Here is a 57,671-nt window from a genome sequence, read left to right as displayed (position 1 = left end):
AGGTATGTAATCTTGAAAGAGAATACCAAATTTTACGCGTTGATCCGTAGGTCGGGGAATATAGCCTCTATTATTTCTATTCTCCTCGGTTTTTAAATATCCAAGACTTACCCAAGACTCTGTTCCAGGTACAAAAGCACCGTTTAATCTTACTTCTGCTCCATATACATAAGCTTCCGCCTCATTGTTAGCGGCATAACGAATGCGAACATCTTCTAAGGTATATGCATTTACATTTTCTAATTTCTTGTAATACCCTTCAGTAATTAGTGTAAAAGGTCTATCCCAAAGAAGAAAACTATACTCGTTACCTGCAACAATATGAAATGATTTTTGAGCTTTGACATTTGGCTGTATAGTACCCGTTTTATCACGTAATTCTCTGTAAAATGGTGGTTGGTGGTATACTCCTGTCGATAACCTAAAGAGCATGTCTTTATTCCAGTTGGGCTTTATAGCAAACTGTGCACGCGGGCTTAATACGGTTTGTGATACCTTTTCAACTCCGGTTCCACTAACCGTCCAATGGTGAGAGCGTACACCAATGTTATAATAAACATCTGCATTGCTCCATGTTTTATGTGTTCCTAATTGAGCGTAACCAGAAAACCTATTTGTCTTTACAAAGTTTAAAGCACTTAATCCGCTATATGCTTCTAAAGGCGCATCAAAGGGTTCAGAAGGCTGATTGTTTATGAATTCACTTCTAGGTGGTCTAATGGAAAATCCTGCAGAGTCAATAAATTCGGACTCACGTAATTGATCTCGAATATCTTCATGAGTATATTTTGCTCCCCATTCCAATACAGAGTTACCCATGGTATGTGAGCCTTTGTGTTCTAGATTAAAGATTAAGGCATCTAAATCATTTCTTGTTCTATTGAATTGTGAACCTATTCCGCGAGAAGTCAATACCTCGCCAGCAGTATCACTACCTAAATTACTATCAACATCACCAAGCTCATATGCTGCAACTACATCTGAATATTCTTCTTCTGTGGTATGATAGATAGATGATATCAATTTTAACGTTGTGTTCTCATTTAAATAATAGCTTCCTTTTAAAGCACCCAAAGCCGTGGTGTATTTGTTGGTTTCTTGACCTTGATAATACACGACCAGTGCCTGCGGGTTGTCTATGGTGCCAAAATTAGTCTGTCTGTTTAAAGGCTCATTCTTGTAATCGTTAATAGCTAGGTTACCTAGAAAATTCAACTGAAATTTAGGGGAGAAACGGTAGGTCAAGTAGCTTTGAATATCTGTAAATGCCGGATTAAAATTACTTTCTGTCTGCTGGCTATTAACCAATAGTGAATTATTTCTGTAACGAATACCAGATACCGAGCTCAGTTTTTGGTTTTTAGAAACCGTTTCTAAACTAGCACTTGCGCCAAGAAAACTTACATCTGCACGGAGAGAAAATAGAGTAGGGGTCTTATATTTAATATCTAATACGGAAGCCAGCTTATCACCATACTTCGCTTGAAAACCACCAGCTGAAAACTTTACATTCTGTACCAGGTCACTGTTTACAAAGCTTAAGCCTTCTTGTTGTGCAGAACGAATTAAAAAGGGTCTGTAAACTTCTATTTCGTTTACATATACCAAGTTTTCGTCGTAATTACCACCACGTACCGCATATTGCGTACTTAATTCGTTATTGGAAGATACCCCCGGTAAGAGTTTTAATATGGTTTCTACCCCTGAATTGGCTCCGGGTATTTTTCTGATTTTTTCTGGAGAAATGTTTAAAATGTTACTCGCTTCTTTTTCTCCAGTGGCAGAAACGGTTACGCCGTCTATTTGTGTGACATCACTTTTTAAGACAGGATTGAACTCAAAGGTTTCGTTTGTATTCAATATTAATTTTTCCAATACCACATCTAGGTAGGCAATATGTGAAAAAACTATGGTATTCTCTATGTCTGAAGTAATCTCTAAAATATAGAATCCATCAGAATTTGTTGTGGTTCCAAAATCTTTACTTGAAATATTTACATTAGGCAAAGGTTCATTATTATCACCTAAGACAATACCTGAAATAGTAGCGTTCTGAGCAAAAGCAATGGAGCTGCACAGCAGAAGTATCAGGCTTAGAACGTTATGTAATTTCAACTATATTATTTTCTGTAAAAAGAGGTGCTAAGAGTATTTGTATTGCCTACATTATCTGTAACGGTAACTTCAAGAACACATTGCGTTTGATCTGCAATCTTATCGTCAAAATTATAAGTCAAGGTGTTACGTTTAGGCTCATATTCCATTAATATCCATTCTCCATTTAAAGTTGCAGAGTATTTGTCTACACCACTTAAATCATCGGCAATTTGTACACTCAGGTATTTGTAGTTGTTTAACCATTGCTTCTCTTTGAAGTTTTTGGTTCTTATGGTTGGGGCAACAGTATCTTTAGCTAAAGTATATGTTCCTAAATTACGTGTACGTGTGGTAAACTCATTACCACGTTTATATGTATTTGCATGGTTTGGTCTAAGTTTAGAATCTAATCTGGCAATGAATAATTGCTTTCGCTCTTCTTTTGAATACTTAGAAACATCAAAAGTAATTGTAAAGTTTCTATGTGCAGGTACGGTGTTGGTGTGTATGGTAACGGTATCTTTTCCTTTTTTTAAGTCTATGTAAAAATCTTCATAAAAAGTATTTGTAGGGAAATATACTTTGGCCCCGTCTAAATCAAAATTATTAGGCTTTTTGGCAATTACGTAGTTGTCGGTTTTTTTAATTACTTTTTTGTTACCTAATAAGTTCTTTACCCCTTCAATAGGTATGTTAAGTTCTAACTTATTACCAGCGTAATCTTTGATCAACAATTTTGCGTTGTAGCTTAAGCCCTCGTTTATTTTGACTTTACCATCATTATACAGGTCTTTGTAAATACTTAGCTTATTACCGGGCGATTTAAAGCTCTTTTGAATTTTTTGTCTATTTCTACCGTAATAGTCATAGTCTACCAGCGTGTTTATATATCTGGTTTCTCCAAATGAAAACTTCTCAAAATCATATGAAGAATACACCTTACCGTTTACGCTAAGTTCTACGCTATATACACCGTTTTTGTTGGCAGCCATATCTAACCTGTCAAAACCGATAAAACCAACCCCAATTTCACCTAAGGCCGTTACTTTATCCGCTAAAAATGTACCATCTTTCTGTTTGCTAACGTTTATCTGTGTTCTTTCGTAATTATTATTAACATGAGAATTATCTGTTAACGGATATATGAATAGTTTTTCTAGGATAGGATTTGTAGCATCGGCAACCTCTAAACCATACATTAATGGATTGGTAGGTTTTTCAGAAATACTACTTCGTATTTCAAAATGTAAATGAGGACCGGCAGAACCACCAGTATTACCACTATATGCAATTAGTTCACCTTTAGAAACTTTCAACTCGCCATAATCAGGAAAAACTTCTACTTCGAAAGATTTTTTATTGTACTGTAGTTTTTTAATATACGCTTCAATAGTAGGTGAGAATTTTTGTAAATGACCGTAAACAGATGTATATCCATTTGGGTGTGCTATATAAAGTACCTTACCATAGCCCCAAAGAGAAACCTTAATTCTGGTGATGGTACCATCACCAATGGCGTTTATCGGAATACCTTCTCTTTGTTGGGTTTTAATGTCAACACCAGAGTGAAAATGGTTGGAGCGTAGCTCACCAAAAGTACCCGCTAATATAATGGGGATATCCATTGGAGGGGCAAAAGCATCTTTTGGATAATTCTCTTGTGCAAAAAGACTAAAGCAAAATAATAATAACAGACCAAGGGATATTTTTTTCATAGGTAGATAGGAATACTGCGAAAATAATTAATCAATAACAATTCTATGAAGTTGGACGCGCTAAAATTATTATAAAGCGTTTTACATACTATATTGTTAATTCAAGAACGGTTGATTTACGAATATTTGAAAAAACTATTGCTAAGTCATATAATGTATGTTAACTTTGTGTAAATCGCATTGATGGTAATGTATGAGCGAGTTAATTAAAATCGTTGATTCTTTAGAAAATAAAATTAGCAAATTGTTGCATAAACTTGAGGTTTTGAACAATGCTAATCTTGAATTGGAAAAAGAGTTAAAGGATATAAAGTCTTCACAAGAAAGTGCCAGTAAAACGGTGTCTGAATGGGAAGAAAAATATAATTCGCTTAAACTAGCTAATTCAATGCTTGGCAGTAATACCAATAAAACAGAAGCTAAGCTTAAAATAAATACATTAATACGAGAGTTGGACCATTGTATAGCTCAATTGTCGGAGTAATGTTTATAATAATATGTCAGAAAAGCTCAAAATAAAACTTTCTATTGCTGATAGGGTCTACCCATTGACTATTGACCCTGCTCAGGAAGAAGGCTTGCGTAAGGCAGCCAAAAATATAGAACAGTTGGCTAAAAAATTTGAGAAGAACTACGCAGTTAGAGACAAACAAGATGTTTTGGCCATGTGCGCCTTGCAATTTGCGTCTAAGATTGAACAGAATGGCATTGAGCAAACAGAAGGAACCAAAGAAGCTGAAGAGCGTTTAAAAGCGCTTGAAGAATTGGTGACGTCTAAATTAGCTTTGAAATAAAACGTTCTTATAAATACATTAAGTTACTGCCCACATTGGTAATACCTTTTGACAAACTCAACATTTATTTTTTTTAAAAAGGGTGAGTTTAGATTGTAAAAGCAAGCCCTACTTGTATAGGGATCCTTGATCAGTCTGTTAGCCCTAAACCTGTTTACCGGAGTTTGATCAAAACTTCTCCAATGTGGGCTTTTTTTTTATTAATAAATTACACTATGGATAGTACAATGATAATTATTGCCGCAATAGTTGGGCTGGCAATCGGTTTTGCAATAGCAAAATTTTTGGAAAAAGGGAGAGCCTCTAAAACCATAATAAATGCAAAGAAAGACGCTGAGCGTATTTTAAAAGATGCAAATGCCGAGGGAGAAAGTGTCAAGAAAGAAAAGATTTTACAGGCGAAAGAGAAATTCCTAGAATTGAAAGCCGAGCATGAAAAGGTTATAAATAATAAGGATAAGAAGATAAGCGACGCAGAAAAGCGTACAAGAGATAAAGAATCTCAAGTGAGTAGTGAGCTTGCCAAAAACAAGAACATGAACTCTCAGTTAGATAGTAAACTGAAAGATGTAGAGCAGAAAAGACAACTTTTTGATAAGCGTCATGAGGAGTTGGATAAAATGCATAAAAGTCAAATTCAGCAATTAGAGGTTATTTCTGGTCTTTCTGCAGATGAGGCTAAAAATCAATTGGTAGAGAGCTTAAAAGAAACTGCCAAGACAGATGCAATGGCTTTTATACAATCTACGGTAGAAGAGTCTAAACTTACCGCGCAACAAGAAGCACGTAAAATTATCATTAATACAATTCAGAGAATTGGTACTGAAGAAGCGGTTGAAAACTGTGTATCTGTATTCAATATAGAATCTGATGATGTTAAAGGTAGAATTATTGGTAGAGAAGGTAGAAACATTAGAGCGTTAGAAGCTGCTACGGGTGTAGAAATTATTGTTGATGATACACCAGAGGCTATTATTCTTTCTTGTTTTGACTCTGTAAGAAGAGAAGTTGCTAGACTTTCGCTTCATAAATTAGTGACAGACGGTAGAATTCACCCGGCAAGAATTGAAGAAATTGTAAAGAAGACAGAGAAGCAAATAGAAACTGAAATTGTTGAAATAGGTAAGCGTACGGTTATAGATTTGGGTATTCACGGTTTACACCCAGAGTTGATACGTGCTGTAGGTAGAATGAAGTATAGATCTTCTTACGGTCAAAACTTATTACAGCACTCTAGAGAAGTTGCAAAACTTTGTGGTGTAATGGCATCTGAATTAGGATTAAATCCTAAAATTGCCAAACGTGCAGGACTTTTACATGATATAGGAAAAGTTCCTAACACCGAAAATGAAATAGAAACTCCGCACGCTATCTTGGGTATGCAGTGGGCAGAGAAATTTGGAGAAAAACCAGAGGTATGTAATGCTATTGGTGCTCACCATGATGAAATAGAAATGAAAACGCTTATTGCGCCTATAGTTCAGGTTTGTGATGCCATCAGTGGAGCAAGACCAGGTGCAAGAAGACAAGTATTAGACTCTTACATTCAACGTTTAAAAGATCTTGAAGAGATTGCTTTTGGATTTAGTGGTGTACAGAAGGCTTATGCTATTCAAGCAGGTAGAGAGCTTCGTGTGATTGTAGAAAGCGAAAAGGTTAATGATGACAGAGCAGCACAGTTATCATTTGAAATTTCTCAAAAAATACAAACTGATATGACTTATCCAGGTCAAGTGAAAGTTACTGTTATACGTGAAACAAGAGCGGTTAACGTAGCTAAGTAATCACAATTGCCGACAATAAAAAAAGCCTCTATTTATAGAGGCTTTTTTTATGACTGATCTAGAGTTTTGATCCAGTTTAATAATTGTTCTTCTTCAAGGGTTGATAGTTTATTCTTTCTGCCTTTTGGCATTTTTTTCTTTATGAATACTTGGTTGGCTATAGCTTTTGAGAATCCGTCCATGTTTTCAAGAGAGAAAACAGTTCTGTTCTTTTTTACAGAATGACAAAAGTTGCATTTGGTGTTTAATACCAAATAGGCTTCTTGCTTTATAGTTTTAGATTGATTGTCTGTTATTGCCAATGTTTTGATGAAAGGGTCAGAATTTATATTGACAATTGCCAAAAAATGCAAGATTATAAGTTTCATATTCTTATAATTTTTAAGAAAGGTTTTTAGCAAGTGTTAATTTGAAATGTACTCCTTCTTTGTCGTAATCACGCTTGCCTATAGTTATAGTGCCACCTAATTTTTCAGTAAGTTCTTTAATAGTCGTTAAACCAATACCGGTATCTGTGGCACCATCTGTACCTAGCTTTTCGAATAGTAAGAAAACCTTTTCCCAGTATTTCTCAGGAATTCCTGGTCCATTGTCTTCATAGGTGAACGAATAATCGTTTTCATCCTCTCTAAAAGAAATTTTAATTTCGATAGTAGGCTTATCTGTAAATTTAATACTGTTTGATATTAAGTCTCTAAAAATTTGGTCAAAGCTGTTTAAAGAATGATTTATTTTATGGTCACAGTTTTCTAATTGTAATGAGACGTTTTCGGTATTAGATTCTTTATTTAGTACATTTTGTATTTCTTCTGAAATTTTAAAATCTTCTAATCTTATCTCAGCATTGGTTATGGAATTGTAATTGATAATACCGTTAATCAATGACTCCATATATTCAACCCTGTTATCTATAATACCTAAATAATTTGGTATTTCAGTGTCTTCAAAAAGTTTAGTGTAATCTTCTTTTATAAATCCTACAATAGAGCTAATACCTAATAATGGCGTTTTCATATCATGTGCCATTCTATATGATATTTGTTTTAGCTGATTGTTCTTTATTCGCAATTCTTCGTTAATGACTTTTTGTTGGATATTTTGTCGCCTTAATTCTAACTGAGCCATTACTTGGTTGGCTAAGTCTTTTAAAGACGCTTGTTGATTCACGGTAAATTCTTGTCTTGGCTGGGTGTCAATGACACATAGTGTACCTATAGATTCACCTTCCTTAGTGTTCAAGGGGGCGCCGGCATAAAATTGTACAGATGGTCCGCTAGTTACTAAAGGGTTGTCAAAGAAACGTTCATCTTTTTTGGCATCATTGACCAGCAATATAGAATCAGGAGTATTTATAGCATGGGCGCAAAAGGCTAAATCTCTTGGGGTTTCTGTAGCGTCTATGCCATAATGAGATTTAAACCACTGTCGCTTTTCATCCACTAAAGAAACTAATGCCATGGGTGTATTGCAAATTTCCGCAGCAATACGGGTTATGGCATCATATTCTTTTTCTTCTACTGTGTCCAGTACATTAAAACTATTTAATGCCTCAATTCTTTGTTGCTCGTTAATCGGTATTTCAGGGCTAACCATATATTGGGTCTAACTTGTTACTCAAACTTAAAAATAAGTTTTTTCCTACATAGTTAACGCAAAGAAAATCAAATTGTTATATATACTTTTATTTTATGAATAAACTACTCTTCGGTTTCAGATTCTTCTGGATTTTCAGCTTCTTCCTCTTCTTTTTGTAAGTTGTTTTTTAAGATGTTCAACTTCTTCAGTTTTGCATTCCAAGCCGCTAAAGATTCTTTGTGTTGGTTAACCCTTTTTATAACATCTTGCACCAATGGATTGCTTTCTGAGGCATTAGAGAAAAACTGTAAGTTGTTTTCTAATTGTCTAATCTCATCTTTGCTTTCGTCAATCTTTTTTCTAATAAATGCACGCTCGTTCTGTATTGCACGCTCTTGATTATCATTGTTGCTTAGTTGCTGAATTTTGTTACCATATTTCAGTAATTCTGATTCTTGTTTGCTAACACCACATTTTTGATATAACGCATCAATAATTTTATCGAACTTTTGATTTATGTTTTTCTTTTTAAATGGAACCCTACCGTATGTTTTCCATTCTTCAGAAAACTTATTGATAGCCTCTAAGTCTTTTGTTTTATCTCCACTGAGTTCAAAAGCTTTTAGGCGTTCTATACATTCGTCCTTTAATTTGTAATTAGCTTCTTCTTCTTTAAATGCATCGCTTTTAAGCGCATTTAATCTGTCGAAATAATGATTACAGGCTGTTTTAAACTCTTTCCATAGTTTGTCTGAGTACTTTCTTGGAACATGCCCAATTTTCTTCCATTGCCCCTGTATGCGCTTCATTTCTGAAGTTGTAGCATCAAAATCATCACTATCTTTTAATGAAACCGCAATTTCTAGTAAGGCTCTTTTCTTATCTAAATTCTCTTGTTGCTCTTTTTTAAGATTCTTATAAAAAGCGTTTTTATTTTGGTTGAACGCACGAACTGCTGCCTTAAAGCTATTCCAAGTTTTAGAATTTACTTTTTGTGGTACTTGACCGGCTTTGAAAAATGATTCTCTTAGCTCCTCTAATTTTTTAATTTGTTGTTGAAGTGTACCATGATTGCTAGAAACATTTTCACTAAGTGTATTTATCTCAGCTATAATTGCATGTTTGCGCTCTAGGTTTTCTTCTTTTATCTTATCAAGATTTTTGAAGTAATCTTGTCTTCTTTCGTGAATAATTTTTGTTGCGGCACTAAAACGATTCCAGATTTCTTCTCTATGATCTTTACCTACGGGACCTAAATCTTCTTTCCAGATTTTATGCAATACCTGTAGTTCTCTAAATGCTCTATTTAAATCTGGTTCTTTAGAAAGCTCTTCGGCTCTAGCAACAATTTTACTTTTTTCTTCTAGATTGTGCTTGAAATCTAAATCTCTTAAGTCTCTATTTATATTTAGAAAATCGTAAAATATTTCAATGTGGTGGTGGTATGTTTTCCAAACATTGTTATAATCTGCACGAGGTATTGGTCCTGCATGGCGCCATTTAGCCTGTATATCCTTAAAATTGTTATACGTTGTATTAATATCTTCTTCTACATTGACCAAAGCTTTTAACTGTTCAATAAGATCTAATCTATACGCAAGATTTTCTTTATGACTCTTTTCTAAACTTTTATAATATTGATTGCGCTTGTCTCTGTATTCTGAATATACTTCGTTGAATTGTTGTTTGTCAATAGAATTGTATCTAAAATCAATTTCATTACCGCCATTAGAAATGAATTCTTCTTTCTTTTCCTCTAAAAATTGATCAAATTTTTGGTTGAATTCGTCTTTGATTGTATCAACATGCTTTCTTATAGCTTGTATCTTCTCATTCTTAACCAATCGTTGTAATTCACCTACTAAGTTTTCCATGCTCATGTCATGGTAATCTGGCATAGGTATTTCATGTCTTTTTTCGGTGTCGGTATCTTCTGCATCCTCTGCATTAGAATCGTCAATTTCATTCATTACATCAGTTTGTTCTGCATCTACGATTTTTTCGTTTGCAGTTTCTTTTTGTAATGCGGTAGATTCTTCTGAAGAATCTACTGTTTCTTCTACTACGTTTTCGGTAGTTTCAGTTACAGTTTTTTCTTCAATTGAATTCTCTGGTAATTGTTGTTCTTTATCCTCAGACATAATGCTAAATTATATGCTTACAAGATAGTAACAACCCTACGACTAGCAAAGAATTGATGGTTCTTTTTAGTTATATCACAAAAGAGTAATCTAGCGTAAACCTATAATTTACACTGTCTTTCTAAAAATAAGTTTATAATGAAAGAACTATCGGTTCCAGATTTCCCAAGATTTTTCAGCTTGATACTCTAACATTCTATGACCGTTACAAATTGCTGCGCCGTTGGCTTTTCCTGTAGCTAAAAATGCAGTTTCCTCAGGATTATAAATAAGATCAAAAAGTAGATGTTCCGTGCCTATTTTGGAATATGGTATAGCCGGCTTTTCTTTAATATTTGGGAACGTGCCTACTGGTGAACAGTTAATAATTAAAGTATAGTCGGTAATAATATCATCGGTTAGTTCAGTATAGGTATAACCCTTGTTTTTACCACTTCTGGAAACAAATGAAAAATCAATTCCTAATTCATTCAATACAAATGCGATTGCTTTTGATGCTCCTCCCGTTCCTAAGATTAATGCTTTTTTGTGATGTTCTTTTAAATAGGGCTCTATAGATTTTTCAAATCCGTAGGCATCGGTATTGTAACCTACTAAACCATTCGCCGTAAATTTTATGGTATTTACAGCTCCAATTTTTTTTGCGGCATTATCCATGTCATCTAAAAATGCCATTACATCTTCTTTGTAGGGAATGGTAATGTTTAGGCCTTGAACATTTTCGGCGTTTTCAAATATAGTAGGGAATTCTGAAATAGATTGTAAATCGAAGTTTTGATATTGGCAATGATCCAATCCCATCTCTTCGAATTTATTTTTAAAGTAACCTCTTGAAAATGAATAAGAAATATCTTTTCCTATTAAACCGTAGTTAGTTTTCTGTTTTTCTGTTTTTTCCATACCAATCTAAAAGTAGCAAAATACTAATACCAATTAAAATAAAGAAAATAGCTATCCAGTTTTCTACGGTGGTCAAATCTGGTATAAACCGCTCATAATTCATTATTATCGGTTTTCCGTTCGTATCTAAAATGCTTTCTCCGTCAATACCCGTTTTAAAAATTGTTCTTTTCCATGGCCAGACAACACCTAATGATCCAGTAATAAAACCTAATATTGTAGCCGTAGTTACATGTTTAAAATGTTTTAAGACGTAAGTCAATACATGGGAGAGGGTAACTAAACCTGTGGCGGATCCCAAGGTGAATACTGCTAAGATTTTTAAGGTATGTAATCTTTCTGTATTGGAGGTAAAACTAAAATCACCCACAATTAACTCTGAAAATGTATCATATAACGCATTAACAGAATCTACTAATAACAGTACGTAATTGCCTAATAATATTAATATGAAAGAGCCTGAAAGCCCAGGTAAAGTCATGCCAGATACACTGATCATACCACATAAGAAGATAAATAGTAAGTTGTCGTTTTCTTTGGCGGGACTAAGAAAACTAATGGCAACACCTACACTTAAACCTATCAATGCGGCGGTAAAGGTTTTCTTTTTCCAGTAATCGAAATCTTTGCCTATATAATATATGGATCCTAGAATCATACCAAAAAAAGCGGCCCAAACATAAAGTTCTCGTTTAACCAAAAAATAATCTAATACTTTAGATATGCTGAAGTAGCTTACCAGCATGCCAAAGATGAGCAGGGTTAAAAAAGAACCGTTTATATATCTGTAGAAGCTTTTAAGTCTACCATTGATAAGTAGCTTAAAAGCTTTTCCATTTACTTTTTGAAGGGAATAAATGAATTCTTCGTAAAAGCCACCAACAAAAGCGACTATACCACCAGATACACCTGGTACTTTATTGGCAGCACCCATACAAAGTCCCTTTACGACCAAGAAAAATTTATCTGTAAAGGATCGGGTTTCGTTCATTTAGGTTTTTGCGTTACTTCTTAGAAGCTGATTTTTCTAATATAAAAATAAGAGAAAAACCTATTACAGCGGCAACAATAGCAAAGGTTAATTGATTATCACCTTGAAAAGCGAACGGTGAAATATTTTCGTCAATAATTATTTCTTTTTTACCAATCTGAATAACCTCTATAATATTTTTCCATGGCCATATTTCGTTCAATGATCCTAAGATGAAGCCCGTTAAAAAAGCTAAGCTGCTATTTTTATAATTGGTGAACATCCATTTTAAAATTCTAGCAAAACTTAGTATACCAAAGGCAGCGCCAAAAGCAAAAGTGATAACAATGCCAAAATCTCTTTCATTTACAGCCTCTAAAACATTTTTATAAGATCCTAAAAGTACCAATATAAAAGAGCCCGATATACCTGGCAAAACCATTGCGCAAATGGCAATAGCTCCTGATAAAAAGATAAATGGCAGACTACCAGAACTAGTAGAAGGGGGTAGGGTGGTTATGTAGAAAGCTGTGACCGTTGCAATTAGAAATAAGGCAAAACCTAAAACATTCCATTTTTTAATAGATTTGGCAACGAAAATGACACTTGCCAACACCAAACCGAAAAAGAACGACCAAGTAATTATAGGATGTTCTTCTAATAACCAAGCAATAACTTTTGATAATGAGAAAATACTTATCATCATACCAATGACCAAGGCTAAAAGAAAGTTACCGTTCAATTTCTCCCAAAAGCTTTTAAAGCCTTCTTCCTTTAAAACTTTTAATGTTTTTAGATTGACGTTATTTATAGAAGTAATGAATTCTTCGTATATGCCTGTTACAAAGGCGATTGTTCCACCAGATACTCCCGGTACCAATTCAGCAATACCCATTGCCATACCTTTTAGAGATATGAAAGTATAATCTTTTAGTTTTCTATTGTCCATGAAATGTAGAACCTAATCTATGAGGTTTTATTGTATTTTCTTACAATTTCTTGTGTCCATTCAGAATTGCCGTATTCTGGAAAATTTTCAGTGAACAAATGTAGTTTTTTCTGTTTTTTATCAATCTTTAATGCGTCCATTAGCATAATTCGTGCATTAATAGGGTCCTCGGCAAGTAATAAGTAGCCTACAGATTTATATAAAAGTTTTAAATTTTCAGGATAAAACTCTCTTCCTTGTGCTAAAATCTCTACCGCAGCAGATTCTTCTCCATTAATATGAACTACTTCTGCCCAACTTAACCATGTATCTATTTCAAAATTACCAAGGTCTACCGCTTGTTTAAAGGCGAAATCTGCTTGATCGTAATTCTTTAAAGCCATGTGAATTTGAGCACATTTTTTCCAATATTGTGGATTCTCTCCGTCAATATTCAAAGCTTTATTAATATAGAAAACTGCCTTTTCAAAATCTCTACTGTTATAATATAGATTTGTAATGGCCAGCCAACCCTTGTCTAAAAGTGGATCTTCATGAACAGTTTGGTAGAAATAGTATTTGGCCATTTCAGTATCCTTTAATTTTTCATAACATTTTCCAATTCTTAAAAATGCATGAGATGTTGGATCTTCAATAGAAATAGTGGTTTCGTAGTTTTCAATAGCCTCTTTATGGCGACCTAATTTTTCAAGTACTTTTCCTTTTTCAAAGTAGGCTCCAATAAAAGTGTCATCTGAAATAACTGCAAAATCAAAAGCGGTCAAGGCTTCAGTAAACATTTCTTTAAAATAATACTGTTTACCTAATTGATGCCAAGCTACTTCGCAATACGGGTTCTTTTCTAAATAGCTGTTCAGATAAACTATAGCACCATCATAATCTTCAAGAAATTCAAAGCAATATACCACGTTATAAAGTGACGAATAATCTTGTTCATCAAACTCCACACACTTCATAAAACTCTCTTTGGCATTGTTGAAGTTGTCCATGAACAAATACTCCATACCCAATAGGCTGTAGATGTCAAAACTGTTATTAGTGAAGCTTAGTGCTTTTTGTAACAATTCTATTGCGCCAGCATGGTCATCTCTTTTGGAATAAATATTGGCACGTTGAATGTAGATTTCATCATTGTTATTATCCAGCTGCTGTAATTCATCTAACAGCGCTTCGGCTTTTTCCATCTGGTTTTCAAAAACCATGACTTCTACCTGTAGTAATTTTAGTTCTATGGAGGCGGGATGCTGCTGTAAACCAATTTTAATCCCTTTTTTAGCCAAAGAAATCTTCCCATGATTAAGGTAGTGGTGCACAATATCTTCAAAATCTTCTGCATCAAAGAAATAGACATCATCTGTCTTTAACATCGATTCAAATTTTGTAATCGGCTTGTCCGGTCTCTCGTTAGATTCTAACGCCATAGGAACTTTTTGGTTTTACAAGATATTTTAAAAGTAAGCGATTGTGCGGGGTTTCAGCCATGGAGCCAATCGATATTATTAACAAATTAGTTAACAACGTTGATTTACATAGAGTTAAGAAGTGCTAAAATTATAGCGCAACCTTCTTTAATTTCTTTTTCTGAAATTGTTAATGGCGGAGAAATTCTAACGGCTCTATTTTCAAATAATAACCAGAATAGAATAAGGTTCTTTTCTTTAGCTTTTAAGACTAATTCATTTGCTGTTTCGGGAGAATCCATAATCAAGGCAAGCATTAGCCCTTTACCTCTGATTTCTTTTATCTTCGGATGCTTTAATAGCGATTTAAAAAGTATTTCTTTCTTTATAGTATCTGCAATTAGAGTAGAATTCAACAGTACCTTCAATGTTGCCAAACTAGATGCTGCAATAACCGGATTACCACCAAAAGTTGTGATATGTCCCATTTTAGGATTCTCACTTAACGTATGCATAATTTCTTTATTGGCGGTGAAAGCACCAACGGGTAAACCAGATGCCATGCCTTTACCTATGACCAAAATATCTGGTATGCAGTCAAAATGTTCAAAAGCAAATAGTTTTCCTGTTCTACCAAAACCTGGCTGTATTTCGTCAAGTATTAACAACGCTCCCATTTCTGTACAACGTGCTTTTACTTTCTTTAAATAGTCATTTGTAGGAAGTATAAAACCTGCACCGCCTTGTATAGTTTCTAAAATTACACAAGCAGTTTTGGTTGTTATCTTTTCTAAATCTTCTTCGTTATTGAAACTGATATGATAAATATCTGGTAGTAAAGGTCTAAAAACACTTTTGCGTTCTTCAAAGTCCATTAAGCTTAAACTACCCATGGTATTACCATGATAAGCAGATTTAGCTGCAATGATTTCTGAACGACCGGTAAATCGGCGTGCTAATTTTAAAGCACCTTCAATAGCTTCTGTGCCAGAATTAACCAAATAGGTGACCTCTAATGGTTCAGGTAAATTATCAGCAAGCAATTTTGTGTAAATGGTTGCAGGTGATTGTGCATATTCGCCATACACCATTACATGCATATATTTCTCTACCTGCTCTTTTATGGCATCTACCACATCTGGGTGACAATGGCCAAGTGTGCATGCCGATACACCGGCAACAAAATCTAAATGTGCATTACCATTAGTATCATAGATATAACTACCGCTAGCATGAGAAACTTCCATACCTAAAGGGTAGGGAGAAGTTTGTGCTTGATATTTTAGAAAATCTTTGTTCATGTGAAATAACTATTTCACCTTTTTAGGCTTTACCGACTTTTTAGGGTCTGTTGCTTTATTTTGTGCAGGAGTATTATTGACAGGGTCAGATTCGTTTTGACTTCGTTGTTGTTCTTCGGCATCAATGTCAATAGGGTTATCAATTCCATTAATAACAACGAGTTTTAGATTATTGTCATCTTCATCAAAAATATCGTCTTTGGTCAATATGCGTTCATCACCACGCCACACAAAGCCTTTTAAAATTCTACTGTTTTTTGGTAAATCCTTTTCGGGGAAAATATCGCCATCAGGGTCTGTGTAAAAGGTAAGGTCTTCAATGTCATTTTCTACCATTGTAATTCTTATCTTACTACAAACAGTTTTATCTATACCTATAAGTTCGTCATCATCATTATACATATAATAAACGACCTCGGTATTCTGAACTAAGTCTATGAGCTTTAATTCGTTTTCAATAAACTTTCCGAATAAATTAATTCCTTTGGCTTGATTATATCCTGTCATACTAACACTGTCTAGGGATATTATAAAGGCATTGTTCAATACTTTTAGAGAATCAAGCTTTTCCGTTTCTAAGTTCGATTTTAGATGAATGCTATCACCTGTCATTTGATTGGCACCGTTCCAAATAATAGGGTTCTTAATTAATTGTGTAATACCCGTTTTTTGTTCTGAATGTATGCTGTCACATTTACCGCTTAAATCTGTTTTGTAGAATTTAGCATTTCTAAAAGCACGTAGCACTCTATCTTCTGGTTTACCGGTAACCATTAACGTATCTCCATGAACAAATAGAGAATCTCTTTCTTGAACAGAAATAGATACTGCTCTTCTCGTTGCAAATACAGAATCTTTAGCTTTAAATACTTCGGCATAATGAGCTCTAATTATGCCGTTATTAATAGTGTCTGTTACTGTAATGTTATTGGTAGCAGATGCAAATTCCTCTGCTTTGTTGAAGTACACACTATCACCTTCAATAATTCTGTTGTTGTAATCTATACGTGTGTTTTTAATTCCGTAGCCGGTTTCTACTTTGGTATCATAAAATCCTCTTTCACAATATATCTTATACGTTTCCCCGTTTATGGTCGACGGACCATACATATAGGCATTTTTAGAATTTGTGTAATAGTCTAATTGTTCTGAGTCTAAAGTATATTCAGGGTTTTTAACATGTACACTGTCCAAGAACTGATATTTTTTAAGTTCCATAAAATACTTGCCAATTTTACTTGTCAATGTATTTGCTGAATCTACTACAGTACCGTTATCTTGATAAAAAGCTTCTTGTTTTTCACGGTCTAATCGCAAAGTGTCCGTTCTTAAAGTCATGTCAGAATTTGTTAAGACAACATTTCCCCATGCTTTAGCCAATTTTACATCGCCTAAATAATTAATTTTTTTGCTTGTCATTTCAACAGAATCGCCCTGCTTTAAAATAACATTACCAATAGCTTCTAATCTATTTTCTAACTGGTAATAGATGGCAACATCGCACCATAAATCTGCACCTTGGTGCTCAAATTGAACTTGACGGGTGTCTTTGCTAAATATAGATGCGCCAGGGTATTCAGCTTCATTTTTGGTGAAATTGGCACCGTAGACGATATTAATTTGTTTGGGTTCTTCTTCGGTAGTATTCTGTTGGGCATAGCCAAAAAGAATGCATGTAAAGAATAAAAAAACAACGGAATAAATCTTTTTCAACCTAAAAATTTTTTCAAAAATAGGACATTTTAAAAGAGCCTTGTCATGGTTATGATATTTTTGGGATTTTAATGTGAAAAGTATCATCTTTTATTTGATTTGATGACGTGTAATTTTAATATGAAAACATATATTTTAGTCCATTTTCAAATATATCTAAATTTACATATGTATGGTAAATTCAGAATAGTAGAGATATAAAAAAACCACCCGAAAGTGGTTTTTATTATTTTACATCAAAATTTAGAAATCTCTATAATCGCCTTCTAGAAAAGCATTTGCTTCTTCTTCGGCGAATTTTGCATTCTCACTGTCCCAATGTAATACTTGGTTAGGGAATCTACCCGCAATAACGCCCAGCAAAATAGTTTCCGTTAGTCTAGATGCATATGAAAATGGAGCTGTAGTTTTATCCGTACCCAAGCAAGCATCTACAAACTGATGATAGTGTTTAGGTCCTTCCAAATCATAATCTCTAATTGGTTTACCCATATTGTTCGCTTTTTCTACTGCTTCAATTTCTGCGGTAATATCTACATATTCCCCATCAACAATCTTCTTTGGTAGTTGCATGAAATGTGGTAACAATAACCTTCCTTTTTCACCAATGAACATGGCACCTTGATCTGGTAATGTGCCTTCACTAGCTTCCTTGGTATCTAAAGACATTTTATCTTCCATTGATTCTTTTGAAGTATCTTCAGTAGAAGCTATATTCTTTGCACCTGGTAATATTAAATCTTCATGGTCTTCTGGGGCGCCAGGACCATCATACCAAACCCATTTTAAGGTTTCTGCGGTGTATTCCGTCTGTGGGAATTCATAGGTTACGATATTTTTCTGTGGAAAACCGAATCCGTTTGGCTCCCTACATTCATTCTTAATGGTCTTTGGAACCTTAAGAGCGAGTGCATTATATGGAGTGTCAAAAATATGTACGCCCATATCGCCTAAAGTACCACAACCATAATCTACTAATTTTCTCCAGTTGCCCGGGTGATAAAAACCTTCTTTATACGGTCTTTCTGCAGAGGTTCCTAGCCATAAATTCCAATCTAGTGATTCTGGGATGGGGTCTGACCCTGTTGGTTCGGTTCCATCATAACCCCAGTCTTTTGGAGACCATGCACGTACAGTATGTACTTTACCTATTATGCCGGATTGTATTAATAAAGTTGCTAACTTATAATCATAGAATGAATGTACTTGAATTCCCATTTGGGTCACCAAGCCTTTTTCTTCGGCAAGCTTGTTCATAGCTCTAGCTTCAGATACATAATGGGTTAGTGGTTTTTGGCAATATACAGGTTTATCCATTTCCATTGCCATCATTGAAGCTGGTGCGTGTGTATGGTCTGGAGTAGAAACCACAACGGCGTCAATTTCATCGCCCATCTCTTTCAACATTACTCTATAGTCGCTATATGTTTTTGCATTTGGATGTAGTTCTTTGGCAGCTGCTAAGTTGTTGGCGTCAACATCACATAATACGGTGACATCAACTTTACTATGAGATGATATTGCTTTTAAATCTTCGGCTCCCATATTGCCAACACCAATGTGTGCAGTTTTTAGCCTAGTTAATTTCTTCACCTCTTTTTTACAAGACCAAAGCCCAGTTGGTAATAATACAAATGTGGACAATGCCGCTGCGTTTTTTAAAAAGTCTCTTTTATTCATTGGTGTGGTGGTTAAAGTTTTTTGATTTTTATATTTCTGAACCAGATTGGACTAGAATGGTCTTGAAAACCGATATAACCAGTTTTAAACTTGCCATAATCCTCACTGTTTTTCCATTTGTCCGAATTCTTTTTCTCATACCAAGCTTCGTCCCAAGGTACAAATGAAACTACTTTTTTGCCGTTTAACCAGTGCTCTACCTGTTCTGGGGTAAATATGATTCTTGTAGTATTCCATTCCCCAACCGGATGCAATATTTTACCTTCAGGATTTGCGGCGTGCATGGCATAGTCAGAAGCTGTTTGTTGAAGAGGTTTTAATTCTTCCGGATTTTCGGTGTAACCTAAGCTTATATTGTAATCAGTAATATTATGGATGCTAGCATAGTTTTCATCATCAATCAATTGATATTCTGGAGCAACTTCTGGTGGACTATCATAGCCTTCTTTTAGGTGGTAGAAAATGCCGCTGTTTCCTCCCTTTGGTAATTTCCATTCTACATAGAGCTCAAAATTATCAAACTCTTCTGCGCCGTATATAATATCCGTACCGCCCGTATAATCTTGTTCCATACCTAATTCGGTATCAAACTGTAATTCTCCGTCTTTGGCAATCCAACCTGGTGGTAGTTCTTTGCCGTTGTAGGCGCGCCAACCTTTGGTTGTAGTGCCGTCAAAAAGAGTTATCCATTCGTTCTCTTTTTCTTGTTCTGTGCGGGTTTGTTCTTCTGCTTTATCTTTTTTTTCTGTTTTGCAAGCTGACGCTAAAACAAGAAAAAATAAGAATGAGGCGTATGAGGTTATTTTCATTTGTTGCCTTGTAGTTTAAGTTGTTGTTGAATTGTAAAAATGTGCATTTTACACAGACTTGAAAATACAAAAAAAAAGAATGGCGATAAAGGTATTTCCCTATATCGCCATTCCTGCAAGTTGAACAACCTCTCTTGGTCGTTAGATGTTTATCTTAAAATTGTCTGTGTTCTATCTGGACCTACAGAAACAATTTTAATTGGCACTTCTAATTCTTTTTCTAAAAAGTCTATGTACTCATTAAGTTCTTTAGGTAATTGATCTGCAGAAGTCATTTTGGTCAAATCTTCTTTCCAACATGGGAACTCAGTATAAATAGGAGTTACATTTTCTGGTTCTATGTTATATGGAAAATGAGTTATTGTTTTTCCTTTGTATTCATATGCGGTACAAACTTGTAGGCTATCAAAACCAGAAAGGACATCGCCTTTCATCATGTTTAACTGGGTAACACCATTAACTTGACAAGCATATTTTAATGCTACTAAATCTAACCAGCCACAACGACGTGGTCTACCAGTTACCGCACCAAACTCATGACCTACTTTTGCCATTTCTGCTCCAACTTCATCAAACAATTCTGTTGGAAATGGACCAGAACCTACACGTGTTGTATATGCTTTGAAAATTCCAAACACCTCTTTTACTTTATTAGGGGCAATACCTAAACCTGTACAAGCTCCTGCCGCAGTAGTGTTAGATGATGTAACAAATGGGTATGTTCCAAAATCTATATCTAATAAAGATCCTTGAGCACCTTCTGCCAATATAGTTTTACCTGCTTTTATAGCTTCATTCAAGTACTCTTCGCTATCAATAAAAGTTAATTCTTTCAAACGCTCTACGGCATCAAAAAATTCTACTTCCATTTCTTCTAAATCATACTGAATATCAACATTATAGAAGCTGATCATTGCTTCATGTTTATCTGCTAAATGACGGTATTTTTCTTTCCAAGAATCCAGTTCTAAATCTCCAATACGCATACCGTTTCTACCGGTCTTGTCCATATAAGTTGGACCAATACCCTTTAATGTAGAACCAATTTTTGCTTTACCCTTAGATGCTTCAGATGCTGCATCTAACAAACGGTGCGTTGGTAATATTAAATGTGCTTTTCTAGAGATAATAAGTTTAGCCTTGTAGTCTATATCAAACTGATCCAAACCTTCAAGTTCTTTTACAAAAACAACCGGATCTATAACAACACCGTTACCAATAACGTTCATTGCTTTTTTATGAAAAATTCCTGAAGGAATAGTTCTAAGAACGTGTTTAATACCGTCAAATTCTAAGGTGTGACCAGCATTTGGACCGCCTTGAAAACGTGCAATAATGTCGTAATCTCTAGTTAATACATCAACAATTTTTCCTTTTCCTTCGTCACCCCATTGTAGGCCTAACAATAAATCTACTGCCATCTAAATTTTATATACTTGGTTAGTTTTATTTAATTTCTTTTTTGCCTGCACTTTTAGCAGGAGTATTTTTGGTCCCGTAAAAATATAGGGAATGTGTATTTATGGTTATGTCAAAAACTTCTTCTATCGTTTTTTTGATAGACTGTATTCTTGGGTCACAAAACTCCATTACCTCACCCGTATCGGTAAGTATAACATGGTCATGCTGACGATCAAAATATGATTTTTCATATTGTGCCTGATTCTTTCCAAATTGATGCTTACGTACCAATTTACAATCTAAAAGAAGTTCAATGGTGTTATATAAAGTAGCTCTACTAACACGATAGTTTTTATTCTTCATTTTAATATATAGAGACTCTATATCAAAATGTTCGTCACTTTCGTAAATCTCTTGAAGAATAGCGTAACGTTCAGGGGTTTTTCTATGTCCTTTGTCCTCTAAAAAGGCGGTGAAGACGTTTTTTACAATTTCTTGATTTTTATCAGAAGACATATTTACTACATTAATACACAAAGGTACATTTAAATTTTAATTTCCTTTTTCTAAATACGAGTAACTTTATCAATACCGTTGATGTTCATAAGATTATCGGTCAGCTTTTTCAATACTGCCTTGTTTTTTACCACTACGGTAATCTTACCTTTGAACGTACCACCATCTGTGCTGAAATTTAAATTACGCATATTCACGTGCATAATATCAGAAATAACTTCTGTAATATCATTAACAAGTCCTAAGTTATCTATACCTGTCATGACTATGTCGGCTTGGTATTCTTGTTGAGATGAATCTATCCATTTGGCACTAATTATACGATAGGCATAGTTAGATTGTAACGAAATGGCATTTGGACAGTTCTTTTTGTGCACTTTAATTCCTTCAGATACACTTACAAAACCAAATACTTCATCACCGGGTATTGGGTTACAACATTGAGATAACTTGTATTCCAATTTTTCTTCTTCTTTGCCAAAAACAAGCATATCATACTTGGCCGTGATTTCATCTTTGTTGATGTCTTCTTGTGTAGGCGATTTTCGCATTCTATTCTTAAAGAAACTAATGAATGCATTGCTATAAGAAGAAGCAAAGTCTTTGATCATGGCATTGTCAATAGAACCTATACCAACTCTATAAAACAAATCTAGACTTGTCTTTAATTTAAAGAAGGAAACCATTTTATTGATGGAGTCTTCATTGAGCGAAATTTTTTGAGATTTTAATTTTCTGCGTAAAATTTCTTTTCCATCCTCAGCAACAGATTTTTTCTCTTCGCGTAAAACAGATTTAATTTTTGCCCTAGCTCTAGCAGTTGTGGCATAATCTAACCAGTTAGAATTTGGTTTTGCTTGATTAGATGTTATTATTTCTACTTGATCTCCGCTTGAAAGTGTGGTGTTCAAAGGAACTAATTTACCATTGACCTTTGCGCCTCTGGTACGCATACCTACTTCTGTATGTATATTGAAGGCAAAGTCTAATGGAGTAGCTCCTTTTGGTAGGGATTTTAGTTCTCCCTTAGGTGTGAATACGAATATCTCTTTAGAGTACAGGTTAAGTTTAAACTCCTCCACAAAATCAACTGCATTTGTATTTGCGTTCTCTAATGCTTCTTGCAGTTTGTTTAACCAAACCTCTATACCTTGTTCTTTTTGATCACCATGTTTGTATTTAAAATGCGCCGCATAGCCTTTTTCAGCTATTTCATGCATTCGTTCACTTCTGATCTGAACCTCTACCCATTTGCCTTTTGGTCCCATAACGGTAATGTGTAAAGCTTCATAACCTGTAGATTTAGGAGAGGATATCCAATCTCTTAATCTAACAGGGTTTGGGGTGAAGTGATCGGTAACTATTGAATAAATTTTCCAAGCAAGAAATTTTTCGTTCTGCGGGTCAGATTTATAAATAATTCTAATTGCAAACTTGTCATAGATTTCCTCAAAAGTTACATTCTGGGCGATCATCTTTTTGCGCATAGAGAAGATAGACTTCATCCTCCCTTTTATAATGTAATTGAGTCCTTCTTTTTTAAGTGAATTATCAATGGTGCCAGAGAATGCATCAATATAAGCCTGCTGATCTTCTTTGCTGTCTTCTATTTTGTCTTTAATAGAGTTGTAAACTTCTGGCTCTGTATATTTTAAACTTAAATCTTCTAATTCTGTTTTAATGTTGTAGAGACCAATTCTATGTGCAAGGGGAGCGTAGATATACAAAGTTTCAGATGCTATCTTTACTTGCTTATGCTCTGGCATAGAATCCATAGTGAGCATATTATGGTATCTATCTGCTATTTTTATAATGATTACACGAACATCATCATTTAAGGTCAAAAGCATTTTTCTGAAATTCTCGGCTTGCTGCGAGATGTTCATATCTTTCTTTAAATGTGATATTTTTGTGAGTCCGTCAACAATACGGGCAACGGTTTCACCGAACATGCGGTCAATATCATCTAAAGTATACTCGGTATCTTCAACGACATCATGTAATAGGGCAGAGGCTATGGAAACGGCATCAAGTCCAATTTCGGAAGCTACTATCTTAGCCACTGCTATAGGGTGAAAAATATAAGCTTCACCAGATTTTCTTCGTTGAGTTTTATGCGCGTCTACAGCGACCTCAAAAGCGCTTCGTATTAGTTTTTTATCATCATCTGTCAATGTTTGATAACTAATTCGAAGTAACTCTTTGTACTCTTGAGCTATAAGCTTATTTTCTTCTTCTATCGCTGCCTGTGTCATACTAGATTAAAAATAAGATAATCTTATATGATGCACAACAAAAATTATGCCTTTAAATTACGTATGCGATCGATTAACGGTGGGTGAGAATAGTGCATAAATACATATGCCGGGTGTGGAGTAAGGTTGCTAAGACTGTTTTTTGATAGCTTTTTCAATGAAGTGACCAATGGTAAAGCTGCATATGTAGTTTTAGCATAGTCATCTGCCTGATACTCAAATTTTCTTGAAAAATGATTCATTAACAATCCTGTAATTTCAGAAATAGGACTATATAAGATTCCAAAACCGATCAGTGCTGCATGAAAACTAGGTCTATCAACACCAATTGCCAAAGAAACTTCAGGATTGTTTATGAATAACGACAAGACCAATAGCATTAACCCGGTTAGTAGAATTGAGGTCGCTAAATTATATATGATATGCTTTCTTTTGTAATGCCCGATCTCATGTGCAAGTACGGCAACAATTTCTTCTTCTTCTAAATCATTTATTAAGGTGTCATATAAGGTTACTCGCTTTTCTTTTCCAAATCCTGAGAAATAGGCGTTTGCTTTTGTAGATCTCTTAGACCCGTTAATGACAAATATATTCTGAAGATCAAAGCCTACTTGTGCCGCGTAATTTTCAATTTTTTCTTTTAAGCTGCCTGGTTCTAAAGGTTCTTGCTTATTGAACAATGGCACAATTAGTTTACTGTAGAAGACATTCATGAATAAAGTGAAGACTGCAACCAATGCCCACGTGTATAACCAAAAATTAGTTCCTGCCCATTGAAAAAAACAAATCACCAAAGATAGAATTGCACCACCTACAATTATGGTCATTGCCCATTGCTTTAATTTATCTAAAAAGAAAGTTGATAAGGTCGTTTTGTTGAACCCAAATTTTGCTTCGATTACAAATGTCTGGTAGTATGAAAAAGGAATATTGATAATATCGCTTCCAATCATAATGATACCAAAGAAAATTAAAGCTTGTAGTATAATGTTGTCGCTCTGGTTTTGGGCAATACTATCTACGTAGGCAAATCCGCCAAATAATAAGAATGACAAAATAAGCAACAACGAAAATATGGATGTAAAAACGCTAAACTTATAATTAGTTAGTTTGTAGGCTTGAGATTTCTCATACTCATCAGAGTTATAAACGTCAATTAAATCTTCTGGGATGGGGTCTTTAAAACGCTTCGCGTTCAGGTAATTCATTACCGTAGCAAGTATAAACTCTGCAATTAGAATGAAAAGAATACAGTAAAAGATAAATGTATTATCCATATAGTGTAGTTGCAAACGAATACTTTATTGTAAAAAGTATGTGTATTGCTAGTTTATTTTTCGCTGACGTTTGGCTTCAAAGATAAGTATTGCCGCAGAGACCGAAACGTTCATGGAATCTATCTCACCTTCCATGGGTATAATAATGTTCTGTGTGCTGTTCGTTAGCCATTCGTCACTTAATCCAGAATGCTCTGTACCTACTACTATTGCTGTAGGTGCAGTGAAATCTACTGTGGTATAATCTTTAGACGCCGATAGCGCAGCGCAGTATATTTGAAATCCTTCTTTTTTTAAATAGGATATAATTTCTGAAGAGCTTCCCATTTTTACATTCCTAGAAAAAATACAGCCTACACTTGATCTTATAATATTGGGGTTGTATAAATCTGTTTTAGGGTTAGCAATTAATACGGCATCTAAATTCGCTGCATCCGCAGTTCTTAATAGTGCGCCAATATTACCTGGTTTTTCAGGAGCTTCTGCAATTAAAAGTAACGGGTTTTTGGTCTTAAATTTTAAAGAAGATAGTTCATGGTCTTTGCTATTTACTATAGCTATAATACCTTCCGTAGTATCTCTATATGCTAGTTTTTTATATACTTCTAAAGTAACTGATATATGTTGGTCTGCATTAAAAGTTTGTACTGTATCAAAATTTTCTAAAATATCTTCACAGTACAGTATAGTGTCAATAGTATAACCTGTATTACTTGCAATTTCCAATTCACGCAAACCTTCTAAAATAAAAAGACCTGTTTTTTTTCGCTCCCTAGATTTTTCTTTTAAAAGTAAAACCTTCTTTATCAGCGGGTTTTGGACACTACTAATATGTTTATTTGCTTGCATGAAATACAAAAATAGTTCAATTTAGTAAGTATACTGTAGTTTCTCGACTAACGGGTTTTAAAAAAATAATACATAATCAATAATTACTATGAATAAATTTTACCTTTTGGTTTTGGCCTTGGCAGTATTTGCGTGTAAAGAAGCTCCTAAAAAAGAAATGGTTACCGATGCCGTAGAAGCGGTAGAAAAGCAAGTGGATTTAGATAAATATCCAGCGGAATTGAATAAAGTTTTTGAAGCTCATGGCGGATTAAATGCTTGGAAGGGATATAAAACATTGCATTTTGAAATGCCAAAAGAGGATTTCAATGAAATACAAACTATTGATTTGCATAAAAGATTTGATAAAATTTCAACGCCAGCCTATGATTTAGGATATGCAGGTAGTGATGTTTGGTTAATGGATAAAACTGGTGATTATAAAGGGAAGCCTAAATTTTATCATAACCTAATGTTCTATTTTTATGCAATGCCATTTGTACTGTCAGATAACGGAATAAAGTATGAAGAAGCTGATGCTTTGGTATATGACGGAGTTTCGTATCCAGGTTATAAAATTTCATACAATACAGGTGTTGGAGCTTCTTCTACAGATGAATACTATATCTATTATGATGCAAAAACGTATGAAATGAGATGGTTGGGGTATACTATGACGTATTTTAGTGGAGAGCCATCAGATAAAATTAGCTATATCAATTATGCTGATTGGGTAAAGGTTGATGAGGTTTTATTACCTAATTCAATTACATGGCATAAAGTAGAAGAAGGTAAAATTAAAGAAGCGGCTAAAACGGTAAATTTTGAAAATGCAACATTATCAACAGAAGCGAAACCAATGGAGTTTTATTCTAAACCTGAGAATGCTGTAATAGTAGAGTAAGGTTTTTCTCAAAAACATATAATTCTTTTAAAAAAGGTGCCATTTTTATGGCACCTTATTTTTTATACCTAACTTGGAATTTATCTAAATTTAAAAGGGCATGAATGTACTTTTTTTTGGCATAACGAAAGATATTGTGGGCAGCTCTGAAATCAGTTTTTCTGATGAATTTAAGCCTGTTAATGTTGCCGAATTAAAAAAGCAACTTATAGAATCGTATCCTGTGTTTTCAAAATTAAATTCATTGGCAGTAGCTGTAAATAGTGAATATGCGGATGATAGTGTACCATTAATTGGCAACGAGGAAATTGCCATTATACCACCAGTAAGCGGAGGCTAATGAAAAAAGTAATTGAAATAGTAGATGTAATCGATACTGCTGAGGTGTATACAGAACTTAGTAATGCCAAAAGCGGAGGGATTTGTGTTTTTGTAGGTGCCGTACGTGAGTTTACCAATAATGAAGAAGTAGTAGCTTTAGAGTTTGAAACGTATAAGACAATGGCGTTGAAAGAGATGGAGAAAATTGCCGATAGCGCATTAGAGAAGTGGTCATTGAATAAAGTAGTAATGAGGCATGCCGTGGGTGAAAAAGGAGTTGAAGAACCAGTTGTGGTTGTAGGCGCATCATCTGCACATAGAGATGCTTGCTTTGAAGCCTGTAGATATCTAATCGATACCCTAAAAGAAACTGTTCCTATCTGGAAAAAAGAGAAATTTAAGAACAAAACGGTGTGGGTTTCAGCTCATCCGTAAGAAAATAGAGAAGAGAAGTTAGAAGAGAGAGAATAGAATATAGAAAAGAGATAATAGAGAAAAGGAAATAGCAAACAGAGAAGAGAAATTAGAAGAGAGAATTTGAACTTGACATTTATTCTTGAATTTGTATTTGTTTTTTGAGTTTGAACTTGATTTTTGAATTTGTATTTACCTCTTGAATTTGTATTTATAAAGTATGTTAGTAGACAACCATAATAGAACAATTAATTACTTAAGATTAGCGGTGACAGACCGTTGTAATCTTCGTTGTAATTATTGTATGCCAGAGGAGGGAATCAATTTTGCCAAAAATGACAAATTGTTTACCATAGATGAACTGGTTAAATTGAGTGAAATTGTGGTTTCTCAAGGTATAGACAAAATACGAATTACCGGCGGTGAACCTTTTGTTCGTAAAGATTTAATGGTGTTGTTGAGAAGCTTGTCTAATCTAGAAGGATTAAATGATATTTCGGTTACCACAAATGCAACATTAATTGGTCCGTATATAGATGAGCTGAAAGAACTTGGCATTAAGAATATTAATGTGAGTATGGACGCCATTAACCGTGAGACTTTTGAGCGTATAACACGTCGTGATCACTATGATGTGGTTTATAATAACATGATCCGCTTAATTACCGAAGGTTTTAATGTACGTATTAATTTTATTGCTTTAGATGGTCAAAATACAGATGATATTCTACCTATGTTAGAGCTTACAAAACACTATAATGTTTCGGTTCGTTATTTGGAAGAAATGCCTTTTAATGGTGGTTCAAAAGAATTTCAGACTATAAAATGGGATTTTAAGACCATACTTGAACATATTAGAAGTAAGCATCCAGATTATTATAAACTAGACTCTCCAAAAACATCTACATCTATAAATTATAAGATGCCAGGGTTTAAAGGAACTTTTGGGGTCATTCCTTCTTTTAGTAGAACATTTTGTGGTAGTTGTAACCGTTTAAGAATTTCGGCTACGGGAGACGTTATTACTTGTTTATATGCCAAAGCAAGTGCCAATCTTAGGGATATTATGAGAGCTGATGCTATGGAAGATAATATCAAAAAAGAAATTTTAAAGGCTGTGGGCAGTCGTGCTAAAACAGGTTTTGAGGCACAAGAAAAGTATAAAGACGTATTTAGTAATTCAATGACTTCAATAGGAGGGTAATGCAAAATAAATTATCACATATAGATGAATCTGGGAATGCTACCATGGTAGATGTTTCTCAAAAAACAGCTTCAGTACGTACCGCAATTGCTAGTGGAATTATAAAATTTCCAGCGGAAGTTTTTAAATCATTATCTGATCAGGATTTTGTCGGTAAGAAAGGTAGTATTGTACAAACAGCTGTTATTGCAGGGATACAAGGTGTAAAAAAAACATCGGAATTAATACCGTTGTGCCATCAAATAAATTTGTCTAAAATTAATGTTGAAATTGAACCGGCATTAGATTCATTTCAGATTACATGTACGGTAAAATGCAATGAAAAGACTGGTGTTGAGATGGAAGCTTTAACTGGGGTTTCTATAGCTGCCTTAACCATTTATGATATGTGCAAGGCGCTTTCGCAAGACATCGTAATCGGTACAGTTCAACTAGAACAAAAAACAGGAGGAAAAAATGATTTCCAAAGATAAGATATACGGATTGGTGCTTTCAGGTGGTAAGAGCACTAGAATGGGAGAAGATAAGGGTTTAATTACTTATCACAACCTGCCGCAACGTGAGCATTTATACCATTTGTTGAATGAGGTTTGCGATAAAACCTTTCTTAGTATCCGTAAAGACCAAGAAAGCGAAATTTCTAATTCGTTCCATGCCATAATAGATAATGATGAATTCAGAGGTCCTTACAACGGATTGCTGTCTGCTCATAAAGCGCATCCAGATGCTGCGTGGTTGGTATTGGCGTGCGATTTGCCATTGATGGATAAAAAGGCTTTAGAGGAGCTAATTGAAGCAAGAAATTCAGATAAAATTGCTAGTGCTTTTGCAGATTCGGATGACCCTTTACCAGAGCCACTTTGTGCTATTTGGGAACCAGAAGCATTAAAGCAATCTGTAGTATATTTACAGGCGGGCAATGGTTCTTGTCCAAGAAAATTTCTGATTAATTCAGATGTAAATTTGGTGTTTCCACAACAAAAAGAAGTGTTGTTAAATGCTAACTCTAGAGCAGAGTATGAAGAAGCGCTACTTAAAATAGCACCATGAACGAGGAACGTTACCTAAGACAAACAACTTTAGCAGGTTTTGGAACTCAAGGTCAACAAAAGCTTGGTAACGCCAAAGTATTGGTGGTTGGGGCAGGCGGACTAGGAATTCCTGTATTAACTTATTTAAATGCTATGGGCGTTGGAACCTTAGGTATTGTTGATGCAGATGTAGTGTCGTTATCCAATCTTCATCGTCAAGTTTTATTTACCGAGACTATGGTGGGTATGCCTAAAGTTGAGGCGGTAAAAAAACAATTGTCAGTTCAGAATTCTACTACTAATATACAGACTTACAAGTCTTTTTTGTCAACCGCTAACGCTCTTGATATTATTAAAGATTATGATGTCGTTGTAGATGCTACAGATAATTTTCCAACTAGATATTTAATTAATGATGCCTGTGTTATTGCAAACAAACCTTTTGTTTATGGTGCATTACATAGTTTTGAAGGTCAGGTAAGTGTATTTAACTATAAAGGCGGACCAACATATCGTTGTTTGTTCCCTACCATGCCGGCGGCAGATGCCGTGCCTAATTGTAATGAGAATGGCGTATTGGGTATTTTGCCTGGTATTATTGGTAATCTACAGGCTTTAGAAGTGGTTAAGGTTATTGCGGAAATTGGAGAAGTGCTATCAGGTGTTTTATTACTTTTTGATACATTGAGCCAACGTACACAGCGAATGAAGTTTAAATTACAATCTGGTAACAACGAAATAAAAACGCTAGCTGCTAGCTATGAGTTTGATTGTGAACTTCCACTAAAATCAGTAGAGGCTGGTGAGCTACAACAATTGCTTACAGATTCCTCTTTTGAACTGATAGATGTACGTACAGATAAAGAATTTCAAAGGCAACATCTAAAAGTAGCCAAACACATTCCTTTGGGTGAATTAACAGATAGGGTCGCTGAGGTTGATTTAGAAACTACCGTTTATGTTATTTGCCAGTCTGGTATTCGAAGTAAAAAGGCAATAACAAAATTGCAAGAATTATATCCGGGTAAGGATTTTGTTAATGTTGCGGGAGGTATGAATCAGATGAAAAATTATGTTGATACCTATTGAGCAACTAATTATCTTATGCATTGGTTTTTTTATCATTGCTACACTTTATTCTTCTGTAGGTTTTGGTGGTGGTTCTAGCTATCTCGCGCTATTAACGTTATTTCTAACTAGTTTTTTTGATATTAGATTTATTGCGTTAGTATGTAATTTAGTGGTAGTTTCTGGCAGCACGTATCTGTATTTTAAAAATGGTCATGCAAAATGGAAAGATTTTCTACCTTTTGTTTTGGCAAGCATTCCGCTAGCGTATTTAGGTGCCACATTTCGTTTAAAAGAGAGTGTCTTTTTTATGATTTTAGGATGTTCTCTTATTTTATCGGCATTGTTTTTGGCTGTTCAGACTTTTAATATCAATACATCTAAAAAAGAGGTAAAGGATTATCCAAAGTACTTAAGCTATGTTTTAGGTGCTGGTATTGGATTTTTATCTGGATTGGTGGGTATTGGTGGAGGCATTTTTTTAGCGCCAATTCTTAACCATTTACGTTGGAACAAGGCTATAAAAATAGCAGCACTTGCCAGTTTCTTTATTTTGGTAAATTCGATATCGGGGTTATTTGGTTTGATAACTAGCGGTTCACTATCATTACCCTGGACAGAAACTATTTGCTTAATTGTAGCTGTCCTTCTTGGCGGGCAGTTAGGTATTCGCATTAGTCTTAAAAAACTATCGGCTAACGGTATTAAAAGGGTTACGGCTTTGTTGGTGTTTGTTGTAGGTATAAGGGTCTTGTTGGTTAATGGACTGGAGTTATTTTAAAAGGTTAAAATAATTGGCTGTAATTCTTTAAGGGTATAATTTATAATAGTTTTACCTTTAAATCTATGATTACATTTAACGAAGCATATCAAAAAGTGTTGGACCATCCCCTAGATTTAGGAATGGAGAAGGTTTCACTTTTAAATAGTTTAAATAGAATATTGGCTGAAGATATTTATGCCGATAGAGATTTTCCTCCTTTTGATCGTGCAACCAAAGATGGTATTGCAATTCAGTTCTCTGATGTTGTAAATAGCGGACATTCTTTAGGAATTGAAGGCTTAGCTGCTGCAGGTGAAGTCCAAAAAAAGTTACAAGATATAGGTAACTGTTTAGAAGTGATGACTGGTGCTGTAGTCCCAGCAAATTGTGATACCGTAATTATGTATGAGCATATCACAATAGAAGATGGTGAGGTTACAATCAATGAAAAAGTAACTAAAGGTCAAAATATACATTATCAAGCCAGTGACGAAAAAGCCGGTGCACTACTATTATCTAAAGGGAAAAAGATTAGTCCCGCAGAAATTGGTGTGATGGCTACCGTTGGGAAAGCAACGGTGATGGTTAAGGGAAGCCCTAAAGTTTGCACTATTGCCACAGGGAATGAGTTGGTTGCCGTTAATGAAACTCCCAAACCACATCAAATTCGAAAATCGAATATGTTGACTATTGAGTCTGCATTATTGAATTCTAAGATTGATGCGGATTCACTTCATTTATTAGATGATAAAGCTATTATTAAAAATGAATTAGAAAAAGCGTTAACTGAAAACGATGTACTTCTTTTAAGTGGCGGAGTCTCCAAAGGAAAGTTTGATTTTATACCAGAGGTAATGGAGTCATTGGGTGTAGAGAAAGTTTTTCATAGAGTATTACAAAGACCAGGTAAACCATTTTGGTTTGGCGTTCACCCAGAATTGAAGACTGTTATTTTCTCCTTTCCTGGCAATCCGGTTTCTACTTTTGCCAATTATCATCTCTACTTTTTGCCATGGTTGCATACCTCATGGGGCATTTCAATAGATAAATCGTATATTAAGTTAAGTACAACGATAACCGTATCACAGCCGTTAACCAGATTTATACAGGTAAGTGCAGAAGAAGGAGAAGGTGAATTTTGGGCAACTCCTGTTGTTGAAAATGGATCAGGAGATTTAACAAGTTTGGCAAAAGCCGACGGGTTTATTTGTCTAGCACCAAGAAGTATGGACTATGAGGTAGGGGAGGTTGTTCCTTTTGTAAGAACCAGGTAGTAATCAATTAAATTTTTCTATATGAATCCAGTAGTAAAGAATATTTTGGCTGTAGTAGCCGGGGTAGTGGTTGGTAGTATTGTAAATATGGGAATTATTATGATTAGTGGTTCCATAATTCCGCCACCAGGGGGTGGTGATATTACCACAATGGAAGGTTTGAAGGCGACAATGCATTTATTTGAGCCCAAGCACTTTATTTTTCCTTTTCTTGCCCATGCTTTAGGGACTTTGGTAGGAGCCATAATTGCCACTAAAATTGCAGCAACAAGAAAAATGCTAATGGCTTTAATCATTGGCTTGTTTTTTCTAATAGGTGGTACCGCAAATATTGCCATGTTGGGCGGGCCAATGTGGTTTACCGCTTTAGATATTATAGTGGCTTACATGCCAATGGCATATATAGGGTATATACTTGGCAAGAAATAATTACTTCATGTTTTTAAATAAAAAAGAGGCTGTCTAAAATTTTAGACAGCCTCTTTACATAAATATCTTTATTATTTTATTTTCCTTCGTACTTGCCCATATAGCGTTTCCAAAGTTCAGTTTGGTGTGTTTCTAATGAAACTGTTCTACCATTGATAAAAACATGTGTTAATTGATTACCCGCCATTTCTAAAGCATCACCTTCAGATATAAAAAGTGTGGCACTTTTACCATTCTCCAATGTTCCGTAAAGATCATCTATGCCTAAAATCTTGGCAGTATTACCTGTCAATAATTGAACAGCTACTTCCTTGTCCAAACCTTGTTGTGCGGCTTGACCTGCATAGAAAGGTAAGTTTCTAGTTTGAAAGTTAACCGCGTCTGAGTTTTGAATTCCAACTAATAAACCTGCATCTACTAATAACTTAGGTAGTTTGTAAGGTAAGTCATAATCGTCATCATCAAATACGGGAAGGTTGTGCGTATACTGAACTAAAACAGGAATGTTGTTGCTCTTTAAAAATTCTGGAATTTTATAAGCGTGATAACCACCTATTAAAACAACTTCCTTGGCTCCATTTGATTTTAAAGTGTTGATCGCATCGATAATTTGTTTTTCATCATCGGCATACACATATAATTTTTGACTTCCATCAAAGATTCCTTGCATTGCTGCGTATGCAGGGTTAACTTCTTCAGGGGTTGATTTACCATAAGCGGCTGAATTTTTTAAGAATGTAGCAACCGTTTCTATTTGTTCAGCATAATCTTTGTTAGGTTGATACCCTGGGTCTTCACCGGCCCACCAACGACCTTGCTTAAAAGTTGCAGGCCAGTTTAAATGAACTCCGTCATCTACTTTAATAGCTGCATCTTCCCAGTTCCAAGCATCAAACTGTACAATACTTGATGTGCCTGAAATTCTACCTCCTGAAGGAGCAATTTGCCCAATCAAAACACCATTAGGTCGCATGCTTTCTACTACTTTAGATTCTGCGTTGTAAGCAATTAAACTTCTTACATGTGGTATAAAATCTCCTATTTCATCTTCATCTTTAGATGCTCTAACGGCATCAATCTCCACTAAACCTAGTGTTTTTGCGGGAGCAATGAATCCCGGGTAAACATGTTTGCCAGTGGCGTCGATTACTTTACCTTTTCTGGCAATTCTCATTTTAGAATCCCCTACAAAAGTAATCTTACCATCTTCGAACATGATAAGCGAACTTTCAATTACTTCTCCGTTACCCAAATGCGCGGTGGCACCTTCAATGGTAATGGCTTCGGTTTGTTTAGAACCTGGTGTTTGTTGAGCTATAGCTGGTATTCCCAGTGCTAAAGCCATGATTAAGGTTATAAGTTTCTTCATTTGTATTGTTTTAAATATTTTGAAATGTAGCTTGTTAAATTAAAGACTTTCGCAAGTAAAATCTCTTTTTACACTTTGTCTTGGACCTTGAGTTTTCTTACCACTACTTTTCTCTTTAAGCATCATTGTCACCAATTCATTTCTTTCTTTTTTAATTTTTTCACGGTTTTTCTTATCCGTTTCTAAATCAAAATAGGTTATACCTTCAATCATTGTTTTCTCCGCTTTCGAATAAATAGATAACGGACTACCTGACCATAAAACTAAATCAGCATCTTTACCTACTTTAATACTACCAACACGGTTATCTAAGTGTAGTAGTTTTGCAGGATTAATAGTGACCATTTTCCAAGCTTCTAGTTCCGTCATACCGCCATACTTAATAGTTTTAGCAGCTTCTTGGTTTAACCTTCTAATCATTTCACGGTCATCACTATTAATTGCCGTTACAACACCTTGCTTTTGCATAATTGCTGCATTGTATGGTATAGCATCGTTTACTTCAAATTTGTATGCCCACCAATCGCTAAATGTACCTGCGCCAACACCGTGTTCAGCCATTTTATCGGCAACTTTATAACCTTCTAAAATGTGAGTGAATGTGTTTATTCTAAATCCGAAATGTTCGGCTACCTTCATCATCATATTAATTTCGCTCTGTACATAAGAGTGACAAGAGATGAAACGCTCTCCGTTAATGATCTCAGCCAATACTTCCATTTCTTCATCGTAGCGGTACGGTTCACCATTTTTCTTTTTGGTGTCATATTCCTTAGCTCTTTGAAAGTAGTTCATGTATAGTTGCTCAACACCCATACGAGTTTGTGGGAAACGAGAAAAACTGCCCCAGTTACTTTGTTTTACATTTTCACCAAGAGCGAATTTGATGAACTTAGGCGAGTTATCATAAATTAATCCGTCTGCTTCTTCTCCCCATTTTAATTTTAAAATAGCCGATCTACCACCAATAGGGTTTGCAGAACCATGCAGTAATTGAAGTGAAGTAACACCACCTGCAAGAGAGCGATAAATACCCATATGTTCTGGATCTACAACATCTTCCATTTTTACTTCTGCAGAACTATTTTGACCAGCTTCATTTACTGCTAAAGCAGCAATATGGCTATGTTCGTCAATAATACCTGCCGTTAAATGTTTGCCTGTGGCATCAATAACTGTTGCACCACCAGCGCTAAGGTCTTTTCCTATTTTAACGATTTTTCCGTTTTTAACCAATACATCGGTATTTTCTAAAATTCCGGCATCTTCACTTGTCCAAACCGTAGCATTTTTAAATAGTGTGTTTTGTGCTTTTGGTTTAGATGCAAATCCGTAACCAACATTGGGGAAAGTTACAGGCATTACTTTTATAGAAGTATCATTTGCTTTTTTCTGAGCTTCCTTTTCAGTAAATGATTTTGATTTGGTTGCCGTAAATTGAGATTCTGTGCCATCGGGTAAAACCAAACGACCTGTTAGGTTGTCTGATGTTTTGGTTACAGCACCTATCATTCTATACGTTTTTTCCCCTTTATCAGTTGCAAAAGATAGGGTTACCCAATTGTCTTTATATGCTATTTTGGAGGATAATTTTGTAGTGTCTTGTTTTACCTCAATTTTAGGTTTTGAGATTTCTCCCGTTATAGAAACATCATAAGGTTTTCCTTGAACGGTTAAGTTGTAATCTCCTCGAATGTCTTTTGAATCCATCGAATTAACAACACTTTTTGTTCCTTGAACCCAGTTTTCATACAATGTGGTAGACTTATCAAAAACATCACCGGAAGTGATTAAGAAGTTGGCAAGAGCACCTGTTTTCAAAGAGCCTATTTCATTTGATTTTCCTAATATTTGTGCAGGTACAGTAGTTAAAGCCTCTAATGCTTTGGTGGAAGAAAGTCCGTATTCAATGGCTTTCATCAATTTTGCCTTGAATTTAGCTGGAGATTTTAAATCGTGGGTAGTTAGTGAAAACTGAATTCCGTTTTCTGCCAATACTTTTGGGTTAGAAGGAGCTTGATTCCAATAACGCATATCCTGTAAAGAAACATAACCTACAGCATACGGATTAGAAACATCGTAGGCATCTGGAAAGTTTAGCGGTAAAATGAATTTTGCATTAGTACCTTTTATTTCTTCAATACGTTCAAATTCATTACCACCACCTAAAATGGTGTATTGTATGCCGTTGGCATCTCCAATCTTATCGGCACGTAAATCTTGAGATTTATCTTTGGCTTCAAAAATCTGAACCAAACTTTTGTTTTCGTTAAGCGCTTCTAAAGAAAGGTCTGTAGTGGTAGCATTGCCTTTAGCGTACCAATCTGCATCGCTGTACATTTGTCTTAGTAAAGCCAATGTACCCATTAAAGAACCTGGGTAAGATTGCCCTTTTGCAATACTTCTGGTTAAAGAAAAATATTGAGCGGAACGGTCATCTAAAATTCTATTGGCATTTGTGCCCTCACCATTTAGAGCAATAAGCACACCGGTACCTCTGGCAATACCGTCCTGTATATGAGAATTAACAACACCGAAACCTGCTTCTCGCAATACTTTTGCTTCTTTGTCATTATAAGTGAACTTTTCAATTGCCTTATTTTCTGGCATAATATGATCGTTCCAGTAGTAACCTTCTCTAGATGGTTCGTATTGAGTTGAACGACCTCTGCCTGGTTTTTTCTTTGCTTGTTCTACCCCAAATTTAGAATACACATCAATGAAAGAAGGGTATATAGTTTTACCGTCTAAATCGATTACAACAGCATTTTTTGGAATATTAACAGAACTGGAAGCACTGACTACTTTACCATGCTGAATTAATAATGTTCCTTTTTCTATTACTTGGGTAGGAGTTACAAAGATTTTTGCGTTTGTAAAAGCAGTATAATTATTGTTGTTAACTTTTACTCCTGCATTTTCTGGAAAATAATCTTGTGCAGTCAAAAATGAGCCATACCCGAGTAGGCATAGCGCAAAAAATAGTTTTTTCATTACGTTTAGTTTGAATTAGTATCTTAAAAGTACTGGGATTGAGTAGTAAATACGGTCTGTTTCACTTTTCTTTAACACTAGAAATTGTATTAATGTAGAAAAGCTATTTTTCTGTCAAATTATTACAAGAAGGGCGGTTTTTGAGTGGTTTGATCACCAAGTCTCAAACTTATTTTATAGCTGGTGGTCTTTGTGATAAGCAACTAAAAATAATACAACTGCGCTATAGCTTCTAATACCTTCTTTTTGGTTGTTGGCTTTTAGAAAAGTATCGAATATTGATTTGAAAACCGGTTCTATAGGGTTTTCGTAAGAATTCCAAAAAATGGACATTTCTTGAAAGTTGCTTTTTACACCAGAATTCAATTGTAACATTAACGTATCAAAATCATCAGGATTGGTTCTTCTAATATCATTCAGGCAATAGCCTAACCCATAGGCATATGCTGCATATTTAAAATACGGGTCTTTATTGTTTGAAGTAACTAGATAGCCAATAAAATTTGTTTCGTTTTCCGCAGAGTAACCAATTTGATGACCTACCTCATGACCGGCAACAAATGGAAATCTGAAGTTTGGTAGTAAGTCGTTTACCTGAGCCTCATTTGTAAACGGATTTAAATATCCGGCGTATCCCATATATGTTAGCCCTGTGCTGAATAAAGATTTTTTTATGCTTGGTATTTCATAGGCTAAAAATGGATGAATCTTTTTTAAATCATCATAACCTTCAACTGTTTTATGAAAAATTTCTTTTTGTGAGTATGGTATTTTTACCGCTAAACTAGAATCTTGGGTTATGGCGATTTGTGTTTGGTTAGTTTTCATAATTAACCTTTCCGTAAATTCAAGTAAATCTTGGTATTCTCTGTTTGGTACCAATTCTAGTTTCTTGGCCAATGGTTCTCTATAATAGTTCATGCCCCACATGACATGGAAGGTGAAATAGGCAACGGAGAGTACCATGGCTACATTTTGTAAAAATTTCAGTTTATTTCGCCAAATGTATTTTCTGTTCTTAAATAGGTAGGTGATGGCAAGTAGTATTAAAATAAAATAGATGATATCGCCAACTGAAAAAGGAATCCAACCAAAAAGAAACCTAAAGAATTTGGAAATTACAGGATATAATCCCGTACTGTAATATTGCTCCACTAAATCACTACGTGTGGCAAGCCATTTTACAATTATAATTTGTGGGACCAAAGAAATAGCAAGCGCATTTTTAAAAGATATCTTCATTATCTCAAAAATAGCGAAATCCTTTTTCTATAAGTATTTTTGCAGGTACTAACCATGAAAATAATTATATGGATATTGATAAATTAGAACCTACAGCTGTATGGAAAAATTTTTCTAGATTGAACGCCGTACCTAGACCCTCAAAAAAAGAGGAAAGGGTAATCAGTTTTATGTTGGATTTTGGTAATGGTATTGGTCTAGAAACTTTTTCTGATGAAATAGGTAATGTTATCATTAGAAAACCTGCCGCCAAAGGTATGGAAGATAAGAAAATGATAACGCTGCAGAGCCATTTAGATATGGTACACCAAAAAAATGCGGACACCGATTTTGATTTTGATACCCAAGGTATAGAAATGTATGTTGATGATGATTGGGTGAAAGCAAAGGGTACCACATTAGGTGCGGATAATGGTATGGGTGTTGCCGCTATAATGGCGCTTTTGGAAAGTACAGAAATACAGCATCCTGCTCTTGAAGCTTTATTTACAATTGATGAGGAAACGGGAATGACCGGTGCTTTTGAATTGAAAGCAGGAGTTTTACAGGGTGAAATTCTTTTAAATTTAGATACTGAGGAAGATGACGAAATTGATATTGGCTGTGCAGGCGGAATAGATGTTACGGCTACCAGAACATATAATGAAAAGGACGGAACTCATGGCGATGCCGGTTTAGAGATTACTGTAAAAGGTTTAAAGGGAGGTCATAGTGGTATGGATATTCATAAAGGGTTGGGTAATGCCAATAAGATTATGAATAGATTACTTTTCTTAGGTCTTGATTACAATGTTCGCATTAGTTCATTGAACGGTGGTAGTCTTAGAAATGCAATTCCCCGTGAAAGTGTTTGCAAACTTAATATAGGTAGAAAGCACGCCGATGAATTCTTTGAAAAAATAAATGAACTTTCTCAAGCTATAAAGGCAGAGTTAAGTGTGCAAGAGCCTGACTTACAAATTGAGTTTAAAGATTTAAAACCTGCTAAAAAGGTAATGGGTCTTGGTGCTCAAGAAAAATTGGTCAAAGCGGTTTATGCAGCGCATAACGGAGTGTATGCCATGAGTGGAGCTATGGGTGATTTGGTTGAAACGTCTAACAATATTGCAATTGTAAAAGTTGAAAAAGGAGAGATAACTATTGGTTGTCTAACACGGTCATCAGTAGAAACGGCTAAGCTAGATCTGGCAAATTCTCTGCGTTCAGCTTTTGAATTAAGTGGTTTTAAAGTTTGTTTTAGTGGGGCTTATCCAGGTTGGAATCCTAATCCTAATTCTGAAATATTAACAGTAGTAAAAGATAGCTATGTTAAATTATTTAAGGAACGGCCAAGGGTCGTTGCATGCCATGCAGGGTTGGAATGCGGTATTTTGGGTCAAAATTATCCTGATGTGGATATGGTTAGTTTTGGACCTACAATTCTTGGGGCACACTCGCCAGATGAACGAGTAAGTGTTTCATCTGTTCAGAAATTCTGGAGTTTGCTTCTAGAGATTTTGAAGAATACAAATTAGAATTGTAGATATAAAAAAAGCCCTTTAGTGAAAACTAAAGGGCTTTTTTATTTGTGTTTATTATTGGGTTATTCCCGTAATTTCCAAATCAAAGATTAAATCTGCATCTGGTGGAATTGGACCTCCACCTTGTGGACCATAACCTAAATGAGAAGGAATGAACAAACGAACTTTATCTCCAACTTTCATTGTTAAAAGTCCTTCTCTGAAACCTGCGATCAAACGAGATTCTGGAGAGTAATCCATAGGTACTGGCATATAACCGCCACCTTGTTGTCTTTTAATGTCGAACATACCATATTTTTGAGCAACTTCTTCGTAGTTACTGTCAAATAAGGTACCGTCCATTAAGTAACCTGCATACATTACATTTACTTTTTGACCAACTTTTGGTTTTTCACCAGAGCCACTTTCTAAAGTTAATACCTTAAGACCAGAAGCCAAGGTTTGCGCTTTTGCTTTTTGAGCTTCAATAGAAGAAGCAAACTCCGTTTTTATTTTTTGAACTTCAGCTAATTTTTCAGCTTTCTCTTTTTCAATAGCAGCAAGTCTATCTTCTTCACCGTCAAAATAGTCTGTCATGATTTGAACAGCATCAAATTTACGAGCCTCTTTACCGTTTCTAATAATTTCAACAGTATTCATAATAACTGGCTCTACAGGTTTATTACCAGCGCCTACAGCAACGTTTGCAATAGAATCAACCACATCCATACCTTCTACAACTTCACCAAATACGGTGTGTTTGTTGTTCAACCAAGGTGTTTCTTTATGAGTAATAAAGAACTGACTACCGTTAGTAGTTGGTCCTGAATTGGCCATTGAAAGAATACCTTTTTTATCATGAACCAAAGAATCGTTGAATTCATCCATAAACTTATAACCAGGGTTTCCTGTTCCTTGTCCTAAAGGATCACCACCTTGAATCATGAAATCTTTCATAATTCTGTGAAAAGTTAATCCGTCATAATATTTTTTACCCTTATATTCTTCACTTACAAAAGTATTTGTTCCTTCTGCCAGTGAGACAAAGTTAGCTACGGTAACAGGAGTCTTTTCTTGCTCTAAACGAACAATAATGTCACCTTTAGAAGTTTTGATATCGGCAAACAAACCGTCTCCTAAATCAGCTCTTTTACTGGTTTTGCAGCTGGCTAAAACTAAGCCTATAACTGCAATCAAGTACATTTTTTTAATCATAATGGTCATTTTAATTTACTGTGTTGTCTTGTTGTTTTTCTATTTGTAAAATGGTAATCGTAGATTTAAGGGGAACATTGCTGCCTATTTTGTTTTCATCTCCATGGTAACCAAATGCAATTGAAGATGGGAATAAAAAGGTAGCCCGTTCATTTTCTTTTAGCATCTTAACGGCATCTCTAAGTCCTAAGAATAATTCTTGCTTATCAACTTTATAGGTAACAACACCAATTTCTTCTTGAGAATAAATAGTATCATTATCTAAAGTTAAAAGGTCATAGGTGAATGCTACTAAATCATTTGTTTTAGGGGTGTAATCACTTTCTTCGTTAACAGTTAAATAGTGATACCAAGACCCAGAATTACTATGAGAATAGTGTTTTAAAGAATCTAATGCTATAATTTCTTGAATTTTACTTTCTTCAGCTTCTAATAGTTTTCTACTTCTCTCTATAGACGCCTTAAAGAAACTTCCGCTTTTTGTTTGAACAGGTTTTCTTGGTTCAGGTCCGTCGCAGCCTATTACCAGTAAGGCTAAAAATAAAAATGAAACTAATCTCATGATTGTAATTGGTTCTTATATAAAGGTAGTAATGATGTAAACTTGGTGATTGTTTCTTCTAAATTATCATCGCTTTTTCCGCCTGCTGCATTTGTGTGTCCGCCACCACTAAAGTGTTTTCTTGCAAAATCGTTTACAGAAAATTCGCCTACAGATCTAAATGAGATTTTATAGATACCTTCTTCTCTGTTTTCTATAAATATGACTGCAAATTTAATTCCATCTAAAGTTAGGCCGTAATTTACAAAGCCTTCCGTATCTCCTTTTTGATAATTAAAGGTGTCTAATTCGTCTTGACTTAGTGTTATATATACCGTAGAATACTCTTCAAGAATAACCATGTTTTTTAATGCACAACCCAACAAGTGTAGTCTACTTGGAGAATTAGTGTCATAAATACGGTGGTGAATTTCTGTACCTTCTGCACCCTTATCCATAAGGTCTGCAATAACTCTATGTGTATTACTGGTTGTTGCTGCAAATTTAAAGGAACCGGTATCTGTCATTATACCTGTATAAATACAATTGGCCATTTCGGCAGTAATACTGTTTTCATCACCCAGTTGGTTAATGAGTACATAGACCATTTCGCATGTAGAGCTCATTTTTACATCTGAGTACATGATTTTAGCATAATCTGATGGCTCTTGGTGATGGTCTACCATTACGAAAGTTGCAGTTGCAGATTCTAAAATATCGCTCATTTGACCTACGCGACCCAAATGGTTGAAGTCTAATGTAAATATGATGTCAGCATTATTTATACATGCTTTGGATTGCGAATTTTCTCTTTCAAAATTCAAAATTTTATCTGAACCCGGCATCCATTTTAAAAATTTAGGATAATCATTGGGTGCAACAATGCTTGCCGTATGACCGGTGTTGACCAAATAATGCCAAAGTGCCAAGGTTGATCCAATGGCGTCTCCATCGGGATTTTTATGTGGAATAATTGCTATTTTCTTTGGTGAAGAAAGTAGTTTTTTTAGCTCGTTTAAGTGCTCTAAATTCATGGCGGCAAAGATACAATTTAATAATATAGGCTTTAAACCGAAAACCTTAATTTTACCCAGACTTAACTATCTCATATGAAATTTATATACTTTTTTATTAGCGCTCTATTTTTAGCGTCATGTTCATCGAACAAAAAAACAGTAGAAAATAATGCTGTAAATGCCGATTTTGTATTGGCTTTTGGTTCTTGCAACAGAGTTGATTTGCCCAATCTTTTATGGGATGATGTTTTAAATACCAAACCAGATGTTTGGGTGTGGGGCGGTGATAATATCTATGCTGACACTGATGATATGGTTGCTTTAAGAGCAATGTATAATGTACAAAAGGAACAATCTGAATATAAGAAACTTGTAGAAAGTACGGATATATTAGGTACTTGGGATGATCATGATTATGGTTTAAATGATGGCGGAGTAGAATTTGAAGCAAAAGATGCCAGCCAACAAGAATTCTTGAATTTCATGAATGTACCAGATGATAGCCCGCTAAGAAAGCGCCAAGGGGTTTATAATTCTAAAAAATATGAAGTAGATGGTCACTCTATTAACATCATCATTCTTGATACTCGGTATTTTAGAACAAAGTTGACACCTGATACCGAAACTAAAAAAAGGTTGAAACCAAATGAATATGGAGTAGGTACCATATTGGGAGCAGCGCAATGGGGTTGGTTAGAAAATGAACTGAATACATCTAAAGCAGATTATAATATTATTGTAAGTAGTGTGCAGTACTTGTCTAATGAACACGGTTTTGAGGCTTGGGGCAATTTTCCTCACGAAGTAGATAAACTAGCAAAAGTAATCGCAGATTCAAAAGCTGCCGGTGTTATTGTTTTATCTGGTGATAGACATATTTCAGAATTTTCTAGAACCAATATAGGTGAAATGAGTTATCCTGTAATAGATTTTACTAGTAGCGGTCTAACACATGCTTACAGAGGTTTTAGCGGCGAACCTAATAAATATAGAGTAGGAGAGGTTGTTTTTACAGAAAGTTTTGGGATTTTAGAGTTTAATTTTGAAGCTAAAAAGGTTGATTTCAAGATAGTTGGAGATAACGGAATAGTGTTAGAGAAATTAGAACAAGTCTACGAATAGTTGTGAGATATGTGGAAAAACGTATTTTTGCGCAAAAATTAAGATATGAGTACGAATAGAACGTTTACAATGATCAAACCAGATGCCGTAAAAAACGGACATATTGGGGCTATTTTAGAAAAAATTACTGCTGCTGGTTTTAAAATCGTAGCGATGAAATATACACAACTGAGCTTAAGAGATGCACAAGAATTTTATGGTGTACATAGAGAGCGTCCTTTCTTTGGTGAATTAGTAGAATTCATGACTAGCGGTACAATCGTAGCGGCTATTTTAGAAAAAGAAAATGCTGTTGAAGATTTTAGAGCATTGATAGGTGCTACTAACCCTGCAGATGCAGCAGAAGGTACTATTCGTAAAATGTTTGCTAATAGTATTGGTGAAAATGCAGTACATGGTTCTGATAGCGATGAGAATGCAGCTATAGAAGGTTCATTCCATTTTTCTGGTAGAGAAATTTACTAAGACGAATTATAACAAATAAAAAAGCCAGTTCTTTAGAACTGGCTTTTTTTTATATCTAGTATTTTCCAACAGCCAACAGCCAACAGCCAACAGCCAACAGCCAACAGCCAACAGCCAACAGCCAACAGCCAACAGCCAACAGCCATTATTTATCTAAGCACAAGTTTTTTTACAACCTCTTTTCCAATTTCTTCGTTAAGCATACGTACTATTTTAGATTTACCCATACTTAATTCATCGCGTAATACAGAAGAGCTTAATGCCACGTATAACGTGCCGAACTTTAATTCAATTTCTGTAGTGTAATTATTTACACCGTTACCCATAAGTTTTGCCCATGCTTCTCTTGCGTCTACTTTATCTATACCTTTTTCTAATTTATTTTTTTGAATAAATGCAGAAAGAGCATCTTTCATTGAAGTGTTATCGTTGCCTCTACTAGCCATTATGGGGTTATGTTTATAGGTTCAAATTTGTTGTATGTATAGGTAATGCCTTGGTTGTTCTTTACCTTGAAGCTTTCTTCTGATAATTGCGTCAATACCTCTTCCCAGGTGTTAGAGTCATTGTTGTAGCTCATAAATATAGAATCGTTAGAAATTCTAATTGTAAAAGGCTCGGCATCATTAGAGGTTTCAAAAGTACCATTAAATTTAGGCTCAACTTTTTTTCTGAATCCTTTTAACGAATCTAACTGTATATAATCAATAGTACTGTTAATTGAGTATTCTTTCTTTACTCCGTCTTTTAAAGTAACTTCTTTAATTTCCCAATATCCGTTTAATAGGTGTAATTGATTCTTGTCAATTTTAGAGCTACAAGAAATAAGAATTAAAGAGAATATGATCAATAATTTTTTCATCATTACAATTTAAATATTTTATATGATTGATGAATTTTTTTAACAACACTTTCGGTTCTATCGGCATGGGTGTCACTTAAAAAAATCTGTCCAAAATTTTCATTGTTTACCAAAGTGATTATATGAGAAACCCGGTGCTCATCTAACTTATCAAAAATATCATCCAAAATTAATATTGGGGTAGTGCCACTTTGCGATTTCATAAAATGAAACTGAGCAAATTTTAAGGCTATTAAAAAAGACTTTTGTTGACCTTGGCTACCAAATTTCTTAATTGGGTAGTTGCTGATTTCAAAGCTAAGATCATCTTTATGAACGCCTACACTGGTATATTGTAAAGCTCTGTCTTTATCTAGATTTTTATTTAAAAGTGTTAACAGGTCATAATCTTTTAATTTACTGTTATACGAAAGAGAAACATCTTCTGTGTTGCCGGTAATAGATTTGTATTGTTCTTGAAAAATAGGAATAAATGCTTCTAAGAACGAGGTTCTTTTTTTGAAGATTTCAGTACCATACGTCTCCATCTGTTCATTGTATACCGCCAAAGTATCTTTGTTGAAAGTTCTATTGGCAGCAAAGTATTTCAGCAAGGCATTTCTTTGTGATACTACTTTGTTATAGTTTATGAGGTTTTGTAAATAGCTTTTATCTGATTGAGAAATAACACCGTCAATAAATTTTCTACGTGTATCGCTACCTTCTATGATAAGGTCTCTATCGGCCGGCGAAATAATAACCAATGGCAAAAGACCTATATGGTCTGCAAAGCGGTCATAGGCTTTACCGTTTCGCTTAATGATTTTCTTATTGTTTTTCTTTAAGCTACAAACAATTTTTTCTTCTCTTCCTTCTTTTTCAAAAGTACCGTCAATTACAAAGAAATCTGATCCGTGCCGAATATTTTGAGAAGAAACAGGGTTAAAGTAACTCTTGCCAAATGATAAATGGTAAATAGCGTCAAGTATGTTAGTTTTACCAATTCCGTTATCACCTACATAACAATTTATTTTAGCGTCGAAAGACAGTTCTTTGGACTCAAAATTTTTGTAATTGATCAATGATAATTGTCTCAGCAGCATTAAGAATATAAGATTTTAGATTTGGAAGAATGAAAACATGCTTAAAATATCCAAAAATAACGAATAAATACACTTTGCGATTTCAATAAAACCATTATTTTTGCGCGATCAATAAATTTACAGATGGCAACATATAAGAAAAGAGGATATAAACCTGAAACAAAGGCTGAACAGCAAGAATTTGACGAACAGGAAAGCACAACAGCTGAAGTTTTTAGTTCATTAGATGAAGGCGCTTCTAGGTCAGAAGAGTGGGTTTCTAAGAATCAGAATATTATTTTGGGTGTCATTGGTGTTATTGCTATTGGTGTTTTAGGCTATTTGGCTTATGATCAATTTGTGGAAAAGCCGAAAGAGGCAAGTGCTGCAAATGAGATGTACTACCCACAACAGTATTTTGACCAGGCATTGGTTGCAACAACTGCAAAAGACTCATTGTTTACTTTAGCATTAGAAGGTGCTGAGGGTAAATATGGTTTTTTAGATATCATAGAAGAATATAGTGGTACTAAAGCTGCCAATCTTGCAAATTATGGTGCAGGTATGTCATATTTAAATATGAACGATTACCAAAACGCTATAACATATTTAGAGGATTTTAGCTCTGATGATGATGTTTTAGGTGCCTTGGCAAAAGGTGGTTTAGGTGATGCCTTTATGCAATTAGACCAAGCGTCTGATGCTTTAGGGTATTATGAAGCTGCTGTAAATCACAGTGATAATGATTATACGGCTCCAAAGTTTTTATACAAAGCAGGTGTAACTGCATTGGAAATGGGAGATAAGGATAAAGCTTTAGGATTCTTTCAAAAAATTAAGGACGATTTTCCAAATTCAGAAAATGCCAATTCTATAGATGCGTTTATAGGTATGGCTAAAAGTGGTGAATAATGGCTACAGTAAATAAAAATTTATCGGTTTACGATAAGGCAACAATCCCAAACGCGAACGGACTTCGGTTTGGGATTGTTGTTTCAGAATGGAATTCAGAGATAACGGAAGGTTTGTATTCTGGTGCAATTGAAGCTTTAACGGATTGTGGAGCACAAGAATCTGATATTATCCGCTGGGATGTTCCTGGTAGTTTTGAACTTACTTTTGGTTCAAAGAAAATGATCCAGAGTCTTAAGGTCGATGCAGTTATTGCCATTGGCAGCGTTATACAAGGAGAGACCAAACATTTCGATTTTGTGTGTGATGCTACTGCTCAAGGTATTAAAGACTTAAATGTTATTACTAACGTACCTGTAATATTTTGTGTACTAACGGATAATAACATGCAGCAAGCCATTGATCGTAGTGGTGGTAAGCATGGTAATAAAGGTACTGAAGCCGCTATTGCAGCCATTAAAATGGCAGTTTTAGGTAATAAGTAGACTTTTTATCAGTTCAATTTTCAACTAAGTTTAACGGTGCCAGGTTAATGTCGCAAGATGTTAACAAATTTTGGCATTGGTAACATGCCCCATTTTTCTATTTTAAGTAACTTTGAGGTTATGGGGATGTTGAGCAAAATAACGCGGTTACGAAAAAATAGGTCATTTGAATACAATCCTAGGTATTATGATGGCAAAGGAAAAGGGAATCCGTTTAAAATGGAGCCTAAATTTGACCAGTTTCGTAGTACATTAAATACATCTCGAGGATTAAAAAGAAAGATTAATAGTGCCATCGAAGATTCTAAAAGAAAGGGAGATCGCAACTTAAAGATTAGAATGGCTGTTATAATTGCAGTATTGGTTTTTATTTTTCTTTACATTATTGATTTTGACCTCACAATTTTCTTTACTTCATAATGGCAGATATTATTAGATTATTACCTGACCATGTAGCAAACCAAATTGCTGCTGGCGAAGTGGTGCAACGCCCATCTTCAGTGGTAAAAGAATTAATGGAGAATGCCATTGATGCAGGTGCTACCGATATTCAACTTATTATAAAAGATGGTGGTAAAACACTTATTCAAGTGGTTGATAATGGTAAGGGCATGAGCGGCACAGATGCGCGCTTAAGCTTTGAACGCCATGCCACATCTAAAATTCAAAAAGCAGAAGATCTTTTTAATTTAAATACCAAAGGTTTTAGGGGAGAGGCACTAGCTTCTATTGCAGCTATTGCGCATGTAGAAATGCTGACCAAAACAGAAGATGATGAAATTGGAACAAAAATTAAAATTGAAGGTAGTAAAATAGTTACCCAAGAGGTTGTAGTTGCTCCTAAAGGAACTTCAATGTTGGTTAAGAACCTTTTCTTCAATATACCGGCAAGACGTAATTTTTTAAAATCTGATCAGGTAGAATATCGTCATATAACAGATGAGTTTCATAGAATAGCTTTGGCTCACCCACATGTAGCGTTTAATTTTTATAATAACGGTGGTGATGTTTTTCAACTGCCCGCTAATGATTTTAGAAAACGCATTGTACATATTTTTGGAAGAAAGACAGATGAGAAACTTGTACCTGTAGAAGAAGAGACACAGGTAGTAAAAATCTCTGGTTATATTCAAAAACCAGAGTTTGCGAAAAAGAGTAGGGGTGAGCAGTTTTTCTTTGCTAATAATAGGTTTATCAAGAGTCCTTACTTGCATCATGCTATTTTGGGTGCTTTTGAAGGATTGATTCGTCCGGGTACTCACCCTGGATATTTTTTGAATCTAGAAGTAGATCCTGCTACCATTGATATTAATATACACCCTACTAAAACGGAAGTCAAGTTTGATGATGAACATACGCTTTATGCTATGCTGAAGTCAACGGTAAAGCATAGTCTAGGTCAATTTAATGTGGTGCCTGCATTAGACTTTGAGCAAGATCAAAATTTAGATACTCCATATTCATATAAAAATAAACAGGTGGGTGTACCGCAAGTTGTGGTAGATTCTTCGTTTAATCCATTTGAAACAGTTAAGCCATCAAAAAGTAACGCTGTTGGTGGGGGTGGTAATTATACGAAGCCAAAAGTGGATGGATGGGAAAATTTATATGCAGGTTTAGAAACAACTGTAGATAGCGGTGTTAGCCATTTAGAGTTTGAATCTGAAGTTGTCAATAGTAGTATTTTTGATGATGAAAAAGAGGTTGTTGATCATTCTACTACCACTTTTCAAATGCGTAAAAAGTATATTATAACGACCATTAAGTCTGGTATGGTAGTTATTAATCAGAGTAGAGCTCACCAACGCGTATTATACGAGAACTTTTTAAAGAATATCACCATCAAAGAGGCTATAAGTCAGCAATTACTTTTTCCGTTGACCTTATCTTTTTCTACTAGTGAAATAAATATTCTAAAAGAGATTAAAGAGAATTTATGTACCGTAGGTTTCGTGTTCGGTGAAATTACCGAAAACGGCGTAGAGATTTCTGGAGTGCCTGTACTAGTTGTAGAAAGTGAAGTGCAAATGATTATGGAGCAACTAATTTCTGATTTTCAACAAGAAGTACCTGGTGATAGTTTTTCTCAGAGTGATATGTTGGCGAAAACATTGGCAAAAACACTTTCGGTGAAAACGGGCGAAACGTTAGATGAGTTTTCTCAAGTGAAATTGGTAAACGATTTATTTGCATGTAAGGAAACAACTTTGAGTCCGTTTAACAAAAAAGTATACATTACGATTACAGAGAATGATATTGAACGAAAATTTATATAAATGGGAAGAATAACAGAAACAATTAAGCACTTACTGATTATTAATGTTCTGTTTTTTGTTGCTACACAAATGTATGGCGAACAGATGTACGAGTGGTTTTCATTGTATTTCCCAAAAAACGATCATTTTCAGTTATGGCAGATTATCACGCATATGTTTATGCATGGTGGTTTTATGCATATTCTTTTTAATATGTATGCCTTATGGGCATTTGGTACGCCTTTAGAGCGTATGTGGGGTAGAAATAAGTTTTTGTTTTTCTATATATCTGCTGGTTTAGGTGCAGCTTTGATTCATATTGGTGTAAATTATTACTACTACAATGCCGGTATGAGTGCTTTGATGGATGCGGGCATATCTGAGAGTAGTATTCTAGAGATAATCAATAGCGGGCAGTATAGTACAGATTGGTATGGTATAGCGGGTAAAGCTACCATAGATAACTTTCTAGGAGCATTCAATACTCCAGTGGTTGGTGCTTCAGGAGCTATTTACGGTATATTGGTGGCATTTGGAATGTCTTACCCGAACAGCGAATTGTTTTTAATATTTCTACCTGTTCCTATCAAGGCAAAGTACTTTATACCAGTTTTAATAGGTTTAGATTTGTTTTCCGGTGTTACGGGGTACAGTCTATTTGGACAAGGTATTGCTCACTTCGCACACGTGGGTGGGGCTTTGTTCGGATTTTTAATGATGTGGTATTGGAAAAAAAATCAATTTAATAATAATAGGTGGAACTAACATATGGCTCAACCAGATTTAAAATATCAATTTAGTAGATTAAACATTGCAGAGAAACTCATAGCGGTTAACGTGGTGGTTTTTATTGTAAATGCTTTAATTCCTTTTTTATTAGGCTTGTCAGGTAATATTATTGTGCAATGGTTTGAATTGCCAAATGATATTGTTGACATAGCTTTTCAACCATGGTCAATTGTTACCTATTCCTTTTTTCATGGAGGTATAGGTCATTTGTTTTGGAACATGTTGATGATTTATTTTGTAGGCCGTATTTTTTTAAACCTATTTGATGCAAGGAGATTCTTAAATGTGTATTTGTTGGGAGTCATTTTAGGTGGACTCTTCTTTGTTTTGGGTTATAATATATTTCCTGCGTTCTTTGATGTGAATGCTACTTTGATAGGTGCCTCGGCAGGTGCTAGTGCGGTTTTAATATTTATTTGTACTTATCTACCTAATCAAGAAGTTAGGGTTATATTTTTTAATGTAAAGCTATGGATGGTAGGTGCTCTTTTGGTTTTAAGCGATTTAATACAGTTGCCCATTAGCAATTCTGGTGGACATTTAGCACATTTAGGCGGTGCGTTTCTGGGTTACTTATATGCAAGTCAACTAACAAAAGGAAACGATATAGGTTCAGGATTTTCAAAGTTTATGGATAGTGTTGTCAACCTCTTTAAGGGTTCAGAGAAAAAAGCACCATTAAAAACAGTATATAAAAATAAAGGCGCCGCCCGTAGTACTAGTAGTTCAGCGGTAGATTATGATAAAAAAACACATCAGAAGAAGATAGATGCTATTTTAGATAAAATAAGCAAGTCTGGTTATGAAAGCCTTTCAAAAGCAGAAAAAGACTTTTTATTTAAAGCGGGTAAAGAAAATTAAGCATGAAAAGAATGTCTTTCTTTAAAAAACTCATGTTGTTCTTAAATGTGATTGTAGCTTTTAGTTTGTTTTTGGCGTGTATAGTTCCTTACACATCTATAGCTAGTTTGGCTTTTATTAGTTTAGCGGTACCTGCATTGGTTATTGTTAATATGCTGTTTTTCTTATACTGGTTAATAGGTAAAAAGATATACCTTTTACTATCATTGTCCATTTTGGTTTTTGGTTATTTTACACTTGGTTCTTTTATTGCGTTTAATGGTCGCTCTAATAGTGTTTCTGATACTAACACCATTTCTTTGTTAAGTTATAATGCATTAGGATTTCATAGTAAGTATCATGGAGATTGGGAGAATATAACAAGCCCCGAGGTGATAGAATTTGTTGAAGGTGAAAATCCTGATATAATCTATTTTCAAGAATTTGAGCCTCATTATGTTAAGGGTGATATGTTGAAAAGCTATCCTTTTAAAGCCAATAAGTTTGAAGTTAAAGACGGGGAGTCAAGTAAAAATTTAGCAATTTTTTCTAAGTTTAAGATTATTAATAATGGAGAGCTTGATTTTCCAAATACCTTTAATGGTGGTGTGTATGCAGATATTGTATTTAAAAAAGACACTATTCGTTTCTATAATTTACACTTAGAATCTTTAAGTATAAGGCCTGGTTATATTAAAAAAGAACGCTCAGATAAGCTGTTTGTTAGGCTTAGAGATTCTTTTGATAAACAGGAAAGACAATCTGATATTGTCAAAGAGCATATTAAAACCAGTCCTTATCCAGTTATTGTTGGTGGTGATTTTAATAACACCCAATTTTCTAAAGTTTATTTTAATATAAAGGGAGAATTAAAAGATAGCTTTTTAGAAGCTGGTCATGGTTATGGGGAAACCATTAAATTTTGGAAATTTCCGTTTAGAATTGATATGATTTTAGGAGATTCTAGTTTTACCTTCTTGTCTCATGACAACTACAGTATAAATATTTCTGATCATGAGCCTATAATGGCCACTTTTAAGTTGTCCGAATAATAAACAAGCAATCTACTATATCTGCCAATATGTGCAGTAGTAAGGCTAGCCCAAAAATCCTCGTTTTTTTATATATAAACATTAGGGAATAAAGACCAATTGCCCAATGGCTATGTAACGGATGAAAATTGATACTGCAACGATTAGGGTCAAACAATGGTGTTGCTAAAAAGTGATCAATATCAATTACAATTGCAGATAGAAGTATCACGGCAGACCAAAACTTGTTTTCTTTATAGAAGTAAACAGCAATTACAATCGGTACAATGAAATGTATTCCGTAGTGAGCTATGAACCTAATCATTTGAGGTCGCGGTAAACTCGTGTTTTAGATATTCAATACTATTTGGCCCCATGTTGAATAAAAGATCTAAAATACTTAGATTGGGTGTAAAACCGTGTCTGTCACCAAATACTTGTGTATAGGGCTCTATATTTAGTTGGGGCTTAAATTTAGCACTTATTAAAAATCTAAAATCTTCTTTGCCTTCTGGTGTGGTCTCAAAAGCAATTGTTTTATCAGTTGGCATTTGTACCTGAAGACATTCGAATATGGTCTCTATGGTCTTTAAATTGTAGTCAAGTAGACTTTCGTAAGGTTGGTCGTATAACGGCCTTATATCATCTTCGTAAAACTCAAAGAATGGTGATGTTCTATAGGCAGTCTCTAACGTTCGCCAATGTTGCCTTTGCCAAGGGTAAGAATTGTCTATTTTGACATCTTTATATTTCTGTCTGCCATTCGCTCTACCCACATGAATAATGGGTATACTTAATATATGCTTGCCGCGATCATTAGAAATGTAAGTTCTATTTCTAAATGTCTGCTTTTGGTAATTATCGTTTACCTCCCAACATATTGGGTGATGCATGATATAACTAAATGTGAGTATGTTGGGAAAATATGAGGGATGAATTAATTTCACTTTTTATCCTTTTTGCGTTTCCAGAACCAATTTCCAACGAAATATGCTACTAGTAGAATTAAGAAATACTTGAAATAAGACTGTGGCTCTCCGTCACCATTTACAGTAGTAAATATACGATCCCATCGAGGTCTCCAATTACTGATACCTTCGGTGAAATTGTCAAAACTCATCCATATAAATATAGGTGTGCCTACAATGTGGTTTTCTGGAACATAACCCCAAGCTCTACTATCTTCAGAGTGGTCTCTGTTGTCACCCATCATCCAGAAATAATCTTGTTTAAATGTATAGCTGGTCGCCGGTGATCCATTTATACTTATTTGATTGCCAGATACTGAAATTTCATTCTTCTCGTATTCTTTAATAATTTTCTTGTATAACGGAAGTACTTTTAAATTCAAGTCTACCGTTGCTCCTTTTTGAGGGATGTAAATAGGTCCCATCTGACTATAATTCCATGGGTAGTCAGGACTCTGAGGGAATAGGTTAATACCTCTTCTTCCTTTTTCTACTACCTGCTGTACAACAGAATCAATGTTAGGATTGTTTCTCAAAGAGGCAACCATATCTGCCGTTAATGGAACTGTGCGTTGGCGGTCTGTGATTTCTTTTAATGCAAATCCATATTTGGATATCACATTAGATGGAATACCCGAAGACTTTGTATATAGTTCCAATTGACCATTGTCTGTTGGTTTGTATCCCATAAGATATGGGTTAATTGCATTTGCTTGATTTTGATTAAGCTGACCTGATAAATATTTTCTAGTGAAATCAGTAACCCCTAAGTTGTCAAGTATTTTTGAAGAAACACCTTTAGCGCTATAAACGGTATAATCAAACTGTGGTTTGGCACTTTTAGGTAATTCTAATTGCTTTCCGTTGATAAAAACATAACCATCACGAACTTCAAGAGAATCGCCTGGTACACCTACACAACGTTTTACGTAGTTAGATTTTTTATCAATTGGCTTGTCAACGCCTTTTTCTTTTTTGAAAAATACACGAACGGTATCTGCTGGCCAGCTGAATACTACAATGTCATTTCTCTCTACTTTTGTAAAACCAGGAAGCCTAAAATAGGGTAGTTGTGGTTTCTTTAAATAAGAAGGAACTCCTAAACCGGGTAAAGTGTCATGCACCATTGGAGCTGCAACAGTGGTCATAGGTGTTCTTGCGCCGTAGTGAAACTTACTTACAAAGAGAAAATCTCCCACTCTTAATGTACGCTCTAAAGAACCTGTTGGTATTACATAGGGTTGAATAAAATAGGTATGTACTAAAGTGGCGGCAACGACTGCGAATAAAATTGAGCTAACCCATTCTCCGGCTGCCGTTGTTGGTTGCAAAGATCGGTCTTCAATATATTTTACATCAAGAGAATAGTTTACGTAGTAGATGTAAAAACCAAGAGTCAATACTACGATCCAAGTTTCTAGTTTGCTGTTTCTTCCAAAGCTTCTAATGGTTTCTACCCATATCACCGGAAACATCAATAAATTGATTATAGGAATGAATAATAATATTACCCACCATTTTGGTCTATTGATAATTTGCATTAAAACTATGGCATTATAAACTGGTATAGCAGCTTCCCAAGCTTTTCTTCCTGCTTTAACGTATAGTTTCCAAGTACCTAAGAAATGTATTACTTGTACAATGAGAATAAAAATAATCCATTGAGTGCCGTTCATCGTCTTTGTTTTTTATTGAAATAGTATGAATTTTTAGATGTGTTGGTTAACATCAATAATCCATCAGTCTTATAGATTGATTTTTGTTACGTTTTTAACCTAGGTTTAACACATCTCGCATTGAAAAAACACCTGTTTTTCCAATAATCCATTCCGCAGCGGTAACAGCTCCTAAGGCAAAGCCTTCTCTATTGTGGGCAGTATGTTTTATTTCAATACTATCTACATTACTGTTGTAAGCAACGGTATGCGTGCCTGGTACTTTACCAATTCTTTTAGAGGTTATTTTTAAGTCTTCTTCACTTGTACTATCCAATTTCCATTGGGTATAATTAGAATTTGCAATGACACCTTCAGCCAAAGTTATAGCTGTGCCGCTTGGTGCGTCTAATTTCTGAGTATGATGTATTTCTTCCAATTCTACCTTATACTCAGGTAGGTTTTGCATCATTTTAGCCAAATAGTTATTTAGCTCAAAAAAAATGTTAACTCCTAAACTAAAATTAGAAGCATATATAAAAGCACCCTTCTTTTTTTCGCATAAAGAAATAGCCTCATCATATTTGTCTAGCCAACCTGTTGTACCGGAAATTACAGGAACATTATTGTTCAAGCATTTGGTAATATTACCGAAAGCTGCCTCTGGCATACTGAAATCAATGGCAACATCCATTATGCTAAAGTCAATATTCTCAGAATTTTCGTCAATTTTTGCGACAATCTCATGACCACTATTTACAGCTATTTGCTCTATCATCTGACCCATTTTTCCGTATCCGAAAAGTGCAATTCTCATTTTTAAAATTTTATAATTAATGCCATTCCGTAATTAGGACTGTTGGTTGCTTGATTAAAATCAAGATATGGCTCAAAGTCTATACTTAGGTCATCGTCAATATTAAATTGTTTTAAATGCGCATCAACATTGGCATCAACAATATTTAGGGCATATAAGCCAATAGCGGCAACCAACCAAAGATCACGGTCATTTTGAAAACGTTCTTGTTGGTATTCAAGGTCGTCTACATCAAAGAGAGGTAAGGTTCCTTCCCCATTAAATTCGTCATCTGTAAAACCGGCCTGTCTTCTTTTGAAAGCAGTTCTAAAACGTTGGTATTGATCGTTGTTATAGATATACATATACGCACTGCCACCAATAGCTCCCCAAACGATAGGAACTTTCCAGTATCTCTTGTTGTAGATTTGACCTAAACCTGGTATTACGGCAGAGTAAAATGCTGCTTTACTTGGTGCTAATGGATTAAATTCTTTTTTTGATTTTTTGAAAGAAATGGAATCTTTGATGACTACTCCCTTATCAGCTAAATCAGCTTGTACACTGTCTATTTCAGTTTTAGGAATAGAATCTTGCTCCTCTTGAGAAAAGGATAAATTAATAAATAATAATAGAGTACTAAATAATAAAAGATAGTTACGCACCTGTTATCAATTTTTTGATACGGTCAAATTCCTCTTGAGACTTAAATGGTATGGTTATTTTTCCTCTTGCATTATCAGCAGATTTGATATCTACCTTTACCGATAAGGCGTCAGTAAGTTCTTTTATGCCCTTACGAACAAAAACAGAAGCTTCTTTATTTACCTTTTTAACTACTTCATCAGTAGGTACATCATCAGCGTGATAGGCTTTTACTGCACTTTCCGTATCTCTAACAGAAAGATTGTCAAATATGATTTTTTCGTATAGCGATATTTGATCTTGCTTTTTATCAATATTTACCAAAGCTCTACCGTGACCCATTGTTAAGAATCCGTCACGCATACCCGTTTGAATAATTGGGTCTAACTTTAATAG

The 57,671-nt window shown here is 34.9% G+C and carries 56 protein-coding genes and 1 other RNA gene (2 of these 57 only partly in view); 24 read left to right on the top strand and 33 right to left on the bottom strand.

The window, feature by feature from the left end; all coding sequences use genetic code 11:
• Together PXD56_RS14810 and PXD56_RS14805 are read right to left on the bottom strand one after the other, a co-directional pair.
• On the bottom strand, positions 1-2,115 hold the 5' portion of the coding sequence (locus PXD56_RS14810) for a TonB-dependent receptor (RefSeq protein WP_276494119.1). It extends 351 nt beyond the left edge of the window; 2,115 of the gene's 2,466 nt are visible here — the first part of the coding sequence; its start codon is at positions 2,113-2,115; its stop codon lies off the left edge, out of view.
• Between the two features lie 5 nt (positions 2,116-2,120).
• Positions 2,121-3,812: a M23 family metallopeptidase gene (locus tag PXD56_RS14805; RefSeq protein ID WP_276494118.1), complete on the bottom strand. Its 1,692-nt coding sequence runs from the start codon at positions 3,810-3,812 to the stop codon at positions 2,121-2,123.
• 193 nt (positions 3,813-4,005) lie between these two features.
• Between PXD56_RS14805 and PXD56_RS14800 the strand changes: the two genes are divergently transcribed.
• The 4 genes from PXD56_RS14800 to rny all read left to right on the top strand — a co-directional run bounded on the left by PXD56_RS14800 (position 4,006) and on the right by rny (position 6,390).
• Positions 4,006-4,296: a hypothetical protein gene (locus tag PXD56_RS14800; protein WP_276494117.1), complete on the top strand. Its 291-nt coding sequence runs from the start codon at positions 4,006-4,008 to the stop codon at positions 4,294-4,296.
• Between the two features lie 13 nt (positions 4,297-4,309).
• On the top strand, positions 4,310-4,606 hold the full coding sequence (locus PXD56_RS14795) for a cell division protein ZapA (protein ID WP_276494116.1): 297 nt from the start codon (positions 4,310-4,312) through the stop codon (positions 4,604-4,606).
• A 55-nt stretch (positions 4,607-4,661) separates the two neighbouring features.
• A non-coding RNA gene (ssrS, locus tag PXD56_RS14790) (6S RNA) lies at positions 4,662-4,772 on the top strand.
• 49 nt (positions 4,773-4,821) lie between these two features.
• Positions 4,822-6,390, top strand: a complete 1,569-nt coding sequence (gene rny / locus PXD56_RS14785) for a ribonuclease Y (RefSeq protein ID WP_276494115.1) — start codon at positions 4,822-4,824, stop codon at positions 6,388-6,390.
• Positions 6,391-6,437: 47 nt separating this feature from the next.
• On the opposite strand, the gene PXD56_RS14780 is transcribed toward rny, so the two are convergent.
• The 16 genes from PXD56_RS14780 to PXD56_RS14705 all read right to left on the bottom strand — a co-directional run bounded on the left by PXD56_RS14780 (position 6,438) and on the right by PXD56_RS14705 (position 26,126).
• On the bottom strand, positions 6,438-6,758 hold the full coding sequence (locus tag PXD56_RS14780; RefSeq protein WP_276494114.1) for a hypothetical protein: 321 nt from the start codon (positions 6,756-6,758) through the stop codon (positions 6,438-6,440).
• 13 nt (positions 6,759-6,771) lie between these two features.
• Positions 6,772-7,983 carry a sensor histidine kinase gene (locus PXD56_RS14775; protein WP_276494113.1) on the bottom strand — a complete coding sequence of 404 codons (1,212 nt, stop codon included), beginning with the start codon at positions 7,981-7,983 and terminating at the stop codon, positions 6,772-6,774.
• Positions 7,984-8,087: 104 nt separating this feature from the next.
• Positions 8,088-10,106, bottom strand: a complete 2,019-nt coding sequence (locus PXD56_RS14770; protein WP_276494112.1) for a DUF349 domain-containing protein — start codon at positions 10,104-10,106, stop codon at positions 8,088-8,090.
• A gap of 147 nt (positions 10,107-10,253) precedes the next feature.
• Positions 10,254-11,006, bottom strand: a complete 753-nt coding sequence (locus tag PXD56_RS14765; RefSeq protein ID WP_276494111.1) for a shikimate dehydrogenase family protein — start codon at positions 11,004-11,006, stop codon at positions 10,254-10,256.
• On the bottom strand, positions 10,978-11,997 hold the full coding sequence (locus PXD56_RS14760) for a DUF368 domain-containing protein (protein ID WP_276494110.1): 1,020 nt from the start codon (positions 11,995-11,997) through the stop codon (positions 10,978-10,980). The genes PXD56_RS14765 and PXD56_RS14760 overlap by 29 nt, the downstream gene beginning before the upstream one ends.
• Positions 11,998-12,010: 13 nt before the next feature.
• Positions 12,011-12,925, bottom strand: coding sequence for a DUF368 domain-containing protein (locus PXD56_RS14755; protein WP_276494109.1), 915 nt, complete (start codon positions 12,923-12,925; stop codon positions 12,011-12,013).
• Between the two features lie 17 nt (positions 12,926-12,942).
• Positions 12,943-14,346: a tetratricopeptide repeat protein gene (locus tag PXD56_RS14750; RefSeq protein ID WP_276494108.1), complete on the bottom strand. Its 1,404-nt coding sequence runs from the start codon at positions 14,344-14,346 to the stop codon at positions 12,943-12,945.
• Between the two features lie 104 nt (positions 14,347-14,450).
• Complete coding sequence (locus PXD56_RS14745) at positions 14,451-15,626, bottom strand: aspartate aminotransferase family protein (RefSeq protein ID WP_276494107.1); 1,176 nt, start codon at positions 15,624-15,626, stop codon at positions 14,451-14,453.
• Between the two features lie 9 nt (positions 15,627-15,635).
• On the bottom strand, positions 15,636-17,348 hold the full coding sequence (locus tag PXD56_RS14740; protein WP_420828451.1) for an OstA-like protein: 1,713 nt from the start codon (positions 17,346-17,348) through the stop codon (positions 15,636-15,638).
• A 234-nt stretch (positions 17,349-17,582) separates the two neighbouring features.
• A complete protein-coding gene (locus tag PXD56_RS14735; RefSeq protein ID WP_276494105.1) occupies positions 17,583-19,019 on the bottom strand; it encodes a Gfo/Idh/MocA family protein in 1,437 nt (478 codons plus the stop codon).
• 11 nt (positions 19,020-19,030) lie between these two features.
• Entirely contained in the window at positions 19,031-19,828 is a 798-nt protein-coding gene (locus tag PXD56_RS14730) for a 3-keto-disaccharide hydrolase (RefSeq protein WP_276494104.1), read from the bottom strand.
• 149 nt (positions 19,829-19,977) lie between these two features.
• Complete coding sequence (locus PXD56_RS14725; RefSeq protein WP_276494103.1) at positions 19,978-21,249, bottom strand: adenylosuccinate synthase; 1,272 nt, start codon at positions 21,247-21,249, stop codon at positions 19,978-19,980.
• Positions 21,250-21,274: 25 nt separating this feature from the next.
• A complete protein-coding gene (locus tag PXD56_RS14720; protein ID WP_276494102.1) occupies positions 21,275-21,745 on the bottom strand; it encodes a Fur family transcriptional regulator in 471 nt (156 codons plus the stop codon).
• Between the two features lie 50 nt (positions 21,746-21,795).
• Entirely contained in the window at positions 21,796-24,000 is a 2,205-nt protein-coding gene (locus PXD56_RS14715) for a RelA/SpoT family protein (protein ID WP_276494101.1), read from the bottom strand.
• 44 nt (positions 24,001-24,044) lie between these two features.
• Positions 24,045-25,277, bottom strand: a complete 1,233-nt coding sequence (locus PXD56_RS14710) for a M48 family metallopeptidase (RefSeq protein ID WP_276494100.1) — start codon at positions 25,275-25,277, stop codon at positions 24,045-24,047.
• A 48-nt stretch (positions 25,278-25,325) separates the two neighbouring features.
• Positions 25,326-26,126 (bottom strand): TrmH family RNA methyltransferase, encoded by an 801-nt coding sequence (locus tag PXD56_RS14705; protein ID WP_276494099.1) that lies wholly within the window; start codon positions 26,124-26,126, stop codon positions 25,326-25,328.
• 88 nt (positions 26,127-26,214) lie between these two features.
• On the opposite strand from PXD56_RS14705, the gene PXD56_RS14700 reads away from it, so the two are divergent.
• The 10 genes from PXD56_RS14700 to PXD56_RS14655 all read left to right on the top strand — a co-directional run bounded on the left by PXD56_RS14700 (position 26,215) and on the right by PXD56_RS14655 (position 33,513).
• The gene (locus tag PXD56_RS14700) at positions 26,215-27,009 is read left to right on the top strand and encodes a DUF6503 family protein (protein WP_276494098.1); all 795 of its coding nucleotides are present in this window, start codon (positions 26,215-26,217) and stop codon (positions 27,007-27,009) included.
• A 100-nt stretch (positions 27,010-27,109) separates the two neighbouring features.
• A complete protein-coding gene (locus tag PXD56_RS14695) occupies positions 27,110-27,349 on the top strand; it encodes a MoaD/ThiS family protein (RefSeq protein WP_276494097.1) in 240 nt (79 codons plus the stop codon).
• Positions 27,349-27,765, top strand: a complete 417-nt coding sequence (locus PXD56_RS14690; protein WP_276494096.1) for a molybdenum cofactor biosynthesis protein MoaE — start codon at positions 27,349-27,351, stop codon at positions 27,763-27,765. Before PXD56_RS14695 ends, PXD56_RS14690 begins: the two co-directional genes overlap by 1 nt.
• A gap of 199 nt (positions 27,766-27,964) precedes the next feature.
• Positions 27,965-28,948 carry a GTP 3',8-cyclase MoaA gene (gene moaA / locus PXD56_RS14685; protein WP_276494095.1) on the top strand — a complete coding sequence of 328 codons (984 nt, stop codon included), beginning with the start codon at positions 27,965-27,967 and terminating at the stop codon, positions 28,946-28,948.
• Positions 28,948-29,421 carry a cyclic pyranopterin monophosphate synthase MoaC gene (gene moaC / locus PXD56_RS14680; protein ID WP_276494094.1) on the top strand — a complete coding sequence of 158 codons (474 nt, stop codon included), beginning with the start codon at positions 28,948-28,950 and terminating at the stop codon, positions 29,419-29,421. Before moaA ends, moaC begins: the two co-directional genes overlap by 1 nt.
• Complete coding sequence (locus PXD56_RS14675; protein ID WP_276494093.1) at positions 29,405-29,998, top strand: NTP transferase domain-containing protein; 594 nt, start codon at positions 29,405-29,407, stop codon at positions 29,996-29,998. Before moaC ends, PXD56_RS14675 begins: the two co-directional genes overlap by 17 nt.
• On the top strand, positions 29,995-31,068 hold the full coding sequence (locus PXD56_RS14670; RefSeq protein ID WP_276494092.1) for a HesA/MoeB/ThiF family protein: 1,074 nt from the start codon (positions 29,995-29,997) through the stop codon (positions 31,066-31,068). Before PXD56_RS14675 ends, PXD56_RS14670 begins: the two co-directional genes overlap by 4 nt.
• Complete coding sequence (locus PXD56_RS14665; protein ID WP_276494091.1) at positions 31,052-31,828, top strand: sulfite exporter TauE/SafE family protein; 777 nt, start codon at positions 31,052-31,054, stop codon at positions 31,826-31,828. The genes PXD56_RS14670 and PXD56_RS14665 overlap by 17 nt, the downstream gene beginning before the upstream one ends.
• A 65-nt stretch (positions 31,829-31,893) precedes the next feature.
• Positions 31,894-33,084, top strand: a complete 1,191-nt coding sequence (locus PXD56_RS14660; protein WP_276494090.1) for a molybdopterin molybdotransferase MoeA — start codon at positions 31,894-31,896, stop codon at positions 33,082-33,084.
• 21 nt (positions 33,085-33,105) lie between these two features.
• Positions 33,106-33,513 carry a hypothetical protein gene (locus PXD56_RS14655; protein ID WP_276494089.1) on the top strand — a complete coding sequence of 136 codons (408 nt, stop codon included), beginning with the start codon at positions 33,106-33,108 and terminating at the stop codon, positions 33,511-33,513.
• 76 nt (positions 33,514-33,589) lie between these two features.
• Here the strand turns inward: PXD56_RS14655 and PXD56_RS14650 are convergent, their stop codons facing one another.
• From PXD56_RS14650 to PXD56_RS14640, 3 genes are all read right to left on the bottom strand, one after another.
• Positions 33,590-34,882: an amidohydrolase family protein gene (locus PXD56_RS14650; RefSeq protein ID WP_276494088.1), complete on the bottom strand. Its 1,293-nt coding sequence runs from the start codon at positions 34,880-34,882 to the stop codon at positions 33,590-33,592.
• Positions 34,883-34,921: 39 nt separating this feature from the next.
• Positions 34,922-37,876 (bottom strand): amidohydrolase family protein, encoded by a 2,955-nt coding sequence (locus PXD56_RS14645; protein WP_276494087.1) that lies wholly within the window; start codon positions 37,874-37,876, stop codon positions 34,922-34,924.
• Positions 37,877-38,050: 174 nt separating this feature from the next.
• Positions 38,051-39,118: a DUF3810 domain-containing protein gene (locus tag PXD56_RS14640; protein ID WP_276494086.1), complete on the bottom strand. Its 1,068-nt coding sequence runs from the start codon at positions 39,116-39,118 to the stop codon at positions 38,051-38,053.
• A gap of 68 nt (positions 39,119-39,186) precedes the next feature.
• Between PXD56_RS14640 and PXD56_RS14635 the strand changes: the two genes are divergently transcribed.
• Positions 39,187-40,632 carry an aminoacyl-histidine dipeptidase gene (locus PXD56_RS14635; RefSeq protein WP_276494085.1) on the top strand — a complete coding sequence of 482 codons (1,446 nt, stop codon included), beginning with the start codon at positions 39,187-39,189 and terminating at the stop codon, positions 40,630-40,632.
• Positions 40,633-40,692: 60 nt separating this feature from the next.
• Here PXD56_RS14635 and PXD56_RS14630 read toward each other — a convergent pair whose 3' ends face one another.
• Genes PXD56_RS14630 through PXD56_RS14620 form a run of 3 tightly spaced genes read right to left on the bottom strand, consistent with a single transcriptional unit; the run spans position 40,693 to position 43,407 of the window.
• A complete protein-coding gene (locus PXD56_RS14630) occupies positions 40,693-41,832 on the bottom strand; it encodes a peptidylprolyl isomerase (protein WP_276494084.1) in 1,140 nt (379 codons plus the stop codon).
• Between the two features lie 10 nt (positions 41,833-41,842).
• On the bottom strand, positions 41,843-42,394 hold the full coding sequence (gene gldI, locus PXD56_RS14625) for a gliding motility-associated peptidyl-prolyl isomerase GldI (RefSeq protein ID WP_276494083.1): 552 nt from the start codon (positions 42,392-42,394) through the stop codon (positions 41,843-41,845).
• Entirely contained in the window at positions 42,391-43,407 is a 1,017-nt protein-coding gene (locus tag PXD56_RS14620; RefSeq protein ID WP_276494082.1) for a DHH family phosphoesterase, read from the bottom strand. The genes gldI and PXD56_RS14620 overlap by 4 nt, the downstream gene beginning before the upstream one ends.
• Before the next feature lie 75 nt (positions 43,408-43,482).
• Here PXD56_RS14620 and PXD56_RS14615 point away from each other — a divergent pair, with 75 nt between their 5' ends.
• Both PXD56_RS14615 and PXD56_RS14610 read left to right on the top strand, forming a co-directional pair.
• Positions 43,483-44,511, top strand: coding sequence for an alkaline phosphatase D family protein (locus PXD56_RS14615; protein ID WP_276494081.1), 1,029 nt, complete (start codon positions 43,483-43,485; stop codon positions 44,509-44,511).
• 45 nt (positions 44,512-44,556) lie between these two features.
• Positions 44,557-44,976 (top strand): nucleoside-diphosphate kinase, encoded by a 420-nt coding sequence (locus tag PXD56_RS14610; RefSeq protein WP_276494080.1) that lies wholly within the window; start codon positions 44,557-44,559, stop codon positions 44,974-44,976.
• A 149-nt stretch (positions 44,977-45,125) separates the two neighbouring features.
• Here PXD56_RS14610 and PXD56_RS14605 read toward each other — a convergent pair whose 3' ends face one another.
• From PXD56_RS14605 to recF, 3 genes are read right to left on the bottom strand one after another with little or no spacing between them, the layout of a single operon-like run.
• The gene (locus PXD56_RS14605) at positions 45,126-45,422 is read right to left on the bottom strand and encodes a DciA family protein (protein ID WP_036153419.1); all 297 of its coding nucleotides are present in this window, start codon (positions 45,420-45,422) and stop codon (positions 45,126-45,128) included.
• Positions 45,422-45,841, bottom strand: coding sequence for a lipocalin family protein (locus PXD56_RS14600; RefSeq protein WP_276494079.1), 420 nt, complete (start codon positions 45,839-45,841; stop codon positions 45,422-45,424). The genes PXD56_RS14605 and PXD56_RS14600 overlap by 1 nt, the downstream gene beginning before the upstream one ends.
• Positions 45,841-46,920, bottom strand: coding sequence for a DNA replication/repair protein RecF (gene recF / locus PXD56_RS14595; protein ID WP_276494078.1), 1,080 nt, complete (start codon positions 46,918-46,920; stop codon positions 45,841-45,843). The genes PXD56_RS14600 and recF overlap by 1 nt, the downstream gene beginning before the upstream one ends.
• Before the next feature lie 123 nt (positions 46,921-47,043).
• On the opposite strand from recF, the gene PXD56_RS14590 reads away from it, so the two are divergent.
• From PXD56_RS14590 to PXD56_RS14560, 7 genes are read left to right on the top strand one after another with little or no spacing between them, the layout of a single operon-like run.
• Positions 47,044-47,811 carry a tetratricopeptide repeat protein gene (locus tag PXD56_RS14590; RefSeq protein WP_276494077.1) on the top strand — a complete coding sequence of 256 codons (768 nt, stop codon included), beginning with the start codon at positions 47,044-47,046 and terminating at the stop codon, positions 47,809-47,811.
• The gene (ribH, locus tag PXD56_RS14585) at positions 47,811-48,296 is read left to right on the top strand and encodes a 6,7-dimethyl-8-ribityllumazine synthase (RefSeq protein ID WP_276494076.1); all 486 of its coding nucleotides are present in this window, start codon (positions 47,811-47,813) and stop codon (positions 48,294-48,296) included. Before PXD56_RS14590 ends, ribH begins: the two co-directional genes overlap by 1 nt.
• Positions 48,297-48,353: 57 nt before the next feature.
• Positions 48,354-48,716 carry a riboflavin synthase subunit beta gene (locus PXD56_RS14580; RefSeq protein ID WP_338088467.1) on the top strand — a complete coding sequence of 121 codons (363 nt, stop codon included), beginning with the start codon at positions 48,354-48,356 and terminating at the stop codon, positions 48,714-48,716.
• Positions 48,716-50,572 (top strand): DNA mismatch repair endonuclease MutL, encoded by a 1,857-nt coding sequence (gene mutL / locus PXD56_RS14575; RefSeq protein ID WP_276494075.1) that lies wholly within the window; start codon positions 48,716-48,718, stop codon positions 50,570-50,572. The genes PXD56_RS14580 and mutL overlap by 1 nt, the downstream gene beginning before the upstream one ends.
• Entirely contained in the window at positions 50,573-51,316 is a 744-nt protein-coding gene (locus PXD56_RS14570; protein ID WP_276494074.1) for a rhomboid family intramembrane serine protease, read from the top strand.
• A 3-nt stretch (positions 51,317-51,319) separates the two neighbouring features.
• Positions 51,320-52,201 carry a rhomboid family intramembrane serine protease gene (locus PXD56_RS14565; RefSeq protein WP_276494073.1) on the top strand — a complete coding sequence of 294 codons (882 nt, stop codon included), beginning with the start codon at positions 51,320-51,322 and terminating at the stop codon, positions 52,199-52,201.
• A 2-nt stretch (positions 52,202-52,203) separates the two neighbouring features.
• Positions 52,204-53,232, top strand: a complete 1,029-nt coding sequence (locus tag PXD56_RS14560; protein ID WP_276494072.1) for an endonuclease/exonuclease/phosphatase family protein — start codon at positions 52,204-52,206, stop codon at positions 53,230-53,232.
• Here the strand turns inward: PXD56_RS14560 and PXD56_RS14555 are convergent.
• From PXD56_RS14555 to PXD56_RS14530, 6 genes are all read right to left on the bottom strand, one after another.
• Positions 53,216-53,536 (bottom strand): DUF6122 family protein, encoded by a 321-nt coding sequence (locus tag PXD56_RS14555; protein WP_276494071.1) that lies wholly within the window; start codon positions 53,534-53,536, stop codon positions 53,216-53,218. The genes PXD56_RS14560 and PXD56_RS14555 overlap by 17 nt on opposite strands.
• Entirely contained in the window at positions 53,529-54,158 is a 630-nt protein-coding gene (locus PXD56_RS14550) for a WbqC family protein (protein WP_276494070.1), read from the bottom strand. Before PXD56_RS14550 ends, PXD56_RS14555 begins: the two co-directional genes overlap by 8 nt.
• Positions 54,155-55,855: a signal peptidase I gene (gene lepB / locus PXD56_RS14545; protein WP_276494069.1), complete on the bottom strand. Its 1,701-nt coding sequence runs from the start codon at positions 55,853-55,855 to the stop codon at positions 54,155-54,157. Before lepB ends, PXD56_RS14550 begins: the two co-directional genes overlap by 4 nt.
• A gap of 94 nt (positions 55,856-55,949) precedes the next feature.
• The gene (gene dapB / locus PXD56_RS14540; protein WP_276494068.1) at positions 55,950-56,651 is read right to left on the bottom strand and encodes a 4-hydroxy-tetrahydrodipicolinate reductase; all 702 of its coding nucleotides are present in this window, start codon (positions 56,649-56,651) and stop codon (positions 55,950-55,952) included.
• A gap of 2 nt (positions 56,652-56,653) precedes the next feature.
• Positions 56,654-57,295, bottom strand: a complete 642-nt coding sequence (locus PXD56_RS14535) for a DUF5683 domain-containing protein (protein ID WP_276494067.1) — start codon at positions 57,293-57,295, stop codon at positions 56,654-56,656.
• Positions 57,288-57,671 carry the end of a ParB/RepB/Spo0J family partition protein gene (locus tag PXD56_RS14530; protein WP_276494066.1) on the bottom strand. 525 nt of this gene lie beyond the right edge of the window, so 384 of the gene's 909 nt are visible here — the last part of the coding sequence; the start codon falls outside the window, past its right edge; it ends in the stop codon at positions 57,288-57,290. The genes PXD56_RS14535 and PXD56_RS14530 overlap by 8 nt, the downstream gene beginning before the upstream one ends.

Source organism: Maribacter zhoushanensis (genome assembly GCF_029350975.1).
Lineage (GTDB): Bacteria > Bacteroidota > Bacteroidia > Flavobacteriales > Flavobacteriaceae > Maribacter > Maribacter zhoushanensis.
The sequence above is the reverse complement of the archived record's forward strand: the minus strand, read 5'-3'. Positions and strand labels throughout refer to the sequence as shown.

Excerpts from the sequence above, each read along its gene's own strand:
- PXD56_RS14805 (WP_276494118.1), bottom strand. The coding sequence starts at position 3,812 with ATGAAAAAAATATCCCTTGGTCTGTTATTATTATTTTGCTTTAGTCTT.
- PXD56_RS14800 (WP_276494117.1), top strand. The coding sequence starts at position 4,006 with ATGAGCGAGTTAATTAAAATCGTTGATTCTTTAGAAAATAAAATTAGC.
- PXD56_RS14795 (WP_276494116.1), top strand. The coding sequence starts at position 4,310 with ATGTCAGAAAAGCTCAAAATAAAACTTTCTATTGCTGATAGGGTCTAC.
- rny (WP_276494115.1), top strand. The coding sequence starts at position 4,822 with ATGGATAGTACAATGATAATTATTGCCGCAATAGTTGGGCTGGCAATC.
- PXD56_RS14780 (WP_276494114.1), bottom strand. The coding sequence starts at position 6,758 with ATGAAACTTATAATCTTGCATTTTTTGGCAATTGTCAATATAAATTCT.
- PXD56_RS14775 (WP_276494113.1), bottom strand. The coding sequence starts at position 7,983 with ATGGTTAGCCCTGAAATACCGATTAACGAGCAACAAAGAATTGAGGCA.
- PXD56_RS14770 (WP_276494112.1), bottom strand. The coding sequence starts at position 10,106 with ATGTCTGAGGATAAAGAACAACAATTACCAGAGAATTCAATTGAAGAA.
- PXD56_RS14765 (WP_276494111.1), bottom strand. The coding sequence starts at position 11,006 with ATGGAAAAAACAGAAAAACAGAAAACTAACTACGGTTTAATAGGAAAA.
- PXD56_RS14760 (WP_276494110.1), bottom strand. The coding sequence starts at position 11,997 with ATGAACGAAACCCGATCCTTTACAGATAAATTTTTCTTGGTCGTAAAG.
- PXD56_RS14755 (WP_276494109.1), bottom strand. The coding sequence starts at position 12,925 with ATGGACAATAGAAAACTAAAAGATTATACTTTCATATCTCTAAAAGGT.
- PXD56_RS14750 (WP_276494108.1), bottom strand. The coding sequence starts at position 14,346 with ATGGCGTTAGAATCTAACGAGAGACCGGACAAGCCGATTACAAAATTT.
- PXD56_RS14745 (WP_276494107.1), bottom strand. The coding sequence starts at position 15,626 with ATGAACAAAGATTTTCTAAAATATCAAGCACAAACTTCTCCCTACCCT.
- PXD56_RS14735 (WP_276494105.1), bottom strand. The coding sequence starts at position 19,019 with ATGAATAAAAGAGACTTTTTAAAAAACGCAGCGGCATTGTCCACATTT.
- PXD56_RS14730 (WP_276494104.1), bottom strand. The coding sequence starts at position 19,828 with ATGAAAATAACCTCATACGCCTCATTCTTATTTTTTCTTGTTTTAGCG.
- PXD56_RS14725 (WP_276494103.1), bottom strand. The coding sequence starts at position 21,249 with ATGGCAGTAGATTTATTGTTAGGCCTACAATGGGGTGACGAAGGAAAA.
- PXD56_RS14720 (WP_276494102.1), bottom strand. The coding sequence starts at position 21,745 with ATGTCTTCTGATAAAAATCAAGAAATTGTAAAAAACGTCTTCACCGCC.
- PXD56_RS14715 (WP_276494101.1), bottom strand. The coding sequence starts at position 24,000 with ATGACACAGGCAGCGATAGAAGAAGAAAATAAGCTTATAGCTCAAGAG.
- PXD56_RS14710 (WP_276494100.1), bottom strand. The coding sequence starts at position 25,277 with ATGGATAATACATTTATCTTTTACTGTATTCTTTTCATTCTAATTGCA.
- PXD56_RS14705 (WP_276494099.1), bottom strand. The coding sequence starts at position 26,126 with ATGCAAGCAAATAAACATATTAGTAGTGTCCAAAACCCGCTGATAAAG.
- PXD56_RS14700 (WP_276494098.1), top strand. The coding sequence starts at position 26,215 with ATGAATAAATTTTACCTTTTGGTTTTGGCCTTGGCAGTATTTGCGTGT.
- PXD56_RS14695 (WP_276494097.1), top strand. The coding sequence starts at position 27,110 with ATGAATGTACTTTTTTTTGGCATAACGAAAGATATTGTGGGCAGCTCT.
- PXD56_RS14690 (WP_276494096.1), top strand. The coding sequence starts at position 27,349 with ATGAAAAAAGTAATTGAAATAGTAGATGTAATCGATACTGCTGAGGTG.
- moaA (WP_276494095.1), top strand. The coding sequence starts at position 27,965 with ATGTTAGTAGACAACCATAATAGAACAATTAATTACTTAAGATTAGCG.
- moaC (WP_276494094.1), top strand. The coding sequence starts at position 28,948 with ATGCAAAATAAATTATCACATATAGATGAATCTGGGAATGCTACCATG.
- PXD56_RS14675 (WP_276494093.1), top strand. The coding sequence starts at position 29,405 with ATGATTTCCAAAGATAAGATATACGGATTGGTGCTTTCAGGTGGTAAG.
- PXD56_RS14670 (WP_276494092.1), top strand. The coding sequence starts at position 29,995 with ATGAACGAGGAACGTTACCTAAGACAAACAACTTTAGCAGGTTTTGGA.
- PXD56_RS14665 (WP_276494091.1), top strand. The coding sequence starts at position 31,052 with ATGTTGATACCTATTGAGCAACTAATTATCTTATGCATTGGTTTTTTT.
- PXD56_RS14660 (WP_276494090.1), top strand. The coding sequence starts at position 31,894 with ATGATTACATTTAACGAAGCATATCAAAAAGTGTTGGACCATCCCCTA.
- PXD56_RS14655 (WP_276494089.1), top strand. The coding sequence starts at position 33,106 with ATGAATCCAGTAGTAAAGAATATTTTGGCTGTAGTAGCCGGGGTAGTG.
- PXD56_RS14650 (WP_276494088.1), bottom strand. The coding sequence starts at position 34,882 with ATGAAGAAACTTATAACCTTAATCATGGCTTTAGCACTGGGAATACCA.
- PXD56_RS14645 (WP_276494087.1), bottom strand. The coding sequence starts at position 37,876 with ATGAAAAAACTATTTTTTGCGCTATGCCTACTCGGGTATGGCTCATTT.
- PXD56_RS14640 (WP_276494086.1), bottom strand. The coding sequence starts at position 39,118 with ATGAAGATATCTTTTAAAAATGCGCTTGCTATTTCTTTGGTCCCACAA.
- PXD56_RS14635 (WP_276494085.1), top strand. The coding sequence starts at position 39,187 with ATGGATATTGATAAATTAGAACCTACAGCTGTATGGAAAAATTTTTCT.
- PXD56_RS14630 (WP_276494084.1), bottom strand. The coding sequence starts at position 41,832 with ATGATTAAAAAAATGTACTTGATTGCAGTTATAGGCTTAGTTTTAGCC.
- gldI (WP_276494083.1), bottom strand. The coding sequence starts at position 42,394 with ATGAGATTAGTTTCATTTTTATTTTTAGCCTTACTGGTAATAGGCTGC.
- PXD56_RS14620 (WP_276494082.1), bottom strand. The coding sequence starts at position 43,407 with ATGAATTTAGAGCACTTAAACGAGCTAAAAAAACTACTTTCTTCACCA.
- PXD56_RS14615 (WP_276494081.1), top strand. The coding sequence starts at position 43,483 with ATGAAATTTATATACTTTTTTATTAGCGCTCTATTTTTAGCGTCATGT.
- PXD56_RS14610 (WP_276494080.1), top strand. The coding sequence starts at position 44,557 with ATGAGTACGAATAGAACGTTTACAATGATCAAACCAGATGCCGTAAAA.
- PXD56_RS14605 (WP_036153419.1), bottom strand. The coding sequence starts at position 45,422 with ATGGCTAGTAGAGGCAACGATAACACTTCAATGAAAGATGCTCTTTCT.
- PXD56_RS14600 (WP_276494079.1), bottom strand. The coding sequence starts at position 45,841 with ATGATGAAAAAATTATTGATCATATTCTCTTTAATTCTTATTTCTTGT.
- recF (WP_276494078.1), bottom strand. The coding sequence starts at position 46,920 with ATGCTGCTGAGACAATTATCATTGATCAATTACAAAAATTTTGAGTCC.
- PXD56_RS14590 (WP_276494077.1), top strand. The coding sequence starts at position 47,044 with ATGGCAACATATAAGAAAAGAGGATATAAACCTGAAACAAAGGCTGAA.
- ribH (WP_276494076.1), top strand. The coding sequence starts at position 47,811 with ATGGCTACAGTAAATAAAAATTTATCGGTTTACGATAAGGCAACAATC.
- PXD56_RS14580 (WP_338088467.1), top strand. The coding sequence starts at position 48,354 with ATGTTAACAAATTTTGGCATTGGTAACATGCCCCATTTTTCTATTTTA.
- mutL (WP_276494075.1), top strand. The coding sequence starts at position 48,716 with ATGGCAGATATTATTAGATTATTACCTGACCATGTAGCAAACCAAATT.
- PXD56_RS14570 (WP_276494074.1), top strand. The coding sequence starts at position 50,573 with ATGGGAAGAATAACAGAAACAATTAAGCACTTACTGATTATTAATGTT.
- PXD56_RS14565 (WP_276494073.1), top strand. The coding sequence starts at position 51,320 with ATGGCTCAACCAGATTTAAAATATCAATTTAGTAGATTAAACATTGCA.
- PXD56_RS14560 (WP_276494072.1), top strand. The coding sequence starts at position 52,204 with ATGAAAAGAATGTCTTTCTTTAAAAAACTCATGTTGTTCTTAAATGTG.
- PXD56_RS14555 (WP_276494071.1), bottom strand. The coding sequence starts at position 53,536 with ATGATTAGGTTCATAGCTCACTACGGAATACATTTCATTGTACCGATT.
- lepB (WP_276494069.1), bottom strand. The coding sequence starts at position 55,855 with ATGAACGGCACTCAATGGATTATTTTTATTCTCATTGTACAAGTAATA.
- dapB (WP_276494068.1), bottom strand. The coding sequence starts at position 56,651 with ATGAGAATTGCACTTTTCGGATACGGAAAAATGGGTCAGATGATAGAG.